This is a genomic window from Thermobifida cellulosilytica TB100 (assembly GCF_001517975.1).
Lineage (GTDB): Bacteria > Actinomycetota > Actinomycetes > Streptosporangiales > Streptosporangiaceae > Thermobifida > Thermobifida cellulosilytica.
Genome location: NZ_KQ950181.1, coordinates 310,060 through 366,526 on the forward strand (window position 1 = coordinate 310,060; position 56,467 = coordinate 366,526).

Here is a 56,467-nt window from a genome sequence, read left to right on the forward strand (position 1 = left end):
AGCCCGCTGGCCAGCGGGCTGTTCACCGGCCGGATCACGGCCGACACCGTCTTCGCGCCCGGCGACTGGCGGGCGCACTCCCCGGCGTTCCACGGCGAGGCGCTGCGCCGCAACCTCGCGCTCGTGGGCCGGCTGGCGGAACTGGCCGGAGCCGGCGGGCTCACGGTCGGCCAGTTGGCGATCGCGTGGGTGCTGGCCCAGCCCGGCGTGCACGCCGCGGTCGTGGGGGCGCACCACCTCCACAACGTCGACAGTTGCCTCGCCGCGGCGGAGGCCCACCTCACCGCCGAGGACCTCGCCGCCGTTGAGCGGATCGCCGCCGACGCGGTGCCGGTCGGGGGAGCCGCCCCCGAGACCGTCGCCTGAGCGCCCCGCGCGGCGGACGTCACCGCGGAGCCGGGGGAGCCGGTCCCGGCGGGGCGGGCAGGGCATCCGCGGCCGCCGCCCCGGCGCTGGGGGAACCTCCTCCGGGGAAGGCGGCGGCCCCGCCCTCGGGACCACCGGGAGAGCCCGTGGGCTGTGCCCCCATGAGGTCGCGGTAGTCGGGCGAGGTACGCAGCAGCTCCCGGTGGGTGCCGCTGACGGCCCTGCCCTGGGCGACCAGGACCACCCGATCGGCCCGCCGGGCGGCCTCCACGCGGTGGGCCACGACGACCAGGGTGCGCCCCGAGGCCCGTAGCGCCTCCTCGACCCGGGGGTCGCACTCCGGGCTGAGATGGCTGGTGGCCTCGTCGAGGACGACGATCCCGGCCTCGGTCAGCAGGGGCCGCACCAGGGCGACCAGTTGGCGTTCTCCCGGGGTCAGCGCCCCCGGGTCCACCGGCGCGTCCAGTCCGCCCAGACGGCGGACCAGGTCGGCGGCCCCCACCTGACGGGCCGCCCGGTGGATCCGGCCGTCGTCGACGGGGCGGTCGGCCAGGTACGTCAGGTTCTCGCGGACGGTCGCCGCGAAGACGTGCCCGTGCTGGGGGAGCACGACGATCTCCCCGGAGTCCTCCGGCGCCCTGCCGTCGAGGCGCACCGTTCCCCGCTGCGGTCGGACCAGCCCGCAGAGAAGGTCGACCAGGGTGGTCTTGCCCGCCCCGCTCGGCCCCACCACCGCCACGTGCTCCCCCGGCAGGATGACGAGGTCGAGGTCGCGGAAGACCGGTTCACCGGCTCCGTAGGAGAAGGAGACCGAGGAGAAGCGGATGAGCGGCGCCCGGCCGGTGGGGCGCTGCCGCGCGGCCCGGGAGAGGACCCGGTCCGGGGGAGCCGTCTCGTCGGCGCTGATCCGCTGGAGCGCGGTGACCAGGCGGGGGACCGAGTCCGCGGCTGTCTGGACGAAGGAGTGCAGGGCCGGGACCAGGCCGGTCGAGATGTAGGTGAGCGCACCGGACAGCTCCCCGGCGCTCAGACCGCCGTCCGACAGGAGCGGCGCACAGCCGAGGACGAGGACCAGCGGCAGGTAGCCGCCGATCGCCACCACCGCGCTCCTGACCGAGCCCAGGTGGGCTGCGGCACGCTCCGCTGCCGCCTGCCGGTCCGCCAGGGCGGACACCTCCTCCGCCACCCGCCGCTGGGCCCCCAGGGCCGTGATGTCGCGAAGCGCGGTCACCGCCGACTCCACACCGGCCGACAGCTCCTCCTCCGCCAGGTAGACCCGGCGCTGCCGGGCCAGCAGTCGCCGCAGGGAGAAGGCCAGCACCGCCAGCGCCGCGGCCACCGGCGGAAGCACCAGGGCGATGAGGGGCGGCGACAGCAGTGCCAGGCCCGCGGCGACCGACGCGACCGTGGCGCACAGCCCGGCCGCCCCCAGGAGGACCCCCGCCGTCACCCCGCGCACGGCTTCGGTCTGGCGGGTCAGGCGGGCCAGCGCCCGCTCCCCCGGGAGGCGCGGGTCCACGCAGACCGCGGCGAGAGCGGCGGCGACGACGCGGGCGGCCAGCCGGTCGCGCAGCGGTTCCACCACGGCGGCCAGGGAGCGGAAGGTGCGGCGCGCCGCCACCGAGCCCGCCACGGCGGTCAACGGGACGAGCGACGCGGTGAGGAGGCCCAGGAGCGGTCGGCCGCCGAGGAAGCCCTCGTCGACCGCGTAGGCGACCAGGCGCCCCGTCGCCAGGGTCGGCAGGGTCTGCACGGTGCTCCACACCAGCAGTGCGAGCAGGGGCCGTCGCCCCGCCCACAGGGAGCGCAGGTAGTCCCGGCCCGCGGTCACGGCTCCGCCCGTCCCGCGAGGCGGGGTGCCGGCCCGGAACCGGGAGCCTGGGCCAGCGCCGCCCGGTAGTCCGGATCGGAGACCAGGACGCGGTGCGGGGCGACGCCGCGGATCCGGGGGCCGTCGAACCACACGACCAGGTCCGCCCGCGCCGCGACAGAGGCCCGCCGGGTGACCAGGAGCCGGGAGCCGCGCCGGGGAGCGACGGTGAGCACCCGGTTGACCAGGCGTTCGGTGACCGTGTCGAGGTTGGAGGTGGCGTCCTCGGCGACCAGCAGGCGCGGCTCACGGAAGAGCGCCCGGGCGATTCCCAGGCGTTGCCGCTCCCCGTCGGACACGGCCACCGCGTGGAGCGGGGTGTGCCAGCCCAGCGGGAGCCGGGCCACGTAGTCGTCGATCGCGGCGGCCCGGGCGGCTGCCTGGAGCCTGTCCGGTGCAGGGGCGTCGCCTCCCACGGCCTGCTCCAGGGTCCTGCCGAACAGCCGGGGAGCCGAGGGGGCGTATCCGACGGCCGCACGCAGCTCCTCTGGGCGCAGCTCCGCCAGGTCCGCCCCGTCCAGGAGGACTCTCCCGGAGTCGGGGTCCATGAGCCGTGCGGCGAGCCAGGCCACCGCCGTCCCCTGCGGCCCCGCCGCGACGACGGCGGTGACCCCTCCGCCCGGCACGACCAGGTTCACCCGGTCCAGCAGCAGCCGTCCGGCGGAGTCGGCCACGGTGACGTCCTCTAGGCGCAGCTCCCCCCTGCCCTCCGGCAGGGGGAGGGAGCCGTGGCGGGGGCGGGGGCGGGCCAGGAGGCTGTCCACCTGCCCCGCTCCGGCCCGCGCCCGGGCGACCGTGGAGAGCAGGGCGGCCTGGTCGAACACGGCCAGCCCTTGCACCGCGTACAGCAGGGCGGCCGCGAGTGCTCCCGGGGTCAGCCGCCCCTGGACGACACCGGTCCCGGCCACCGCGAGAACGGCGCCCTGGACGGCGGGGACCAGGACCTCCACCCCTCGGGTGGCACGTCCCACGGCCTCCCAGAAGGCGCGGCCCGCCGCGTGCAGCGGGCCGAGGGCGGCCAGGATCTGGCGGGCCTCCCGCTTCGCGGTCCCCGACACGGCTATGGTCCGCGCCCCGGCGATGCTGTTCAGCAGCCGCTCCGCGAGACACGCCTGGGCGTGCTGGTAGCGGTGGGCGGCCTCGGTGCTGTCGGCCATGAAGCGCCACAGCACCAGGAAGCCGAAGGAGGCGACCACTCCGTAGGCGCCCAGGGTCCACAGGTCCAGCAGGCCCAGGGCGGCGACCGCCCCCAGCGCCGACAGGGCCGTGATCGCGGACTGGGCCAGGGCCACCGGGCCGCCCGCGGCCTCCGGCGCCCCCGCGACGACGGGCACGGCGAGGGCGCCGCCTCCGGTGGCGGAGAGCGGGCGCGGGGGGCCGGAGAGCAGCCCGCCGACGGCGTCGCGCCGCAGCCGGGCCGTGGCCCGCGCGGTGAAGTGGGCGCGGGTCACGGACGCCGCGGCCTCACCCAGGACGACCAGCCCGCACACCGCGGCGACCGAGGCCAGGGGGCCGGCCACGGCGGAACCCGAAAGAACCGAGTCCACCGCGGAGGCCAGGACCGCCGGCAGGGCGAGACCCGCAGCCGACCGGGCCGCCAGGGCGAGGACGTGCGCTGCGAGCGGGCCTCGGCCGTGGGAGGCCGCGGACAGGAGCAGCCGGTCGGCCCGGGGGTCGATGATGCGGTTCACCACTCTGCTTCTTCCGTGTCTGTGCCGGGGAGGCGGCGGGCGGAGTGGAGCCCCCGGGGGGCGGCGCGGTCCGCCCTCCCCCCGGGGGCCGGGGCTGCCGTGCGGCGACGGCGGTGGTCAGCAGTTGCCCCAGGTGAAGGAGGAAGGCCAGCCCGGGCAGGGGGAGACCACGCTGAGGGTGCTGACGAGGCCGGTGGTCTCCTGCTCGGCGGCGGCTTCCAGGAGCTGGAATCCGAGGATTCGGCTCATCGTTCTTCTCCTTTCTGGACGTGGGACGGATGTACCTCGGGGCCCGGAGGCCCCTTCCGGGCGGAGGCCCGGAAGACTCGGGTGCGCGAGGGGCGGCTCAGGAGGTCCGACCCGCGGCTTCGGGAGGGCCGTACGCGAGGAACGGCAGCGACCGTCCCCCGCCGTAGGCGTTGAGCGCGAGCAGGATTCCGGCGGCCCCGGAGGCGAGGTCGGCCGAGAAGCGCAGCAGGTGGTTGCCCGCGAAGGCCAGGTGGCCCGCATGGGTGCCCGCGTAGAGGGGGAGCCCTTCGACGAGGCGCCGGGCGGTTCGCCGCAGATGCTCGTCGGGGCGCAGCGACAGCGCCTGGGCGAGGTAGAGGAGGATGCCCGCCCGGCCGTTGAACACGCCGGGAAGGTAGTAGAACTCGTACGACGCGGCGCGGTCGATCCCCGACCGCGCCTCCAGGAGCTTCGGGTCCTCCGTCCCGGTCGAGGCCAGGTACTGGTCCAGGGCTATGCCCACCCCGGTGCTGCCGAACTCCAGGTAGGGAAGGGTGCGCCAGTCGTCGGACACCTCGAGGGAGTCGTTCTTGGTCACCGTGCACCGGTCCAGGTCCCGGGTGAGCGCCCGCAGCGCCAGGTCGAGCGCGGCGGAGTCGCCCGTGCGCCGGTGCAACCGGAGGAAGAACAGGCAGGCCCCCGACCAGCCGTGCACGAGTCCGGCGCGGACCTTCTCGGCCGCGGTGTCGGGCTGCTGCGCCATCGCGGTGGCCAGGCGGTCGGCCACGCGCAGTGCCGCCTCGTGGAACTCCCGGTCTCCGGTCTCCTCGGCGAAGTGCAGGAGGTTGAGTCCTTCACCGGCCAGCCCGCGGAAGAGCCCGAAGCCTTCCTGCTCGGTCGCGGGGGAGCGCAGCCCGGCCCGTTCCAGGACGTCGAGGGCGTCGGAGCGGCGGCCGAGCCGGTCCAGGGCGTAGGCGATGCCGTGGAGCCCGGTGTAGAAGCCGGGATGCACCTCGTCGGCCTCGGCCGTGCGGCGGACCAGCCACTCCTCGTGTTCGACGGGGCGGGGAAGCCCCGATTCGGCCAGGGCGAGGAGGACTCCGGCGGCTCCGAAGGCGAGTCCGAGGCCGTCGCAGGTGAGGAACTGCTCGATGTCTCCGGGGTAGAGCCGGTCGTGCCGCTCGGGGGTCGCGCTGAGCCGGATCCCCTGGGCGATCTCCGCTTTCAGGGCGGCGTCCTCGACGGGCCTGCCGGACAGGTAGGACGCGGCGACGGGGGAGAGGGGGAGCGGGGGCCCGTGCCGGGAGGGGGCCGCCGCCTCCGGGCTCAGGTCGGCGAGCAGTCCGGCGGCGAAGTCCCTGGGAAGGCGGAAACGCCGTTCCGCGGCGCGCACGAGCTGCTCGACCTTGCCGGGGGCGCGCAGCAGCATGGGGGTGACCGGCAGGAACATGTCGAGCTTCAGGCAGGCCAGCACCCACCGGTCGGCGGCGGTCCCCCGCAGTCCCGGCGGTGCGACGAAGCCGGGAGCGCCCTGGGGAGCCCGCCACTGCGGGTCGTCCAACGCGCTGAACTCGAAGTCGACGAACACCGGGGAGCCGTCCTCGCGGAGGATGATGTTCTTGGGGTGGAGGTCCCCGATGACGACCCCGCGGGCGTGGATGCGCCGCACCGCCTCCTCGATCTGGGCGAGCGTGTCCAGAGCCCAACGCACGTACTCCTGGTCACGCTCCGCGGAGAACCCGGGGACCAGAACGGGGGTGCGGTTCATGGCGGCGCGTTTCAGGACGAGCCCTTCGACGTGCTCCAGCACCACGAACTTGTGCTCCCAGGCGGTGAACAGGCCGTGGTACTCGGGGACGCAGTCCAGGCCCGACAGCCGCTCCAGCACGGCGGCCTCCCGCTCCAGCCGGGTGACGGCGTCGTCGCCGAGGACGTCCACCCCCGCCCACGGCCGCGCCTCCTTGAGCACCACCGTCCGCCCGTCGCGCCTGTCTCGGGCGCGGTAGACGCCGCCGGCGTTGGAGAAGTGCAGGGCCGTTTCGGGGGTGAAGGGGAAGTCCTCCGCGTCGTCCTCGTCCTGCGCGGCTTCGGCGAGGAAGGCGGGCATCGGGACCCAGGAGGGCGGGCGGAAGCCAGGCTCGCGCGGATCGGGAACCAGCTCCCCCTCGGGGGTCTCGATCGCGTGCACCCGCCTTCCGTCAGCGGTCACGCAGTAGCGTTCACGAAATCCCCCGTAACGTACGTAAAGCGGCCCGGACTTCCAGCGCAGATCGCTGAGGACATAGGGCCCGGGAATTCCCGAGAGGGATTCTCCGAGTTCGGTGAGAATGTTCTTCAGCTCTGTCTCGTTGCGTGTGTAGAGGGTGCAGAACTTTCCGCTGGAGCCCCGGTCCGCGTATTTGGAGTTCTGTGCTCTCAGCTCGTGGGGTCCGCGGAGGAACTTGAAGGAGATCCCGTTGGTGAAACAGTAGGAGGAGACCTCGTGGAGCGTTTTCTCCGCGTGCTCCTCCGACGTGCTCACATGGACCTTCCAGCCCTGGTCGGGCAGGGGACGGGGTGCGGAGAAGGAGACCCAGGGCCCCTGGGACCCGCGCCGCCACCCCCGCGGCGCGCGAGCAGAGGCGAGGGCGAAACCGCCGTCCCGGCGGTGCGGTCGGTCATAGAAATCCGTTCCCTCTGGGCAGAAAAGAAGGTAGCGGCCGTCCATCTCCTCGAATCCCCCGGCGGTTCACGGATCGCGGATTTCTTCGGGAAATCCGGAGGACCTTCCGTCCAGGTCCGGAGAGGATTAGAACACGAGGAAACGCGTTTCCGTCGCCCACTGACCAAACTCCGACCAGACACCGACCGCCCGGCGCCGCTCCCCGGGGAGCGGCGCCGGGCGGTCAGGACCGGCGGACCACGTGCAGCGGGCGGGAGCGCAGCGCCACCACGGCGGGGAGCGTGCCCGCGGCCAGACCGATCGCCGCGACGGTGGCCGCCACCGCCGCGTACTGGTCCGCGGCCACCGCGAGCACGACGGTCCCCCCGGTCAGGGCGTGGCTCATGGCGGCGAGCCCGAGCAGCGCCACGCCGCTGCCCACCGCGAGCGCGGTGACGCAGACCAGCAGCGTCTCGGCGGCCACCACGCCGACCACCTGCCGGGCGGAGGCCCCCACGAGGCGCAGCAGCGCGAACCGGCGGCCCCGCCCCCCGACGGAGACGAGCAGGGAGTTGACCGCGCTGATCCCGGCGTACCCCGCGACGAGCGCCACCATGAGATGCAGGATCCAGTCGTCGCCCGTGCTGAGCTGCTCCTGCTGCTCCAGGTGGGCGGCACGGTCGGTGACCCGCGTCTCGGGGCCCGCGTCGAGCGACCGCTCCAGTGCGCGCAGGGTCTGCGCCGGATCGGCCTCGGGGTCGAGGGCGACGTAGACCCCGCTGTCCATGCTGTCCAGCATGCGGGGGGCGAGCGACGCCCGGGGGAGCAGCACGGCGGGGAACTCGATCCCCGCCCGGTAGACGACCGCGATCCGCGCCTCCAGGCGGACCCCGTCGGGGCCCAGCAGGGTCGCGGTGTCGCCGACCCGCCACCCGTGGTCCCGGGCGACGTCCGCGTTCAGGGCGACCGCGTCCGCACCGAAGTCCTCCCAGGAGCCCGCCACGGCGTCGAACCGGTAGACGTGCGGCACCGCCTCCGGGGCCACGAGGTAGGTGGTCAGGGAGGCTCCGGGACCGGCCGGGCCGACCGCGGCCGTGACCGTCTGCCGGAACCCCGTCGCGGCGGCGACTCCGGGCACCTGCTCGGCGGCCCTGGCGACCTGCTCGGGAAGACCGACCCCGGCCGCCCCGGAGACCACCGCCTGGGCCGCGATCCGCTGCCCGTAGGAGTGGAGCAGGGCGCTGTCCGTGGTGCTCCCCTGGAACAGCAGCAGGACCGCCACCGCGGTGGTGACCAGCAGCGGGACGAGCGTCCCGGAGGCCCGGCGCGGATCCGTCCACAGCTCCCGGCGGACCAGCAGCGTCACCGGTCCGCGGCCGCCCGCCAGCCGGAGGAGCGGCAGCGCGCCCCGCACCAGCAGCGGCGAGAGCAGCACGGCGCCCAGAACCAGCACGGCCGTCCCCGACAGCGCCGCGACCACCGCGCCCTGGCTGCCGGCCGTGACCGCGGAGGCCACCAGCAGGCCGGCGCCCGTGCACACCGCCGCCGCGCCCGAGACGGTCCGCAGCCGCGGAAGCGGAGCGGGTTCGACCTCGGCGGCGCGCAGCGCCTCCACCGGAGCGGTGCGGCCCGCGAGCCGCGCCGGACGCCAGGAGGCGACGAGGGGCACTGCCACGACCACGGCAGCACCGACGGCCAGAGAGGACCAGTCGAAGACCGGTGCGAACCCGTCGGGCAGCACCCCACGGGCCTCGAAGAGCCGGGCCAGCCCCTCGGTGAGCAGTACCCCGAGCCCGCAGGCGGGCAGGACGGCGATCCCTCCCACCACGAGCGCCTCTCCGAGCACGAGGCGGCGGATCTGGCCCGCGGATGCGCCCACCATGCGCAGCAGCGCGAACTCCCCGAAGCGGTCCCGCACCGTCAACGCGGTCAGGCTGGCCGTCATGACCGCGGCGACCGCCAGCGCCAGCCCGGCCGTCATGCCCAGGAAGCGGCCCATGCCCGAGGCCAGTTCCCGTCCCGTGTAGTCCAGGAGGAGCGCCTCGGAGCGCGCCGGACCGGTGAGCACCCGGGTCTGCGGCGCGGCATCGCGGACGGCGTCGGCGACCGCGAGCGGGTCGGCGCCGGGGGAGGGCCAGACCAGGGCGGCCACGGGGTCCCCGCCGAGCCGGCCGGCCCTGTCGGGCGGGAAGAACACCGACCGCTCCGCGCTGCGGCTCTCGACCGTCCCGCTGACCCGTGCTTCCAGCACCCCCTCGGGGGTCAGGATCCGCGCCCGGTCCCCCGCGGCCAGCCCGGCCTCGGCCGCGGTCCGCTCGTCGACCGCGACCTCCCCCGGGTGCCGGGGGCCGCGTCCGGTGACCGGGGTGAGCGCCTCGGCCTCGGCCAGCGCCCAGGAGTGGCCCCAGGACCGGTCGGTCATCCCCCCGAGGGTGCGGTCGTCCGCGAGCACGTAGGCGGGGAAGGGGGCTTCGGTCTCGACACGGCCGACCCCGGGCAGGTCCTCGAGCTCTGCCACGGTCGCGGGAGGCAGCCGGACCGGCTCGCCCGCTGGTGTGGCGGCGAGCGTGGCGCCCTCCTCGGGCACGCGTCCGGTCACCACGACGGGGACCGCGTCCAACCGCCAGGACGCGGTCCCGCCCGAGGCGGCCAGCCGGTCCGCGGAGTCCTGGAGGGCGAACGCGGCGATGGTCAGTCCACCGCCCAGGGCCGTGGCCAGCAGGGACAGCAGCAGGGAACGCAGGCGTGCGGCGACACTGCGGACGATCAGGGTGATCACGACTGCTCCAGGCGCTTGAGCCGCTCCAGGACGGCGGAGGCGTCGGGGGAGACGAGCTCGCCGGCGAGCCGTCCGTCACGCAGGAACAGGACGCGGTCGGCGCGGGCGGCCGCCACCGGGTCGTGCGTGACCATGACGACGCTCTGCCCGTTGCGGTCCACGGCGTGGCGCAGCGCGTCCAGTACCCGCTGTCCGGAACGGGAGTCGAGGTTGCCGGTGGGCTCGTCGGCGAAGACCACCACCGGCCGGTGGATCAGGGCCCGGGCGACCGCGACCCGCTGCTGCTGGCCCCCCGACAGCTCGGAGGGCCGGTGCCGCACCCGCTCGGCCAGCCCGAGGAAGGCGACGAGTTCGTCCCGCCACGAGGAGTCCACGGGGCGTCCCGACAGGCGCTGGCCGATGGTGATGTTCTCCTCCACGGTCAGGGTCGGGATCAGGTGGAACGACTGGAACACGAACCCGACGGCCTCCGAACGCAGCCGGGTCAGTTCCTTTTCGGACATCCGGGTGATGTCGCGGCCCGCCACGACGACCTCCCCCGAGTCGGGGGACTCCAGCCCGGCGAGGCAGTGCAGGAAAGTGCTCTTCCCCGAGCCGGACGGCCCCATGACCGCGGTGAAGACGCCCCGTTCGAAGGACGCGGTCACCCCGTCCAGGGCGCGGACGGCTGCGGGGCCTTTTCCGTGGGTTTTGGTGAGTCCGACCGTCCACACCGGCGGGGAGCCGTCGCGGCCGGTGCGGCCTGGCCGGTTGTGGCCAGTGCCGGGCGGGGTCCACTCCATGCGCTGCTCCGTCTTTTCCGCTGCTGAACTGGGGGAGGAGGAGGGACACGGCCGTGTGCCGCGTCCTGCGGGTGTTGCACCGTTCAGTCAAGCGGGGCGAAACGCACACGTCACTGGCGGTAGTGGGAGAAGTCAAGTCGAAGAAGTTCTACTGTTGATGGTCGACGTTCTTCTCCCTTCGCTGTTTCCCGGTTCCGTGTTTCAATTCCGTTAACGGCATTGCGCGGGTTTCCGGAAATAACGGAGGACGGACGGGAGGACACGGGTGCGGGGCCCCGTCGGAACACGATCGGAAGACGGCGGGCAGGAAGAGCTCGACCATTCCCGCTCCGCCGTGGGACAGGAGCGCTCCACCGCTGAGGAGACCTTCTGGCAGGCCGCCGCGCGGGCACCGCTGGGGGTGCTGGCCACCTCGTGGCCGTGGCGTTCCCTGCTCTACCTTGCGACCTCCCTTCCCCTGGCCGTGCTCTGGCTGTCGCTGTGCTGGCCGCTGCTGGCGGCGGCCGGGGTGCCCCTGGGGGCGGTGGAACGGCGCAGGCTGCGGCTGCTGGAGCGGGAGCCCGCGGACTCCCCCCACGGGCCGGTGGGCTCCGGGGGACCGGTCGGCTGGGTGCGGCGCCGACTGGGGGAGGCGGCGACGTGGCGGGAGCTCTCCTACGGGCTGCTGCTGGCGGTGTTCGGCCTGGCCGAGGCGGTCGTGGTGGCCGTCGCGGCGGGAGTGCCGTTCACCCTCCTGGCCGCGCCCGTGCTGCGGGGCTCCGGTCTCGTCCCCGCGGGCGACCTGAGCGGGCTCCTTGGCGGGCGGCTGTTCCCGGGGCTCGGCGACGTCGGCAACGTGTTCGTCGGACTGCTCGTGCTCCCGCTCTCCGCCTACCTGGTGATGGTGCTGGCGGCGGGGCACGCGAGGGCGGCGCGGCTGCTGCTCACCGCCGACCGCGGGGAAGAGCTCGACCGGAGGCTCGGCGAGGTGGTCCGGTCACGCGCCCGGATCGTGGACGCCTTCACCGCCGAACGCCGCAGCATCGAACGGAACCTGCACGACGGGGCCCAGCAGCGCCTCACGGCGCTCGTCATGCGGCTGGGCATGGCCCTGGCCCGCTTCGAGGACGACCCGCAGGCGGCCCGCGCCCTGGTCGAGCGGGCGCACCGGGAGGCCCAGGAGACCCTGGAGGAGCTGCGCGACCTCGTCCACGGCATCCACCCCGCGGCCCTGACCGAACGGGGCCTCGTCGCGGCCGTGGAGGAACTCGCCGATTCCTGCCCGGTCGAGGCGGTGGTCGACGCGGCCGAGGTCGGACGGCTGCCCGAGCCGGTGGAGTCCACCGCCTACTTCTGCGCCGCCGAACTCGTCACCAACGCGGTCCGGCACGCACGGGCCGACCAGGTCCGGCTGTCGCTGCGCGTCACCGGGAAGAGGAGGAAGTTCCTGGAGCTCACGGTGACCGACGACGGCGTGGGCGGCGCCGACCCCGCACGCGGGACGGGACTGACCGGGCTGGCGGACCGGGCGGCGGTCCACGGCGGCACGGTCGTGCTGCACAGCCCCAGGGGAGGCCCCACAACGGTGGAGGTGAGGATTCCGTGCGCGTCGTGATCGCCGAGGACTCGACCCTGCTGCGCGAAGGGCTGGCACAACTGGTCGCTCTGGGAGGCCACGAGGTCGTGGCGACGGTCGGCGACGCCCCGGGACTGCTGGCGGCCGTGGCCGAGCACGAACCAGACGTCGCGGTCACCGACGTGCGCATGCCGCCGGGCAACGAGGACGACGGGCTGCGCGCGGCGGTGCAGCTCACCCGGACCCATCCCGACGTGGGCATCCTGGTCCTGTCCCAGTACGTCATGCGGGCGACCGCCGCAGAACTGCTGGAGAGCGCGACGGCGGGGGTCGGCTACCTGCTCAAGGACCGGGTCGGCGACGTCGCCGAGTTCATCGACACCCTGGAGCGGGTGGCCGCCGGGGGCACGGCGGTCGACCAGGAGGTGGTCCGGCGGCTCCTGGGGCGCCAGCGCAACCGGTCGGCACTGGACCGGCTGAGCCCGCGGGAGAGAGAGGTCCTGGCCCTGATGGCGCAGGGCCGCTCCAACGCGGCCATCGCCAGGGCGCTGGTGGTCACCGAGGCGGCCGTGGCCAAGCACGTCAGCGGGATCTTCGCCAAGCTCGGACTTCCCGCGGCGCCGGAAGACAACCGCCGCGTCCTTGCAGTGCTCACCTACCTGGGCGCCTGAGCACGTCTCGAACGACGACTGAACGATTGAGGAGAGGTGACAGCATGCCGACCCCACACGGCCGGGACACCGGAGGCCAGGCCTCCCGGGACCTTCCGGCCCGGGTCCTGCTGGGGCTGGAGATCAGGCACGCCCGCATGGCACGAGGGCTTTCGCAGCGTGAACTGGCCCGCCGGATCGGTCTCAGCGCCCACAGCAACATCGTCGACTACGAACTGGGCCGCAGGCTCCCTCCCACCGACATCGTCACCGCAGTGGAGAAGGCGCTGCGGGTGTCCGACCACAGACTGAGGCGGCTGCACGCCCAGGCGATGGACGAGCGTGCCCGCAGGCGGCTGCGCGACACCGAACTTCGGCTGGGGCTGCGCACGGCCGACCCGTGACCGCGGGCGCAGCCGACGGGAAACGTCGCCTGATCGGGCATCCGGTCGCCCCGTGACCGGTCCGGTGGCTCCGGCGGAGGACACGGCGCGGCCCGCCGCGCAGGCGTACGGCCGACCGGCCGCGCAGAAGAACGGCGGGCCGGTCGGCCGACTCCGGCGTCCCGCCGGGGCGGCCGCGTCGGGAGAGCCTTCCCGGCAGAGCCGCTCCCGGCCGTCTCGGCGGGCGGCCGGGAGCGGCGGGGGAGAGGGCTCGTGGGAGGCGCGGACCGAGTGGTGCGCCCGGCGGAGCCCTTCCCGCACGGGACCGGAGGGGAGGAGAGCCCGCCCGTGTCACCGGCTGCCCCGGGCCGCGGCGGCCCGGCGGTCGACGGCGCCGCGCCACCACGGCCCGGAAGAGCGGTGGCGTCCCCCTCCGGGCAGCCGCGACCGGTGGGCGTCCCCGACGGCCGGCTGCGGCCGCAGGCGGATCCCCGACAGCAGACCGGGCTGCCGCGGCGGCGGGTCCTTCGACCGGGCGCGCAGCAGGCCCCGCCCGGCCGCACGGTGGCAGGGGCACTGCGCCACGGCAGCCGTCGAGGCGGGCCGCAGCCCGCGGGGACAGCCCAGCCGCGCGGCGGCCCGCCGCTCCGCGGCCGCGAGGAGTTCGGCCAGGCTGACGAGGACGGCACCGGCGGAGCCGCCCCGGCGCTCCCGCTCGGAACGGAGCTGGAGGAACAGCAGCAGCGTTCCCGGCAGCACCGAGACGGTCGCGAGGAGCGAACCGAGCACCGGCCACCCGGTGCCGACGCCGTCCGCCAGGAAGAACGACCACGCCCACAGCGCGGTGACCGCCGCGCAGAAGACGAGGAACCACAGCCGAGACAGCAGGCGCCACACGGCGGCGGAGCACCGGCCCAAGACCTTCCGGGACCGGGGAGCCGCAGGGCTCCGCGGCGTCCCGCCCACGTTTCCCGTTCCGTCCATGTCCGGCGACTAGCCCTCCGCGACACCGTCAAAACACCGCGGGCCGCAACCGCCGACAGGACAGGCCTTCCGGAACGCCCGAGCCCGGACGGGAACCGGCGGGCGTCCTTCCCGTGCCCGCACCCGCCCGCCGTCTCCGGTCCGGGCGGTCGGGAGGCGGTGCGTGCGCCGCGCAGGGCCCGCGGGGCGTCGCGGGCGTTGCGCGGAGCCGGTCGGCAGCGCCGCGCAGCGTGCCGGGCGCAGGAGGCCGCCCCGCGCCCGGTCCGTGAGAACGGCCTCCTGCGCACTGTCCAGGCGCCGACCGCGACCGGGGACGGGGCGGCGCCCCGGCCCGGGGCCGTGGGGTGTGCTCTGCGGACCGGACGGCGGAGGACCGGAAAGCCTAGCGCCCAATTGAGGACGAAAACTGTCCTGAATAATCCCTACCGTGGAGGCATGACCAAGAGCAGACCCGATATCCGCCCCTTCCGTGTCGCCTCCCCCCAGGACCGGCTCGACGACCTGAAGGCGCGTCTGGCCCGCGCCCGCTGGCCCGAGGAGCTGCCCGGAGTCGGGTGGAGCCGCGGCGTGCCGGTGGACTACCTGCGGCAGCTCGCCGAGTACTGGCGCACCGGGTACGACTGGCGCGCCCAGGAGGCCGCGCTCAACGCCCACCCGCAGTTCCTGACCGCCGTCGACGGCCAGAACCTCCACTTCCTGCACGTGCGCTCGCCGGAGCCGGACGCCCTGCCGCTGGTGCTGCTGCACGGCTGGCCCGGCAGCTTCGCGGACTTCCTCGACGTGATCGGGCCGCTGGCGGACCCCCGCGCCCACGGCGGCGACCCCGCGGACGCCTTCCACGTCGTGGTCCCCTCACTGCCCGGCTTCGGCTTCTCCACCCCGCTGGCCGGACCCGGCATGGGGCCCGCGCGCATGGCCGGGGTCCTGGCCGGGCTGATGGCGCGGCTCGGCTATACCCGCTACGGGGTCCAGGGCTACGACACCGGCTCCTGGGTCGCCCCCGAGATGGGCCGCTGCGACACCGAGCACGTCGTCGGCGTGCACCTCAACGCGGCGATGGCCTTCCCCGCGGGCGAGGACGACTTCGACGGCCTCACCGAGGCCGAGCAGCGGCGCTGGCAGCGGATGCAGGACGGCAACGACTCCTACCTGCAGTGCAACGCCAAACGGCCGCAGACCGTGGCCTACGGGCTGCACGACTCGCCCGTCGGCCAGCTCGCCTGGATCGTGGAGAGGTTCAAGGAGCTCACCCACCCCGAGGAGGCGCTGCCCGAGGAGTGCGTCGACCGCGACCGCATCCTCACCGGCGCCACCCTGTACTGGCTGACCGGCACGGCCGCGTCGGCAGCACAGGTCTACTACGAGGCGATGTCCGCGCAGTCCTGGGACGGGGACGCGGACTCCTGGGACGGGGAGGGCCGGACGGGCGGGCGGGGCACGGTCCCGACCGGTGTGCTGGTCTCCGCGCAGGACGTGACCGTCCGCCGCTGGGCCGAACGCGACCACGCCGTGGTGCGCTGGACCGAGCTCGACCGGGGCGGCCACTTCCTCGCCATGGAGGAACCCGACCTGCTGGTCGACGACGTGCGCGCCTTCTTCCGCGCGCTCCGTTGACCCGGCCGCGTCCGGCGGGGCCGGGGCGGCTGCGGGCCGACCGGTGCCCGCGTCCCGTGCCGCTGTGCGGGCGCCCGCCGTCGTGCCGGACGGCGGGCGCGGTGCGCGGGGACCGGGCACGGGCGCCGAAGGCCGCCCCGCCCGCGCCCGGTCGTCTGGTTCCGGCACGGCGGAGCCCGCCGCGGGCGCTCACAGGCGGTACAGCCCGGCCAGCACCCGCTCCAGCAGATCGCGGTCCACGCGCACCGGGGGGACGTCGGCCACCAGTGCGGCCTCCCGCAGCAGGCCCACCAGCACCACGACCGTGCCCAGCGGCAGGCCCACGTCGGCGGCGAGGTCCCGCACCCGCGCCCCGTCCGGACCCGCGCGCAGGCAGGAGGCGTAGAGCACCGCGGCGGGGCGGGGCAGGTCGTCGGGCAGGGGCCGACCCGGGTCGCGGACCCGCACCCGGTGGAGTTCGGTGACCGGGGGCCGCCTCCTTCTCCGCCGTCCCACGTAGGACCCCATGGCGCAGCGGTTGGGGAGCCCTGAACCGGTCTCCCAGCGCACGGTGGCGCCGTACCCGCTGCCGGGGTGGGAGTGCGTGACGGCCGAGCCGTCTCTCTGCTCCGGCAGCGTCACCGCGGTTCTTCCCGTGGAGGGGAAAGGGGGGAGGCGGTCTTTGGGAGGACCTTCGGGTGGTCTGCTGCCGCGCATGGTCTTCCTTCCTTGCTGAGGGTCGGGAAGAGGGAGGAAGGGGCAGCGCTGTTCTCCGGTCCGCTGCCTCACCTATTGAGCGGTACGGGACCGGGCGCGGTCGAGTCCCGGAAACAGACATTGTCAACGGTCGGAAACTCCCGCTCCCTCCCGGCCGTGCCCGGCCCCGCCGTCTCCACGGCGGGGCCGGACCAGCTGCGGGACTTTCCCGTATCTACTGTCCCCGACCGCGCACTGCGGAAATACTGGACCGGTCAGTCTGAGCCGGAAATTCCCCTATGATCCGACAAAGGTGCAGGTCAGCGAGTTGGTGGCTGGAGCTCGTCCCTCCTGCGGGTTGTGCCGGGAAAACCTGGAAAGTGACTCTGAACACAGTCGGAGGGCATAGGCCCAGGTGGAAGAGGTGTCACTGGAGAGGAAGGGGAAACTGGCGGCCGGAAATCAGCATCATCCAGTCCAATCGTGAATAATCCCTACTAATCAGTAGACCCCTTCCGGTACAAGGGAGATGCTGAATCCGACAACGCGTTCAGCCGACCTGAATCGCAGAGGAGGAGCCGGTGCCCCGACCCCCGAAGCCGCTGCGCCCCGAACGGTCGCCCGCCGACTGGTTCGGCGCGGAACTTCGGTACTGGCGTGAACACCGGAAACTGACCCAACGGGAACTCGCCCAGCGCGTGTGGGTGAGTACGAGTCTGGTCGGACGGATCGAGGCCGCCGAGCGTTCCTGCCCCCCGGAGCTGGCGCGCCAGTTCGACGAGGTCCTCCAGACCGGAGGGGTGCTCAGCCGCGCACTGCGTTTGGTCGCCGCGACCAAGGGGGATCCCGACACAAAATCAGAAAACAGTGAAAAACCGGCAGGACCTCCCCCCAGGGTCGAGAACGCGCCCCCCGAGCCCTCCCAGACCTTGTGGCCGGTGTCGGGAACGATCCGAGACATCGCTGAAACCACGGTGAATGACCTGATGAAACGCAGAGACGCGCTGGCGGCGGGCGGTGCGCTGGTCGTCGGTACCGCACTGACCGAGGCCCTGGAGCGCTGGCTCGTCCCCGCCCGCAGGCCGGCTGCGTCGGGGTACTCCCTCCTGGGGGAGAGCGACCTGGAGAGGATCGAGGCCGGGGTGGCCGCCCTGCGCCACTGGGACGACCGGTGGCGGCTGGGCATCAGCCGCAAGGCGGTGGTGGCCCAGCTCTCCGAGGTTGCGGAGCTGGCCGCGGAGGCGCAGCCCGCGGCGGTGCAGCCCCGCCTGTTCCTGGTGCTGGCGGAGCTGTCGCGGATCGTGGCGTCGATGGCCTACGACGAGGGCGACCACCCCAGTGCGCAGAAGTACTACACGCTCTCCCTGCGGGCCGCCCACCAGGCGGGGCCCGGATACGAGCTGTACGGGGTGGGCATCCTCGCCGACATGGCCCGCCAGATGCTCGACCTGCACCGGCCCCAGGACGCGCTGGAGATCTCCCGGCTGGCGTTGGACGGCGCCCGGTCCCGCAAGGCGCCCGCCCCGATGATGTCGATGCTCTACACCCGCGAGGGGTGGGCCTACGCGAGGCTGGGGCGCGTCCAGGCGTTCCGCAGGACCGTCGCCCAGGCAGAGGAGCTGCTCGACGGCGGCGACTCCGAACCGCTGCCGGAGTGGGCGCGCGTGATCGACCATGCGGAGCTGGCCGGAGTGGTGGGGGCGCGCTACCGGGACCTCGCCCAGGGGCAGGACGACCCGGTGGCGAAGCGCAAGAGCGCCCAGGAGTCGGTCGACTACATCACCCGGGCGCTGCGGCTGCGGCCGCCCGCGCAGCGCCGCAACCAGGCGTTCGACCTCATCGGCCTGGGACGCACCTACCTGCTGCTCGGCGAGCCGGCCGAGGCCGCCAACACCGTCTGCAACGCGATCTCCCTCGTGGGCGGACTGGGCTCGGGCCGGGTCCAGCGGCGCCTGCGCGACTGGCACCGCGAGGCCGCGCCGTTCCACCGGGAACCGGCGGTGGCGGAACTGCGCGACGAACTGTCCCGTACGCTCCTGACCAAGAGTCGAAAGTGACGAAAGGGATTCAGGAGTGCGAATCGGAATCACCGGGCATTCCAATCTGGCCGCCGACTGCCTGGACCTGGTGAGACAGGCCCTCGCCGATGCGCTGGCTCCGTACGCGGACAGCGGCCTCGTCGGGGTCTCCTGCCTGGCCCGCGGCGCCGACCAGCTCTTCGCCGAGGCGGTGCTGGAGGCCGGAGGGAGCCTGGAGGTGGTGCTCCCCTCCGCCGACTACCGGGAGACCAAGGTCAAGCCGGAGGAGCGGGAGCAGTTCGACCGGCTGCTGGTCCGCTCGGCGTGGGTGCGCTACATGTCGCACCTGAGCGCGGGCAGGCAGGCGTACGAGGACGCCAACGAGGCGGTCATCGGCAGCGTCGACCGCCTGTTCGCGGTCTGGGACGGCCGGCCCGCCGCGGGCCGGGGCGGCACCGCCGACGCGGTGGCCGCCGCGCGCGCCAGGGGAGTGCCGGTCGACGTCATCTGGCCCGAGGGAGCCCGCCGGGAGTAGACGGCTTTCCGGGAGCGTTCCCAAAGCCTCGAGAACAGCAAAGCGCGGAAAGTCAAGCCCCGGAAACCGACAATTCTGAACAGGTCCGGGACGGCCGCTGTGCGGACCACCCCCTCCGAGCCGCACCGCAGCGCCGCCCCGGTCCGCTGCGGCGCAGCGGCCCCGCAGGAGCCGGGGCCGCGTGTCCGCACCCCGCGCGGCGGACCTGCACCGGGACTCCTGCCGCAGGATTGTCGGATTCGCCTGTCAACCCGCCGTGCGGGAGGGGTGGAGGCCGGTCCGCGCCCGCCCCTCCCCGGCGCTCCGCCGCCGTGTGCTCCGCGGCCGCTCGCGGCACCCCCTCCACCAGCCGCGACTCCGGCCGCCGGGATCCGGCACGGCGGCGGCGGCCGTCCTGCGGTCCCCGTCGAACAGAACGGGCCCGTCGGGTCTCCCGCGGAGCGGTCTGTGCTCCGCCTTGCACAGGGCTAAACGGTCACTTTCCGGCTTTTGGCGTCGAATGTCGGAAAAAGGGAATACCAGGCTTTTCTGTAAGGGAAATCACGCGTAGCGTGACGATCACCCCTCCCGGTGAGGCAGCGGTGTGGCCACGGGGGAAGTGACCCGTGCCCACCCGCCGCTCGATGAGGCCAGGGTGGCGCGGTCCCCGGGACCCGGGACACACGCCTCCGCCGGACCGGGCGGCGCACAAGCGAGAACAGGGGCGCGCCCCCGGTGCACGCGGCACCGGAACGGGCACGCCTCCCGATCGAAAGCGCAGGTGGAGGACTATGGCCGAAGCTGCCTTCACGGCCGGCCGGACCGCGGCGAACGCTTCGCTGGTCGTCCCGTTTCCAGGCCGCCCCTCCCCGGAGACGGGGGGAGGAGCGGCCATGTCCGCCAAGGTCTTCCCGGGCCTCCCCGACAGCGTCGCCGCCGCCCGCGCGTTCGTGGTCGGCTACCTGCGCGACAGCGCGGAGGACGTCCCCGAGGAGGCGGTGGAGCGGGCCGAGCTGATCGTCTCCGAACTGGCCACCAACGCCGTGCACCACACCCGCTCCGGCGACCCCGGCGGCTCCTACGAGGTCCGCGTCGGGGTGGAGCGCCGCGCGCTCCGCGCCGAGGTCCGTACCGCGCAGCCGCGCGCGCACACCGTGCCGCACGTCGTCTTCACGGCCGACAACCCGCTGCGCGAGAGCGGCCGCGGCATGTTCCTCGTCAACCTGCTGGCCACCCGCTGGGGCACGCTGGCCGCCCCGGTCCAGGGGGTCTACTTCGTCCTGCGCTGGCCGGACGCCCGGCTCCGGCCCTGAGCGCCCGACCGCGGGAACCGGGGACGGGACGGGACCCGCGGGCCCGGTGCTCACCGGGAGCGGCCCGGCCCGCCGCGGGCCGGGCCGCCCCCCGGCGAGGTGTCGCCGCCGCAGTCGCGCAGCAGGCCGGAGGCCGCCGCGGCGCAGGCGGCCCGGGCATAGCCCTCGGCCTCCTCGCGGGTGACCGGACGGCCCAGCAGGATCCGCTGGTGGTAGAGCGGTCCGGTCGCCGCGACCAGCAGCCGCCGCGGGTCGGTGCCGGGAGGTGCCTCGCCGCGCTCCACGGCCCGGTGCACCACCGCCGCGCACCGCTCGTAGCGGTCCTCCCAGAACCGGTGCAGCGCCTCCCTCGCCTCGGGGGAGCGGAAGGAGGCCGCGACCACCGCTGCGGTCACCGACGGCTCCGCGGTCAGTGCCGCGTGGACCTCCCGGTTCACCGCGACCAGGTCTCCCTCTAGCGACCCGGTGTCCGGCGCCTGCCAGTCGTCCTCGGCGCCCGCGTCGAGCAGGTCGACCAGGAGCATCGGGACGCTGCCCCACCTGCGGTAGAGCGTGGTGCGGTGCACGCCGGAGCGGTCGGCGACCGCGTCGAGGGTCAGCCCGTCGAGGCCGGACTCGGCGAGCAGGGCGTCCGCGGCGGCGAGGACGGCGGCGCGCACCCGGGCGCTGCGGCCGCCCGGCCGCCTCCGGGAATCAGGTTGGGCCATGGGACCATCTTAATGCTACTTTTGTAGCGTTAAGAACGGTGTGGTGACCGGTCGGCACCGCCGCCCGGACCCGAGGAGGACCCATGTCTGTTGTGGAGTACCAGGTCGGAGCGGGCGCCTACGGAGTGGTGGCCGACCTCGACGGCGGAGCCTGGACCACCCTGGTCTCCAGCGGACGGCTGGCACGGGTCGACCGGGACGGCCGGGTGCGCCACGTCGACCTGGGCGCGGCGCAGAGCCGCCCGATGGCTCTGGCCCAGGGGCCGGACGGTGCGCTGTGGTTCAGCCGCGGCGACGACCGGATCGGCCGCCTGGACCGCTCCGGGAACCTCTCCTGCTTCCCCCTCGCTCCGGGCTCCTCCCCCTACGGGGTGTGCGCCGGACCCGACGGGGCGGTCTGGTTCACGCTCCTCAACGCCGACCGCGTCGGGCGGGTCACCCCCGACGGCGGTGTCGAGGAGTTCGACCTGCCGCTCTCCGGGGCCTTCCCCTCCGCGATCGCGGCGGGGCCCGACGGGGCGCTCTGGTTCACCCTGCACCGGGCCGACGCGCTCGGCCGGATCACCGTCGACGGCTCGGTCGCCCTCCACCCGCTGCCCGCCCGCGGCGCGGGGCCGGTGGGCGTCCACGGCGGTGCGGACGCCGTGTGGTTCACCGAGATCGGCGCGGGCCGCGTCGGACGCCTCCGACCGGGCGGCGCGGTCGAGGAGTTCGCCCTTCCCGACCCCGGCAGCCGGCCGCACGCCGTCGTCGCGACCCCGGACGGCGGCTGCTGGGCGACCCTGTGGGGCAGCGGCTCGGCCGTGCGCCTCGACGCCGACGGCGCCGTCGTCACCGCGGTGGACTTCGGGGCGGACTCCGAACCCCACGGACTGGCCCTCGCCGACGACGGGTCCCTGTGGGTGGCCCTGGAACGGGGCGCGCTCGCCCGCGTGGACCCCCGCAGCGCGTCCCACGGCGGGAGCGGCCCCGTCCGGTGAGCGGGGAGCACGGGCCGGGCGGCTGCCGGGTGGGCGGGTCGGAACCGGGGAGGGACCGGGCAGGGAGGAGCAGGGCGAAGGCGGGCGGCCGCACGCGCGACGGGCGGCGGCCCCGCCCGGGGAAGGCGGGCGGCCCGGAGGGGACGGGGGAACGAACGGGGCGGAGGGGCGGCGGTCGCGGAAGGCTCCTCGCCGGGAGAGGGGCTTCGGAGCCCGGAAGGCCTCCGGCGCGTCCGCCGGAGAACCTGCCGGGGTCTGGGGCGGGAACCGGTCAGAGGACCGGGAGCGCGGGTCCGCGCTTCGGGGCCAGGGGGAGGCCGGGTACGGTCGGGCGGCGGGCTCCGCTCACCCGCTTCGACGGCCTCCGGCGTCGTGCGGTCCAGGGACGCCGGAGAAACCGGTCACAGCCGTCCGTCCTTCAGGCCGACCAGGAAGGCCGCCCACGCTCCCGGGGAGAACTCCAGATGGCCGAGGTCGCGGTGGCGGGTGTCGCGGACCAGGACGGCGCGCGGGGTCTCGGCGACCTCGACGCAGTCCCCGCCGCTCTCGTTGCTGTAGCTGGACTTGTGCCACACGGGGCCGTGCACGCTCATCAGAACTCTCCTCGGAGCCGTTCGATCAACTGGCGGGACGCGCCCAGGGGCAGGGCCGCGCCCCGCAGGTCGGAGAACAGTTGAGCGTAGTCCTCCACCGCTTCCGGGTCCTCCGTGGGCTTCCCGAACCGCCGGGTCTCCACGTACAGCACAGGGCTCTTGCGGGGGACCGTGAAGAGGGTGAAACCGTTGGACAGCCCGGGGTGGTGGTCGCTGTCGTAGGGCACCACCTGGAGGGACACGTGCGGTTTGGCGCTCTCGGCCAGCAGGTGGTCCAACTGGCGGCGCATGATCTCCCGTCCTCCGGTGGGGCGGCGCAGCACTCCCTCGTCCAGCACGACGACCAGGCGGGGCGGACGCTCGCGGTCGAAGATCGCCTTGCGGCTCATCCGGCCGCACACCAGGTCCTCGATCTCGGCGGGGGTGTCCCGCGGGCGGCCGACCCGGAAGATGTGCTCGGCGTATTCCTGGGTCTGGAGAAGTCCGGGAACCAGCAGAGGGTGGTAGACCCAGATCTCGGAGGCGGCCCGTTCGATGTCGGCCACCTTCTCGTACCAGGTCGGCAGGCCGGTTCTGCGCGAGCGGTCCCACAGTTCGGTCAGTGTTCCCGGAGTGCCGAGCGCGGCGTCGATACGTTCCACATGGTCCCTTTTGATGCCGCGCACACCGCGTTCCATCGCGCTGAGCATGGTCGGCGAGAGGGCCACCAGTTTCGCCAGCTCCTCCTGGGAAAGACCAGCGTGTTGGCGGTGTTCCCGGATCTGCCGACCGATCCTTATCCAACGGCTCCCGTCTTTCTGCACACCTTTCCTCATTTCTGCACTGATTCAGCACAGTTGGTCACTGTGTCGGACTTGTTTCTTCACTTTAGTCAAACGACTGGAAAGCAACCATCGGTTCGGAGAGTGTGAATAGCGAAGACGGCCGGAGGGACCCGTACTTCCGGCAGACTTCGCCACACTTCCAGATTTGGGATAATCGTGCTGAATCAGGAAGTTTGTTCTCGATTCGATGGATCCAGGTGGTGACCCGTGGACCAGGCTGCGGCCCGACAAGCCTCCCGCCTGTGGCGCCCCTCCCCCCGCACGCGCAGTGCGGACGGCGTCCCCGCGGACCCGTCCGGCACGCCGGACAGCGGGGGCGCTGCACACCGGTGCGGCATTGCTGTGCAGGGTCGGCACTCCCTGCCCGGTACTCCCGGGACAGCGGTGCAGCGGGTCGGAGGAGCCGTCGCGGAACCCGCGAGCGCCGTCCGGCTGCGCGCGGACGGCGGGACGGTCCGGGAGGAGCGCTCACGGCGGCACCCGGCCGTCCCCGGCGGCCCGTCCCGCGGGCACGGCCCCGTCCGGCTCCCCCGCCACCGATCCTTCCCCCGCCGGGGCGGCCTCCGCCCCGGAAAGAAGGGGCCCTCCCTCTTTCACCGACGGGCCGACGGCTGTCCCCCCTCCCGCTGACGGCCCACCGGTTCCCGGGCGGCGCTCCGGACTCCCTCCGTGGGACACCCGCCCGGGAACCGGCCTCCCAGCCGGCGGGGCGGGCCGTCTTCCCCGACTTCTGCGGCTCCGCCCCGCCCCACCACTCCCACCAGACACATCCCATGAGCCACACCGACACCCCCGTCACCCTGTACGCAGGTCCCCTGGACGGCCTGGCCCTCCCCGCCGCCGTCCTGACCGAACTCGTCCACGACCACGGCAGCGAACGCCTGCTCTTCCTCACCCGCTTCGGCGTGCCCGGCCTCTACCGGGAGCGCGGCGGCCGGTGGGTCTACGCCTCCCCCGGACTGCTCGGAGGGAAAGTCCCCTGATCCGACGGGGGAGCGGCGCCGGTGTCCGCCCGGGCGCGGGGCCGGCCGCGCCGCCTCCCGGTGGAGGACGGCTGCCGGGAGGCGGTCCGGCGCCGGAAGCGGAGCCGAGCGCCGGTCAGCCCGCCGCTGTTCCCGACCTCTCCCGGTGGGAGAACACACGGGCCGCGTACACGACCTCGCCGGCCACGGTGCACAGCCCCTCGCGGGCCGCGGCGACGCCGCAGCCCGCCGCGGAGTCCGCGGTGTTGACGACACAGCCGTAGGGGGTGGGCCAGCCGCGCAGCGCGTGGACGATCGTCCGCAGGGTGGACAGCGTCTGCACCCCCGCCTGCCAGCCCCTGGCCACGGCGATGCAGCCCACCGGCCGTCCCGACAGGTACGTGCGGTCGTCCCCGGCGAGGTCCTCGGCGTAGTCGAGGGCGTTCTTGAGCATTCCGGGGACCGAGCCGTGGTAGGCCGCGCTCGACAGGACGACGCCCGAGCACTCCCGCAGCGCCTCGACGAGCTCCCGGGCCCACGGGCTGCGGACGGTGGTCGTGGGGTCGTACATGGGCAGCCGTTTGAGGCAGTCGCCGGAGAACATCCGGGTCTCGGCGCCCAGCCGGGCGGCCTCCTCCAGCGCGGTGCGCAGCGCCCGGTCGCTCGACGAGGCGGGGCTGACGGTTCCCCCGATACCGACGACCAACATCACGCTCCAGCCTTTCCGTGCAGAGCCTCGTCCTTCGACGTCCCGCCGGCGCCGGTGCGGCGGTCCCGCGCCGCCCGCGCCCGCGGGCGGCCGCCGACGCCTCCCGGACCGTCGGGCGGGAGCTCCCCCGGCCGCCGGGGCGGGTCACGCGTCCCCGGACGGCTCCCGCCGGGGAGCGGCGGTTCAGGGAAGCTGGTACTTCAGGGTGATGTGGGCCTGGGGGGTGCCCGTCGTGTTGATGGTGCCGCAGCCGCGCAGTCCGGTCAGCTCACCGGTGGCCGACCCCTCGACGATGCGCCAGTAGGAGCTGATCGCTCCGTTGCTGTCCATGGTCCCGGCGGCCTCCATGCCGAAGGTGCCCGAGCGGCCGTCGAGCTCCCCGACGAAGCGCCCCAGGCCGCTGCTCTTCGAGCTGCCGTCGGGCTGGACCACCTCGATGTACACGTGGTAGCCGTTGCCCTTCAGGCCGCCGGAGAACTCGGTCTGGAACTGGGTGTCGACGATCTGGGTGCCGCTGGGGTCGTCCGGCGGCCCGATCTCCGTGACGGTCTGGTCCAGCAGGTCGACGGTCGCCGTGAGGGTCTCCCCCGTGCGGGGGCACTCCCGCTGCCAGGGGGGTCCGGAGCGGGAGAAGTGGTCCGACTGCGACCACGCCAGGGCTGTCGATGCCGACGCCACGCCGACCAGGACCGCCCCCGCAACGGCCACCAGGACGACGGTGCGACGGCGACGGGGTTTCTCCATGCCTGCCCCTTTTCCTTAAAACGGTCTTCTCTCAGATTTGCGACAAATCGACCATATGGATCCGGGGAGTGCTCCACATGGCTCCAAAGATGCATCTGAGACACAGAAAGACCCGTGGTACCGGGACCGATGGCCGGTCAGTGCCTTGCGGCCCGCGCCGCCCGCAGGCGGCGCAGAGGGTGGAACGGATAGCTCACCAGGGCGGCACCGCAGGCCAGGGTCGCCAGGGCGAACAGCCACTCGTTTGAGCCGTCGACCGGGTAGACCCGGTTCGCCCGTCCCGTGTCCACGGCCGCGACCTGCTGCCCGACGGCCAGGTCGTCGCGTCCCGCGCCGTAGAAGCCGACCCCCGCCCGGACCGCGCCGCCGTCACCGGGGCGGAAGTCGCCCTCCCACTCGCAGCTCTCGTGCGCCAGGTGCTGCACGCAGCGCACCCGCTGGGCGCTGAACACCCCCGGCTCGCCCATGGCGAAGGTCGCCCGCACGATCGCCGCGGAGTTGGCGGCCACCATCACGACCAGCACCGCCCCGAAGAGGGCGACCGCGACGTCGAACGCCGAGACGCCCCGCCGCCCGCGCTTGTGCTGCTCCACCGGATCCTCCGTTCCCGAAACTGTGGAGGGAAATACAAAAAGGCATGCCGAAAAACCCAGTGGTTTTTCTCTGTCGACTCCCGGAAATTTGGGTGACTTCTTCGGGGAATCCTATTCTGCTATGGACTTCCCGAGTTTTCGGCGTAAAAATGTCCTAAACGCCGCGCGGCGGAATTCCGGTGCGGTCCGGCGGAGAGTCAGAAGGAGGAGTGTGTCATGAGCGGGAAACCGGTGAGAACCATCGAGAAAATGAACACGGTCCACCACAGGAACGCCCTCGTCGTCTTCGGGGTCATCGTCGTCGCGCACTGGGCCGAGCACATTTCCCAGGCCGTCCAGATCTACGTGCTGGGCTGGCCGGTCGCCGAGGCCAGGGGGGTGCTCGGCATTCCCTTTCCCTGGCTGATCGAGTCCGAGTGGCTGCACTACGGCTACGCCCTGATCATGCTGGTGGGGTTCGCCCTGCTGCTGCCGGGCTTCAGGGAGATCTCCCGCCCCTGGTGGCACCTGGCCCTCTGGCTCCAGGTGTGGCACCACCTGGAGCACTTCCTGCTGCTGCTCCAGGCGCTGTCGGGGGTCAACCTGGCCGGAGCGGAGGCGCCGACGAGCCTCGTCCAGTTGCTGATCCCCCGTGTCGAACTCCACCTCCTCTACAACACGATCGTCACCGTGCCGATGGTCGTCGCGATCTGGCTCCACCGCGCAAGCCCCTCCCGCGGTGCCGGGTGCACCTGCGCCGTCCGTGACGAACAGGACCTGGTGACGACCGACCCCCGCTGACCCGGACCGGTGTCTCCCGGGCGGCACCGCCCGGGAGACACCGGCAGCTCCACCGGTCAGACGAAGCCCTTCGCCGGGTCCGGAGGGGACCAGCCGTCGGCGAGAGCGGACAGGGCGCCGTCCAGGGCCGCGCAGATCTCGTCGACGTCGCCCTGCTCCACGACCAGGGGCGGGATCACCATGAGCGCGGGGACCGCGTTCAGCACGGCGACCAGGACGCCCCGGTCCTCCGCGGCCAGCCGGACCTTGTTGACGAACCAGGGGTCCTGGGCCGCGGCCTCGGCGAACTCCACCGCGTACATCAACCCCGTGCCGCGCACCGCGGTGACGGACGGATGCCGGGCGGCGATCTCCTGGAGCCCGGTGTGCAGCCGCTTGCCCTGCTCTGCGACGTTGGCGAACACCTCCCCGTCCGCCAGGACGTCCAGGACGGCCAGCGCCGCGCCCAGCGCGACGGGGTGCCCGTCGTGGGTGGACCCGGCGGCGAAGAAGCGCTCCAGCGGCGCGTCGTAGAGGGTCCGGTAGATCCGCTCCGACAGGCAGACCGCGGACACGCCCGCGTAGCCGCTGGTGAGCCCCTTGCCCAGGAGCAGCAGGTCCGGAGTGAGGCCGAGCTGCTCGCAGCGCGTGTAGGCGCCCACGCGCCCCATGCCGGTGGTGACCTCGTCGACCACCAGGTGGATGTCGTGCTCGCGGCAGAACGCGGCCAGGCGGTGCAGGTAGTCGCGGCCCAGCACGTGGCCGCCCTCCCCGATGACCGGCTCCACGACCACCGCGCTGATCCGCTCGGGACCGTAGTCGCCGAGGATCGACGCGAACGCCTCCTCGCCTCCCGGCGCGTGGGGGCCGGGGACGTGGATCACCTCGGGCAGCAGCGGCCCCGCGTGGTAGTGGAGGTAGGGCAGGCCGGTGAGGGCGCTCGCGCCGGGACCGAAGCCGTGGAAGCCGCCCCACATGCTCACCACGGTGTTCTTGTGCGGCTGGCCCTCCAGCAGGCGGACGTGGCGGGACAGCAGCGCGGCCGTCTCGACGGCCTGGGCCCCGTTGCTCTGGAAGCGGATGTGCTCGATGCCCTCGGGCAGCCGGGAGGCCAGGGCCGCGGCGCACTCCACGGCGATCCCGGTCGGCCGGCCGTAGCCCCACATGCTGCCGTAGGACAGCCGCTCCACCTGCTCGCGCACCGCCGCGACCAGCGCCGGGTGGCGGTAGCCGAGCGTCACGTTCCAGAAGCCGGACCGCGCGTCGAGGAACCAGCGCCCCCCGGCGTCGCGCACCCGCACCCCCTCGCCCTCGACGATCAGCTCGTCGGGGTCCAGGTAGGACAGGTGCGCGGCCATGGCGGTGCTGTTCCACAGCTTGAAGGACCCCGGGTCAATCATCGCCGCCTCCCGGCTTCTCGTACACCGAGATGTTGACGACGCTGGTGGAGCTGAACGGGGTGCGGTCCCAGTCGCTCCACCGCTCCCGCAGCCGCAGCCCCGCCATCTGCGCCATCAGGTCCAGCTCCGCGGGCCAGGCGTACCTCACCGGCACCGGCAGCAGCCGCACCGAGCCGTTCTCGAAAGACACCTGCTGCATGAACATCCGCTGCTCGGCGCGGTTGTGGTCGACGATCCACAGGCCGACGCGGTCGGCGCTCACACTCTCGACGAACACGCCGTGCTCGTCCTCGTCCATCCGGGGGACCCGGGCCGGGACCTCGATGACGAAGAGGCCGCCGGGCGTGAGCCGACGGGCCACGTTGCGGAAGCAGCGCACCTGCTCCTCCTGCGACTCCAGCAGGAACAGGGTGTTGTCGACGCAGGTGATCAGGGAGAAGCGGGCCTCCTCGTCGCCGACGTCGGCGTCGGCCAGGTCGCCCTGGACCACCGTGATCCGTTCCGAGCCGGGTTTGGCGCGCAGCTGCTCGATCATCTCCGGGGAGGCGTCGATCCCGGTCACCTGGAGCCCTGACGCCGCCAGGGGGACCGCCACCCGGCCGGTGCCGACACCGAGCTCCAGGACCGGCCCGTCCCCCGCGAGCTTGCGCAGCGTGGTCAGGCACTCGTCAGAGCTCTCGACCCCGTACCAGGCGTCGAACACGTCGGCGATCCCGTCGCCGTAGGCGGCTTTTCCGCCGGTCACGCTCTGCTTCTTGGTCATGGGCTCACTGTAGGGAGCGCCCCCGGCCGAGCACATGAAGCTTAAGGACCAAGCCTGGGACGGAAACGGGCCGGGGAGAACGGCCGCGGGGGCGGAGGCCGGTCTCGGCCTCCGCCCCCGCGGGACGGACACGTCGGGTCCTCCGGTCGCGACCAGGTCAGCCCAGCGCCTGGACCAGGGTGAGGCGGTGGGTCTCCGGCCCCCTGAAGTCGGTCCAGGCCAGCGCGCCCTCGATCTCCTGGACCTCGCCGTGCTCGACCTCCAGCTCGGTGAGGCGGTCCCGCGCGGACTTGAGGTCCGCCACGCCCAGCATCAGCTTGCACCCGGCCTCGGCGGCGTCCTCGTCGCCGGTGGTGAGCATGAGGTTGACGTTCGGCGCGAGCTCGAACTCGACGTTGTCGGGGGCGGGCTCGCCGATCGGCTCCTTGCCCAGGACCCTGGTGTACCAGGCCCGGGCCGCCTCCAGGTCCTTGACCGGCAGGTTGACGACCACGAGGTTGGGCTCGATGGGGTTGGACATGCTGCTTCCTTTCGATTGTCCGTCTCGGTCGGCGTCCCGCAGGCCCGCCGGCCCTCGCCGGGAGGGTGAGGCCGACACCGGGCGCGGGCGGGCGCCTCACAGCGCGCCGACGATCTCCCGCGCGGCGCGTCTGCCGCTCAGCACCGCGCCGTTCATGCCGCTGTCGTGCGGACTGGTGTGCTCGCCGGCGAAGTGGCAGCCGTCCTCGGGGACGGCCTCGGTCCCGGCCAGATCGCCGAACTGCCCGGGGCGGTAGTAGGCGTAGGAGCCCAGGGACCAGGGGTGGCGCGACCAGTTCCAGGTGGTCGCGCGCCCGGTCCAGTGGGCCGACACGCCGGGGAGCAGGGAGTCGAACTCGGCGAGGAACTCCTCGGCGGCCGTGCGCGCGTCGTCGGCGACCCGGCCGGCCGCGCGCCCGGCACGCAGGTTCACCAGCACGGAGGTGGCGCCTCCGTCCCCCAGCGTCTCGTCCCAGCAGGTCTGGAACCCGGTGTCGGAGACCGACGCGCCGTCGCACCCCGCGGCCAGCCAGGGCCGCCCCCGGAACTCCAGGTGGGTACGGCTGGAGGAGCCCATGCCCAGTTCGTTCACCGCGCGCAGTTTGCGCTCGCTGAGCCCGGCGCCGCTCAGGTCGACCCGGGCGCGCAGCACCGAGAACGGCAGCGCCAGCACCACGCGGTCCGCGCGCACCTCCCGCACCGCCGCACCGTGGTCGAACACGAGGGTGAACCCCGCGGCGCCGCGGCGGAGCGCGACCAGCGCGTGCCCGAGGTGGATCCGGTCGGGCAGCAGGTCGGCGAGCCGGGCGGTGATCAGGTCGGTCCCGCCGCACACCGCGTAGCGGGCGTCGCCGGGGCCGAACAGCTCGAACTCGCCGGGACCGTTGCGTCCCAGCAGGGTCACCAGGTACAGGGCGCTCAGCTCCTCGGCGTCGGCGCCCAACTCCCAGGTGTAGGCGGTCCGCAGCAGGCGGTTGAGGCGGGAGCCGGGGGTCAGCCGGTCCAGGTACTCCGCGACCGACAGGCGGTCCAGCTCCTGCGCGCGCGGCGTCATCCGCCCGTGGCCGGGGGAGGGGCCCACCGCCAGGTGGTCGGCGCGCACCGTCGGCTGGATCTCCGCGAAGTCGGCCGCCGCGTCCTCCAGGGAGTACGGCCCGCCGTGGCACCACAGCAGGGGGGCCGCCTCCGAGGGCTGCGCCTCGGCCAGGTCCCGGACCTCCAGGCCCAGTTCGGCGATGAGTGAGAGCAGCGCGGTGTGGGAGGAGTCGACGAGCTGGGCGCCGCGTTCGACGTAGCGCCCGTCGGGGAAGGCACCGCGCACGGTCCAGCACCGTCCTCCCACCCGGTCCGACGCCTCGTAGACCTGGACCTCGTGGCCGAAGCGCCGCAATTCCACTGCGCAGGCCAGGCCGGCGAGTCCCGCCCCCACAACAGCAATCATGCGCCCGTTATAACGCACCGGCCTGGTCCCCCGAAAGAAACTACGGGATATCTAGTCCTTTTACAGTACCCCTTTGGTCTCGAAACAGGAAGATTTCCCTATTGGACGGCAAAATGTCGCAATTTACGCTTTGCTGCGTCGGCTGGGCGCCTGATGGAGGGAACTGCGAATGGAGAGCGTCGCCCCGACCCGCTTTCCGTCGCCGCTGCGCAACGGGTTACTGAGAATATCCCCGGACGAGGTGCTGTTCGAGCGCCGCGGATTCCACCGGGGAGACCCCGGCGACGTGGCCCGTCTGGAAAGCGCGGGAGCGGAGTTCGTCCGCGGCTACAGGATCGCCCTGGACGCGCCCGAGGAGGCCGGAGCCAGAATCGCGGCCCGGGAGGGCACCGGTTCCGGTTTCGTCTACGAGGGCGCCGCCATGGCGCTCGCCCTGCTCGACGCGCTCTCCCCCCGCCGGCGCGACCGGCTGCGCGCCTTCCACACCGGGCCCGCGGCGCACAGCGTCTACACCGCCCACGTCGGCTCCGGATGGGCCCTGGCCCGCCTGCCCAAGATCCTGTGGCCGCGGATCCTGCGGCAACTGGACTCGCTGCTGGGCTGGCTGGCCTGGGACGGATACGGCTTCCACCAGCTCTTCTTCGCCCCCGACCGGCCCGTGCGCGCCCCCCTCCCCGGGTACGCGGCGCACGCCGCGGCGCAGGGCGTGGGGCGGGCACTGTGGTTCTCCTGCTGCGCCGACCCCGACCTCATCGCCGTCGAGGTGGCGCGCTACCGGCCGTCCTACCACGGGGACCTGTGGAGCGGCGTGGCCCTGGCCGCGGTCTTCGCCGGAGGGCGCCGGCCCCCGGACCGCCTCCTGGACCTCGCCCCCGCCCACAGGGGCGACCTGGCCCAGGGAGCGGCCTTCGCCGCCAAGGCCCTCACCCTCCTCGGCCCGGTACCCGACCACGCGGAGACGGCCGTCGAGGTCCTGGCGGGCGTCTCCGCCGCACAGGCCGCACAGGTGACCGACATCGAACTCGCCGGGCTTCCGCCGGCAGGCGGTTCCGGACCCCCCTCCTACGAGATCTGGCGGCGCCGGGTGGCCCGAAGGCTGAGCGGAAGGCAGGAACGTGTCCACTGACCGAACGTCAAAGCTGCGACCCTACATCGTGCGCGGCACGGCTCTGCTGCTGATCCTGGCCGCGTTCCTCCTGGCCCGCCCGGCGGGCCCGGGGGAGGCCGAGCAGCAGCGGATCGCCGAGTCCTACCGTTTCACCGCCCTGCCCATCGACCTGCCGCCGGACCTGCCCATGCAGCAGACCCGGCAGGTCCACCCCGACTACGAGCGGATCCAGGCGTGGATCTCCTCGGTGGGGGCGGGGGTCGCACTGACCGACCTGGACGGGGACGGGCTCTCCAACGACCTGTGCTACGTGGACCCCCGCGTGGACCGGGCGATCGTCGCGGCCGCCCCCACCGCCCCGCAGCGGCGCTACCCCGCCTTCGCCCTCGACCTGCAAGGGCTGTACGACGACGACAGCGTGGCCCCCATGGGCTGCCTTCCGGTGGACGCCAACACCGACGGCCGCATGGACCTCGTCGTCTACTACTGGGGGCGCACCCCCACCCTGCACCTGGCCGCCGGCGGGGAGATGACCGCCGAGAACTTCCGGGCCCAGGAACTGCTGCCCGGACTCGAGGAGCGGTGGAACACCAACGCGGCCGTCACCGCCGACTTCGACGGCGACGGACGGCTCGACCTGCTCTTCGGCAACTACTTCCCCGACGGCTCACCGGTGCTCGACGCCGACGGCGAGGGCGAGGTGACCATGCAGCACTCCATGTCGCGCGCCTACAACGCGGGAACCAACCGCCTGCTGCTGGGCACCGGCGACGACGAGGCGCTGTTCCGCGACGCCAGCGACGCCCTCGACGAGGAGATGTCCAACGGGTGGGCGCTGGCGCTGGGAGCCGCCGACCTCGACGGCGACCTCCTGCCCGAGGTCTACATCGCCAACGACTTCGGCCCCGACCGCCTCCTCCACAACCGCTCCACCCCCGGCGAGCCGCGCTTCGCCGTGGTGACCGGCGAGCGCACCCTGACCACGCCCCGCTCCAAGGTCCTCGGCCGGGACTCCTTCAAGGGCATGGGCATCGACTTCGGCGACATCAACCGCGACGGCCACCTGGACATGGTCGTCAGCAACATCACCGAAGAGTACGCGCTCCAGGAGAGCAACTTCGTGTGGACCAGCACCGGCAGCCCCGGCGACCTCGCCGAGGGGCGCGCCCCCTTCGTCGACCGCAGCGAGGACTACGGCCTGGCGCGCAGCGGATGGGGCTGGGACGCGCGGATGGCCGACCTCGACAACGACGGCCACACCGAGGTGGTCCAGGCCGTCGGGTTCGTCGCCGGCGAGGTCAACCGCTGGCCCGAGATCCAGGAGCTGGCGCTGTCCAACGACGAACTGCTGGCCCACCCCGAATCCTGGCCCGCCCTGGGACCCGGCACCGACCTGTCCGGCGACGGCGGGGTGAAGTTCTTCGCCCGCGACGGCGGGGAGGGCGTCTTCGCCGAGGTGTCCGACCTCGTCGGCCTGGGAGAGACCACCGTCAGCCGGGGCATCGCCCTGGGCGACGCCGACGGCGACGGACGGCTCGACATCGCGGTGGCCAACCAGTGGGCGGCACCGGTCTTCTACCGCAACGACTCGCCCGACCCCGGCAGCTTCCTCACCCTGCGCCTGGTGCGCCCCGCCGGCCACGGCACCACCCCCGCCGTGGGCGCCACCGCCCGGGTGGACGTGCCCGGACAGCACCCGCGGATCGGACACGTCGACGGCGGCAGCGGCCACTCCGGCAAACGCGGCCACGAGATCCACCTCGGCCTCGGGGACCACCCCGCCGACACCCCGCTGGACGTGACGGTCGCGTGGCGCGACGACCGGGGCCGCACGCACGAGGAGACCGTCCGGCTGACCCCGGGCTCCCACACGATCCTGCTGACCGAGACCGCGGCCACCGTGCCGTCCGAGACGGGGAGCGACTCATGACCGACGTTCAGGTGCGACCGACCGCAGTCTCCGAGACCCCGCCCCCGGCCCAACGCAAACGGCCGGACGTGCGCATCGCCGCACTGCGCCGGTTCGCCGTGGCCATCACCGTCCTCAACATCGCGGGATACGCCTTCCTCGGCTTCGAACCCGCGCTGATCTGCCCCCTGGTCGCCCTGGCCACCGGCTACACCGTGGACCTCGGCCTGGAGTACCTGGACGCCCGGCTCGCCGGCCGCCGCCCGCGGTTCGCCGGCGGGCCCGTGGCCCTCGTCGACTTCCTGCTGCCCGCGCACATCACCGCACTGGCCGTCAGCATGCTCCTCTACTCGGGCGGCCAGATCTGGGTGGTCGTGTTCGGCGTGGTCGTCGCCCTCGGCTCCAAGGCGGTGCTGCGGGTCCGGATCGGCCGCGGCGAGCGGCACGTGCTCAACCCGTCCAACTTCGGCATCGCCGTCACCCTGTTCACCTTCACCTGGGTGGGCATGGCGCCCCCCTACCAGTTCACCGAGAACACCACCGGGGTGTGGGACTGGGTGCTGCCCGGGATCATCGTGGCCACCGGGACCCTGCTCAACTCCAAACTGACCAAGCGGATGCCGCTCATCGCCGGCTGGGTCACGGGGTTCGCGGCGCAGGCGGTGGCGCGCGCCCTCCTCTTCGGAGCCCCCCTGGCCGCCACGCTCGCCCCCGTCACCGGCCTGGCGTTCGTCCTGTTCACCAACTACATGGTCACCGACCCGGCCACCACCCCCACCCGCCCCCGCAACCAGGTCTTCTTCGGATTCGCGGTCGCCGCCATCTACGGCGTGCTCACCTCGATGCACGTGGCCTTCGGCATGTTCTTCGCCCTCGTGGTGGTCTGCGCGGTGCGCGGACTCTACCTGTACGGGACGTCCCGACGGGAGGTGGCGTGATGCCGCACATCGCCATCGTCGGAATGGCCTGCCGCTACGCAGGCGCGGCCTCGCCCGCGGAACTGTGGGACAACGCGCTCGCCGGCCGCCGGGCCTTCCGCCGGATCCCGCCCGAACGCCTCGACCTGGCCGACTACTACGGAGAAGACGACCCGGACCGGATCCCCCTCACCCACGCCGCGGTCATCGACGGCTACGAGTTCGACCGCGTCGCCTTCGGAGTCTCGGGCCCCACCTACCGCAGCACCGACCTGACCCACTGGCTGGCCCTGGACATGGCCGCCCGGGCGCTGGCCGACGCCGGACTGCTCCACGGCGGCCAGGCCGACCCCGACACGGCCGACCGCACCGCCGTCTACGTCGGCAACACCCTGACCGGCGAGTTCACCCGCGCCCACGTGCTGCGCACCCGCTGGCCCTTCGTACGGCGGATCACCGCCCGGCTGCTCGCCGAACGCGGCATCGACGACCCCGGACTGCTGGAGGAGCTGGGGCGGCGCTTCCGCGACACCTTCCCCGTCCCCGACAGCGACACCCTGGCCGGCAGCCTGTCCAACACGATCGCAGGCCGGATCTGCTCCCACTTCGGCTTCGGCGGCGGCGGGTACACCGTGGACGGCGCCTGCGCCGCCTCGCTGCTGGCGGTCATCAACGGCTGCGAGGAACTGGCCGCAGGCCGGGCGGACATCGTCGTCGCGGGCGGAGTGGACCTCAGCATCGACCCGTTCGAGATGGTGGGCTTCGCCCGGACCGGCGCGCTCGCCCGCGAGCAGATGAGGGTCTTCGACCGCCGCTCCCAGGGGTTCTGGCCCGGCGAGGGCTGCGGCATGCTCGTGCTCACCCGACTCGACGACGCCCTGGCCCGCGGACTGCGCCCCTACGCGGTCCTGCGCGGCTGGGGGATCTCCTCGGACGGCAGCGCCGGCATCACCCGCCCCGACACCGCCGGGCAGCGCCGCGCCCTCGAGCGCGCCTACCGCAGGGCCGGCTTCGGCGCCGACACGGTCGCCTACTTCGAGGCGCACGGAACCGGCACCGCCGTGGGAGACCGGACCGAACTGGCGGCGCTGACCCAGACCGTCGGAGCCCCCGGCAGCCCGCGCGCCGCGATCGGCTCCGTCAAGGCGCTCATCGGCCACACCAAGGCCGCCGCCGGCGCCGCGGGCCTCATCAAGGCCGCGATGGCGGTGCACACCCAGGTGCTGCCGCCCACCGTGGGCTGCGAGGACCCGCACGAACTGCTCACCGGGCCGCAGGCCGTGCTGCGCATCCTCCGCGAACCCGAACCCTGGCCCGCCGACCGGCCGCTGCGCGCCTCGGTGAGCGCGATGGGCTTCGGCGGCATCAACACCCACGTCACCCTGGAAGGGGTCAGCGCGCACCGGCGCCGCGGACTGGACCCGCGCACCGCACGCCTGGGCGCCACCCCCCAGGACCGCGAACTCTTCCTGTTCGACGGGGCCTCGCCCGAGGAACTGCGGGAGAACCTGCGCCGCACCGCCGAGCAGGCGGCCCTGCTCTCCCAGGCCCAGATGGCCGACCTGGCCGCCCGGCTGGCCCACGGCCGCGGCGCGGGCCGCCACCGGGCCGCGGTCGTGGCCGCCACCCCCGAGGAGCTGGTCGCGGCCCTCGACACGGCGGCCGAGGCGGTCGGATCCGGGCGGCGGCTCCTGGGCCCCCGCGTGTTCACCGCCCCGCCCCGCCCCGACGGCGCCCCGCCCGTCATCGGCCTGCTGTGCTCGGGACAGGCCGCACGCGCCGGACGCGGCGGCGGCGCACTGGCCCGCCGCTTCCCCGAGGTCGCCGAACTCTACGACCGCTGCACCCCGCCCGAGGGAGACCCCGCCGACACCGCCGTCGCCCAGCCCAGGATCACCACGGCCACCGTCGCCTCCCTCATCGCCCTCGACACGCTCGGCATCCGCCCCGCGCTCGCCGTGGGCCACAGCCTCGGCGAACTCGCGGCCCTGCACTGGGCGGGCGCCGTCGACCGGGACGACCTGCTGCGGCTGGCCGGAGAGCGGGGCGCCGCGATGGCCGCCCTGCCCGGCGAGCACGGCGCCATGGCCTCGGTGGCGGCCCCCGCCGCCGAGGTCGAGGCGCGGCTGCCCGAGGGAACCGTGGTCGCCTGCGTGAACGGACCCAACGCCACGGTCGTCTCCGGCCGCACCCCAGCGGTCGACCAGGTGGTGCGCGACCTGGGCGCGGTCCGGCTGCCGGTCTCCCACGCCTTCCACTCGCCGCTCGTCGCCCCCGCCGCGGCCTCCTTCCGCCGCGTCCTCGACGGCGTCCCCCTCGGCGCGCCCCGCCGCCGCGTGCTGTCCACGGTGACCGGCGCTCCCCTGGACCCCGGCACCGACCTGCGCGCCCACCTCACCCGGCAGATCACCGCCCCGGTGCGCTTCACCGACGCGGTGGCCGCCGCCGGACCGGTCGACTGCTGGATCGAGGCCGGCCCCGGACACATCCTCACCGGCCTGGTCGCGGACCTGGGCCAGACCGCCTTCGCCGTGGACGCCGGAAGCGCGTCGCTGTCCGGGCTGCTGCGCGCCGCCGCCGCGGCCTGGGCGCTCGGCCAGGACGTGCGGCCCGAGGCGCTGTTCGAGGGCCGCCTCCTGCGGCCGCTCCCCGCCGACCACCGGCCGGTCTTCCTGGCCAACCCGTGCGAGTCCGCGCCGCGCGACACCGCACCCGCACCGGCCCCGCGGCCCGCCCCGGCATCCCGGCCCCCGACCCCGCAGGCCGCCGACCGCCCCGCAGACCCCGCGGACCCCGGGGACGACCCGGTCGAGGTGGTGCGGCGGGTGGTCGCGGAACGGGTCGAACTCCCGCTGGGCGCGGTCACCGCCGACAGCAGGCTCGCCGCCGACCTCCACCTCAACTCCATCACGGTCGCCCAACTGGTCGCCGAGTCCGCCCGGCGCCTGGGCGTCCCGGTGCCGCCCCACGTCACCGAGTACGCCGGGGCCAGCGTCGCCGAGATCGCCGAGGCGCTCGGCAACGCCGCCGACGGCGCCGGAGCGGACGAGCAGGAGGACACCGTCGCGGGCGTCGAGCCGTGGGTGCGGGTCTTCACCGTCGAGGACGCCCAGCGGCCGCTCCCCGCCCCGCGCGGCACCGGCACCGTCCGCGGCCGTCCGCGCGTGGTCGCGGCCCCGGGCGACCGGCTGGCCGCCGAACTCGCCGAAGCCGACCTGGGGGAGGACACGCTGGTGCTGTGCCCCCCGCCGGACCGGGAGCCCGCCGACGCCACCGGGCTGTTCGCGGCCGCCGCAGAGGCGGTGCGCCGGGCACGGCGGCTCGTCGTGGTCCAGGTCGCCGACGGCGGCCCGTACTCCTCGGGCGCGGCGTTCGCCCGGAGCGTGCACCTGGAGACCGGGCTGCCCACCGCGGTGGTCACCGTCTGCCGCGACGACAGCAGGGCGGCAGCGCAGGTGACCCGGGAGGTCCACGCCCTGACCGACTACAGCGAGTGCCGCTACCACCCCGACGGCAGCCGCACGGTCCCCGTCCTGCGCCCCCGGCCGCTGGGCGACCAGCGGCCGGAGGAGCCGCCGTTCAGCGCCGAGGACGTGCTGCTCGTCTCCGGCGGAGGCAAGGGCATCGGCCTGGAGTGCGCCCGCGAACTGGCCCTGCGGACCGGGGTCCGCCTCGCCCTGCTCGGCCGCTCCGACCCCGACACCGACCCCGAACTGGCGGCCGGCCTGCGCAGGCTCACCGAGGACGGCGTCGTCTTCGGCTACGAGCGGGCCGACGTGTGCGACGCGGCGGCGGTGCGCGAAGCGGTCGCACGGCTCGGCACCGCGCTCGGACCGGTCACCGCGGTGCTGCACGCCGCCGGGGTCAACACCCCGACCCCGCTGGACCGGCTGGACCGCGCGGAACTGGACCGCACCGTCGCCACCAAGATCGCGGGGGCGCGCAACCTCCTCGCCGCGGTCGACCGCGACCGCCTGCGCTGCTTCGTCGCCTTCGGCTCCCTCATCGCCCGGACCGGCCTGCCCGGCGAGGCGCACTACGCCCTGGCCAACGAGTGGCTGGGCGCCCTGACCGAGCATCTGCGCCGCGACCTGCCGCACTGCCGGTGCCTGGCCGTCGACTGGTCGGTGTGGGCCGGCGGCGGCATGGGGGAGCGGCTGGGAGTGCTGGACGCGCTGGTGCGCCGGGGCATCGACCCCATCCCCCTGGACACGGGGGTGGACCTGTTCCACCGGCTGCTCGCGGCCCCCGACCTGTCCGGCGGCGTCGTGGTCACCGGACGCTACGGCGACGCGCCGACGCTGCGCGGCGAACCGGTCGACCTGCCGATGCTGCGCTACCTGGAACGCCCCCGCCGCCTCGTGCCGGGCGTGGAGTTCGTGGCCGACGTCCAGGTCTCCTCCCTCACCGACCGCTACCTGGACCACCACGCCTTGGAGGGGCAGCGGCTGCTGCCCGCGGTGCTCGGCCTGGAGGCCATGGCCCAGGCCGCGGCGGTGCTGGCCGGCACCACCGAACCCCCGGTGTTCACCGACGTCTCCTTCGCCGCCCCCGTCGTGGTGCCCCGCGACGAGGAGGTGACGCTGCGGGTGGCCGCCCTGCTCCGCCCGGACGGAACGGTGCGGACCGTGCTGCGCAGCTCCACCACCCGGTTCGCGGTCGACCACTTCACCGCGTCCTGCGCGGCCAAGAACGGCGCCTCCGCCGAGCGGGCCGTGCCGCCGGAGCCGGTGGCGGAGGAACCGGTGCCGCTGCGGCCGGACGAGGAGCTCTACGGCAGCCTGCTGTTCCAGGACGGCCCGCTGCGGCGCGTCCGCGCCTACCGCGCACTCAGCGGCTACGGCTGCGTGGCCGAACTCGCCGGGGACGGCTCCTGCCACTGGTTCGCCCCGCACCTGCCCCCCACCCTGCTGCTGGGGGACCCCGGACGCAGGGACGCCGCCATCCACGCGCTCCAGGCGTGCCTGCCCGGCACCCGGCTGCTGCCGGTCGGCGTGGAGCGGATCACCGTCTTCGGCACCGCCCCCGCCGACGCCGTCCTGCACGCCCGGGAGCGCGAGGCCTCCGACCAGGAGCACGTCTTCGACTTCGACGTCGTCGACTCCTCGGGGACGCTGCTGGAGCGCTGGGAGGGCCTGCGGCTGCGCGTGATGGGCGCCGGACCGGAGCGGATCGCGCCCGCGCTGCTCGCCCCCCACCTGCAACGGCGCGTCCGGGACTGGTGCGACGTGGGGGACCTGCGCATGACCGTCGAGATCGGCGGCACCCGGGTGCAGCGCCGCGCCCGCGGCGTCCGGCGGCTCCTCGGCCCCGACGTCGTGGTGCGGGGACGCGGCGACGGGCGCCCCGAGGTCTCCACCGGCGCGCTGGTCTCGGTGACCCACAGCGGCGACCTCACGATGGTGGCCACGGCTCCCGGACCCGTGGGAGTCGACCTGGTCCGCAGGGACGCCGACGGCGTCGACTCCGTCCCGTGGGACGACCTGCTCGGCGCGGACGGCACGGCGCTGGCCGAGGTGCTGGCGGAGGCCGCCCCCGGGGAGGACCCGCAGACCGCCAGGGCCCGCGTCTGGGCGGCCCGCGAAGCCCTCCGCAAGTGCACGGGAAGCCCGGCGGGACCGCTGGTCCTGCGCCGCCGGGAGGGCCGCTGGACGGTCCTGGCCTCCGGCGCCGTCACCGTCATCACCCACGCCGACAGCGAGTCCGTCGCCGCGGTGGCGGCGGAGGGGAGGCTGCGCGATGCCTGACGTCTTCGAGTACCGCCACGTGGTCACCCTGGAGGAGACCAACCAGTTGGGGAACGTGTACTTCGCCCACTTCCTGCGCTGGCAGGGGCACTGCCGCGAGCTGTTCCTGCGCCGCACGGCCCCCGAGGTGCTGGACTCCCTCGATCACGAGCACGCCCTCGTCACGGTGCGGGCCGCGTGCGACTACCTGGACGAACTGGTCGCCTTCGACGAGGTCACCCTGCGGATGCGGGTCGGCGAGGTCGTCCAGAACCGCATGACCTTGTTGTTCGAGTACTGGCGGACCAGCGGGGCCGAGGCCCTGATGGCCCGCGGAGAGCAGCAGGTGGCCTGGCTGCGCCGGACACCCAGCGGGTTCGAGCCGCTGCCGGTGCCCCAGACGCTGCTCCGCGCAATCGACGCCTACCTGGCCGAACCGGTCCGGACGGGTTGGCGCAACTGAAGGGGCCGGAAACCGACCGAAGAGAGGAAGGAAAGCAGGCAATGACGGTCACCGACAACCTGCGGGAGCGGCTGCGGGAGGCCGACCCGGCCCTCGCAGCCGAGCTGCTGCACTCCAAGACCAGCCACCTGGTCGACGTGATGATCCCCCGCCGGGCCCTGACGGACGGCTCCCTCGGCTTCAAGGCGCGGGTCGAGACCACCATCACGCTGAAGCTCGGCGACGACCCCGCCGCCGACACCCCCGAGGAGACCATGACCCTGGTCTGCGAGTCGTCCGAGATCCGGCTGCACGACCCGGTGCTGACCCTGGACGGCGCGCTGCGCCTGGACCTGGAGACCCTCACCTACGAGGCGGTGGGCACCAGCACCGAGCTGTGGCCCGGTGAGACCGTCCGTCTCCTGGTCGGCCGCGGCATCGACCCGATGATGCGGCCCACGTTCGGCCGCCTGGAGGTGGGCCCGCTGGTCAACTTCGGCACCGACCCGGTCCGCAGCGTGCAGGAGGTGTACGTGATGGCCGAGACCCCGCTGGGCCGGCTCACCAACCGGGAGCCCGCGATCATGCACTGCGACCTGACCCGTATCCCCCCGCTCGGCCAGCCCTACCGCCAGCAGGGCAACGTCGAGCTGTACGACGAGTCCGGCCGCCTGGTGTGCCTGAAGACCATGACCGAGAGCCAGTTGGTCCGGCTGGTGGACTGATCCCCCGAACCAGGCCGGTGGGCGCCGCGGCGCCCACCGGCCGCCCCTCCCGCCCGGCCAGCACGGAAAGGCGCCCCCTATGCGCATCCTGTTCACGACCCTGCCCGTGGAGACGCACCTACGACCGCTCGTCGCGGTGGCATACGCGGCCCAGCGCCGGGGGCACGAGGTCGCCGTCTGCGCCCCCGCCACGTTCCAGGAGGAGGTCGAACGCTACGGGCTCCGCTTCCTCCCCGCCGGACACGACTGGATCACCGGCATGCTCGAACCGCTCGTGGAGGCCAGGAGGATCCCGCCGCAGGAGCTGACCCTCCTGATGAACCGCCTGGTCACCCAGGGAATCCCCGGCAAGGGCGCCCTGGCGATGGCCGAGGAGGTGCTGGAGCGCTCCCGCGAGTTCACCCCCGACATCGTGGTCCGGGAAGCCTACGAGCTCGGCGGCTACCTGGCGGCGGAGGTCCTGGGCGTCCCGCACGCCTCGATCGGGGTGGTGGGGCGCATCACCGAGTTCCTCGACCTGGCCCTCCTGGCACCCCCGCTGGGGGAGCGCCGCCAGGAACTGGGCCTTCCCCCCGACCCCGACGGCAGCCGCGTCTACGCCTACCTGCACGCCCACTTCATGCCGCCGCACTACGACCCGGCGGAGACGGCCATCCCCACCCTGCGCTGCTACCGGCACCACACGGTGGACCTGCCCGGCGACCGGCTGCCGGACCTCGTCACCGGGCTGGACCCCGCCCGCCCGCTGGTCTACGCCAGCCTCGGCACGGTGGCCCCGCTGTTCCGCGCGGCCGACGGCCACCTGGCGATGATCATCGAAGGGCTGGGGCAACTGGACTGCGAGGCGGTCGTGGCCGTCGGAGCGGGCAAGAAGCCCGCGGACCTGGGCACAGCGGTCCCCGACAACGTGCACGTGGTCGACGTGATCGCCCAGCCCCTGCTGCTCGACACGGTCGACCTGCTGGTCACCCACGCCGGGTTCACCAGCGTCCGCGAGGCCCTGCGCGCCGGGGTCCCCATGGTCGCCATCCCGTGGATCGCCGAGAACCACCTGATCGCGCGGACCTGCTCCGAACAAGGGCTCGCCGTCGAACTGGACTGGGAGACCCTGGACGCGGCACAGGTGGCGCACGCCTGCCGCACGGTGCTGTCCGACCCCGGCTACCGGGCGCGGGCCCGGGCCATGCAGCGGAGCATGCTGGCCCTGCCCCCTCTGGACGTCCTCGTCACCGACCTGGAGGAGCTGGCGGCGCGGGGAGCGCACCGGTGACCCTCTACCAGGTCGTCGGAGGCACCTACCGGGACGACGTCTACCGGCTCGACTCCGCCTTCGAGTTCGACGTGAGCCTCAACGCCCGCGCGCACGAGAGCTCCCCCGGCGGCCCGGGACTGTGCCTGGCGGTCGCGCTGCGCCGCCTCGGCGCCGACGTCCTCCTGGACACCGTGGTCGGCGACGGCCCCGACACCCGGGCGGCGCTGGAGGTGCTGGCCGCGGAGGGCGTCCGGGTCCGCGCGCGGCACAGCCCCGGCCCCCTCGACCACTCCGTCACCCTGATCGACGCGGGACTGGACTCGGTGGTGGCCACCCACCGGTCGCAGCCGCGTCCGGTGCTCGACCGGGTGGACCCCGGCGCCGACGTCGTCCTCGTCTGCTCGCCCACGGTGCTGCGGGGCCTGGCCGCACGGCTGGAGGGGCGGCGGATCGTGCTGCACCCCCACGCCCAGCAGTGCCGCGAACTGTGCGCCCTGCCCCGGCAGGAGCGCGCGGCCCTGCTCGGCGCGGTCGACCTCCTGGTGGTCAACGAGCACGAGTACGACCTGATCGCGCCGCTGCCCGAGATCGGCGCCGTCCCCGCGCTCGTCGTCACCCGCGGCCCCCGCGGCAGCACGCTGCTGACCGCGGACGGCGCGCGCGTCGAACGCCCCGCCTCGCCCACCGCGACACCCCCGGTCAACACCAACGGCGCGGGCGAGGCGTTCACCGCGGCCCTGCTGGCGGCACGGGACGCGGGACACGACTGGCCCCGGGCGCTGGAGCTGGCGGCGGACCACGCCGGACGCCACGTCGCGGAGGCCGCCTCGCTGGGCTTCCCCCGAACCCGGATCGCAGCCCCGATCCACCTTGGAGCACACCCATGAACAACCGCCCCACCGTCGCGGTGGTGGACCGATGCAGCCTGTACGCCCAGAGCGTGGCCGCCTGGCTCCGGCAGTTGGGACTGGCCGCCACCGGGCACCACGACGTCTCCGACGGGGTCGACTGGAACGGCTACGACGTGGTGGTCATGAACGTCGCCTACCCGGGCAGCGCCGGGCTCGTGGCCCGGCTGGCCGCCTCGGGCGGCCCCGCCACGATCGTCGTCGGCTCCGGCGAACGCCACGAGTCCGTGGTCCGGTGCCTTCAGGCCGGGGCCGCGGGCTTCGTCTCGGCGACCGAGTCCATCGACAGCCTGGCCGCGGCGATCACCGAGACGGCCCGCCGCGGCAGCCTCGGCGGCAGGCGGCTCACCTCGCGGCAGACCCAGGTGCTCGCCCTGATCGCGGCCGGCCGCTCCAACCGGGAGATCGCCGTCCGGCTGGGCATCCGGCTGCACACCGTCAAGAACCACGTCCACGCCATCCTGGAGAAGCTGGAGGCGGGCAGCCGGGCCGAGGCCGCGGCGCGCTTCGTGGGAGCGGCGGGCCTGGCCCGCACGGCCGCCTGGAGCCACCGGTGAGCCGGCCGCGCACGGACAAGGTGGTCGACCTCGCGGAGTTCGCGCAGACCGCCGAGCGGGCGCGCGCGGCGGGCCGCACCGTCGCCCTGTGCCACGGCTGCTTCGACCTGCTGCACGTGGGGCACGTCCACCACTTCGACCAGGCGTCCCGCCTCGCCGACGTGCTGCTCGTCAGCGTCAGCGCCGACAGCGTCTGCGCCAAGGGGCCGGGACGCCCCGCCTTCACCCTGGACGAGCGCATGGCGGTGATCGCCGCACTGGAGGCGGTCGACCGGGTGTGCGCGGCCCCCGGCCCCACCGCGATCGAAGTGATCAGGGCGGTGCGCCCGCACCTGTACGTCAAGGGCCCCGACTACCGGCACTGCCCCGGGGCGCGGCTGCGCGCCGAGGCGGCGGTCGTCGAGGAGCTCGGGGGGCGCCTGGTCCACACCGACGACCGTGTCACCTCCTCCTCGACGGAGCTGTTTCGGAGGTTCCATGTCTGACACTTCTTCCTCCGCCCGCCCCGCCCCCGCCGGCCTGCGGGTGCTGGTGACGGGCGGCTGCGGGTTCATCGGCAGCCACGTGGTGCGCGGGCTCGCCGAGGCGGGCGCCGAGGTGACCGTCCTGGACACCCTGGACGGCTACGGGTTCGACTACGGCGCCCGCTTCGGCGTCCGGGAGCGGGCGCGGATCGTCCGGGGCGACGCCGCCGACCCCGACGTCGTGCGGCCGCTGGTCGCCGAGGCCGACGCGGTGGTGCACGCGGCCGCGTGCGCGGACGTGGCCGCCTGCACCAGGGACCCGCGGCGCGACTTCGCCAGCATGGCGGCGACGCAGACGGTGCTGGAGGCGGCACGCGACGCGTCCCTGCAACGCCTGGTCATCGCCTCCTCGGCGCAGGTCTACGGGGACCGCCCCCACGACGGGTCCCGTTTCCGGGAGGGCGACCCGCTGGGGGAGCCGGGGCTGTTCTACGCCAACTCCAAGACGTGGTCGGAGCGGCAGGCCCGCCTCTACGGGAAGCTGTTCGGCGTCCCGGTCACCGTGCTGCGCTACTTCAGCGTCTACGGGCCCCACCAGGTGCCCAAGCAGGGCAGCCACAGCTGGTGCGCGGCGATCTTCGCGATGCGGGCGCTCAAAGGGCTGCCTCTGGTGGTCCACGGCGACGGCTCCCAGGTCCGCGACCTGGTGTCGGTGGCCGACGTGGCGGGCGCCACGATCGCGGCCCTGACGGCTCCCGGGGCGGTGGGGGCCACGGTGAACGTGGGGACCGGAAGGGCCACGTCGATCGCCGAGCTGGCACGGCAGGTGGCCGGGCTGGTCCCGGGGACCACGGTCGAGTTCGGCCCCCGCCCCGCGGGGGACCCCCAGGGGGCCGCCGCCGACGTCACGCTGATGCGCGAGCTGCTGGGGTGGTCCGACTGGGTCGACCTGCGCCGAGGGCTGGCCGACTACCTCGACTGGGTCGACGCCAACCCCGACCTGGTCCCGGAGTGGCTGTGACCATGCGGGCCCCCTGGGAGAGCCGCAGGGCGGGGGACGCGCAACCGCACCGCAGGAGCATTCCCCCCGAGTACTTCGAGGAGCGCTACGCCGCCTCCGCCGACCCGTGGCGGCTGGCCGAGCGCTGGTACGAACAGCGCAAGTACGCGCTGACGCTGGCCAGCCTGCCCCGGCCCCGCTACGCGTCCTGCTACGAGCCGGCCTGCTCCATCGGAGAGCTGACGCTGCGGTTGGCCGAGCGCTGCGACCGGCTGCTGGCGGTGGACGCCACCGCCGCGGCGGTCGCCACCGCCGCGGCGCGGACCGCGCACCTGCCGCACGTCCGGGTGGAGCGTGCGGCGCTCCCCGACGACCTGCCCGACCAGACGTTCGACCTGGTCGTCCTCTCGGAGTTCCTCTACTACTTCGCCCTGCCCGACCTGGAACGGGTCGTCGAGGGCGTGGTCGACCGCCTCCGGCCGGGCGGCCACCTGGTGTGCGTGCACCACCGGTCGGCCAGCGCGGAGCGCTGGGACGGCTTCAACACCCACCAGGCGGTGGTCGAGAAGGCCGGGCTCGCCCGTCTGGCCCACCACGACGACGTGGAATTCGTGCTGGACGTCCTGGAGGCGCCGTGATCGAATTCCAGGACCCTGGGGCCGGGGCACTTTTCGGAAAAGAGGAGAGAGAAACGGGGGCGGGTAACGGGAGGAACCGTTCTTCCCCGGAAGAAGAAAATTGTACCGTGCCCCGGCGGGGGAGTGGGACGGAAGGGCGATCGGGAACGGAGGTCCGAACCGGTTCAGCGCCTTCGGTGCGGCGTGTGCGGAAGCGGCCAGCCCAGCAGCTCCCGGGCACGCTCCGCGGCTTCCGCCCTGCGTTTCACGCCGAGCTTGCGCAGGATGTTGTGGACGTGGTTTTTGACGGTGCGCACCTCGATGACCAGGGTGCGCGCGATTTCCTGGTTGGACGCCCCCTCGGCGATCAGGGTGAGCACCTCGCACTCGCGTGGGGTGAGCCGCACCGGCGGGGTGCACCGCGGGATCCGCTCCGACAGCGTCCGGATGTGCTGCCACAGCGTGAACGCGATCTGCGGCGTGCAGACCAGTTCTCCGCGGACCGCGGCGTAGGCGCTGTTGAGAAGCTGGTCGAACTCCCCGGTGATGGGGAAGTAGCCGGAGGCTCCGGCCTCCGCGAGCGGGATGATCTCGGCGGGGTCCTCCTCCACCCCCAGCGCGATGGTGGGAAAGGGGTGCTCCGCGAGGCTCCTGATGATTTTGGCACTGTCCTTCAACAGAGCATTGATCAGTGCCACGTCAAATTTTTCTTTTTCAACTACCCTGCCCACCTCCCGGGTGGAGGTGAGCATGACGTCGGTTACTCGGGAGTCTCCTCTCAAGCGTCGGGCCAGGGGCTCCGCGTACAGAGGTGCATCGTCGATCAGAAGCAGACGCACAGAATCCTCTCACCCCATTGGTCCGGCAGTCCGGCAGCCGGATCTTGTTAATTTTCTGGGAAATTATGGTTAAAAGTGTCGAAGAAGTCCATATTTGGACGATTTCTTCCCCCGGTTTGGTCCTGTGGGATATCGACAACACGCTCGTCAGCACCACCGACTACGACCGGCACGCCTATCGGACAGTCGTGAAACGGCTGACCGGGCGTGACGCGGCAGCCCTCCCCCCCTCCGGAGCCGGACGGAGCGAACACGCCACCCTCCGCGAACTGCTGCGGGCCAACGGGGTCACCGGTACCGACCTCGACCGGCTGCTCCCCGACGCGACCGCGCTGCTGCGCCGCCTGCTCACCCGCGACCCCGCGGGCATGCGCGCGGCGGGAAGGGTGCTCCCCGGAGCCCCCGAAGCCATGGAAGCGGTGGCCCGCCTGACCGGAGCGGTCGGCGTGGCCACCGGAAACCTGCGGGAGGTGGCCCGGGCCAAACTCCGCGCCTTCGGACTCGACCACCTCGTCGACTGGCGGCTCAGCGGCTGCGCCGAGGACGGCGCCACCAAGACGCAGCTCGTCCGGCACGTACAGCGCAACGCCGCACGCCTCGGCCTCGGCTCCTTCTCCCGCCGCACCACCGTGCTGATCGGCGACGCCCGCACGGACGCCGCCGCGGGCGGCGACGGAGCCGCCGCCGTCCTGGGCGTCACCACCGGCAGGACCGACCGGGAAGCGCTGAAGGCGGCCGGCGCCGACCTGGTCCTCGCCGACCTGTCCGACACCGCCGCGGTCGTCGCGGCCGTCCGCCGCCTCCTCACCGCCTCCGGACAGCACCCGTCGGAGCGGCCCAGCGGGCTCCCGGCCTGACCCGACCCCCGACCAGGAACACCCCGACCCAAAGGAGAGGCACCACCATGACCCAGACAGGATCCGAGACCACGCCCGTCCCCGCCGCCGCGCCCGGCCTGCCGCGGCGGCGGTGGCTCATAGCCGCACTCAGCGCCCTCGCCGGCGCGCTGCTCACGTCGCTGTGGTCCTTCGAGTTCGTCGACAGCGTCATCGGCGACAACGTCGCCAACACCCTGCTCGGCTACGACGCCAAGGAGACACCGATCAGCGGACTCCTGGCAGGCACGGCCTTCGCCTTCGTCACCGGGCTCGCCGGAACGTTCACCGCCTGCAACATCGCGGTGTTCGGCGCGATCGCGCCCATGGCCCACACCGCGGGCCTCGCCGACGGCAGGGGACACCTGGCCCCGCGCCCCGGAGTCGCCGCCTCCCTGCGCCCCGTCGGCTGGCTCGCCCTCGGCACGGTGGCCGTCTCCGCCGTCTACGGCGTGATCGGCGTACTCCTCGGCGACCGGCTGCCCCAGTTGTCCGAGGCGACCCTCGCCTCGGGGGTCCCGGTGCGGCTGGTGCAGGCCTCGATCACCTTCGGACTGATCGGCCTGGCCTTCAGCTACCTCGGACTGGCCGCACTGCGCCTGGTCCCCGACCCCTTCCACGCCCTGGCGCCCCGGTTCCCCAACGCGCGGCTGGTGGCCATCGGCGCCCTGGTCGGAGGCTTCCTCGTCGGCCGCCCCTTCCCCCTGTTCCGGGCGATGTTCGAGTACGCGGTCGAGACCGGAAACCCGCTCTACGGCGCCGGGGTCTTCGTCTTGCAATCGCTCGGCAACATCACCGTCGTGGTCGTGCTGTTCCTCGCCCTGGTGTACGGCACCCGCGGCCGCTTCGTCGCCTGGCTGACCGCGCAACCGGAACGCGTCGCCACCCTCACCGCAGTCTCCTTCATCACCGTGGGCGCCTTCACCGTCCTGTACTGGACCCTGCGGGTGCCGTCGATGTTCGGATTCGGCTGGTACCCGATCGTGCACTGGTGAGCAGGCAGCACCGCCGGGGCCTCCGGACCGGGCCTCCACCCGGAGCCCGCCGGGGCCCCGGTCCCGCCCTGCGGCGGCGGACGCGCCGTTCATCCGCGGGCACCGTGCAGGTTGCGGAGCAGGCCGATCTCCGCGACGTTCTTGGTCAGTTCGACGTTGACCCAGCCGGCGACGTCGGCCAGGGTCTGCCCCCCGCCCCAGGGCAGGGCCGCGGTCCGCTCCGTGGAGTCCAGATCCGCGTCGGTGAGACCGGACAGGCAGGAACACCACTGCTCCCGCAGCCCGCGCAGCCAGTCGGCCGCGGCGGCGGCACTGCCCGACCACCCGGTCTCCTCCCGCTCCGGGGCGCCCGAGCCGAAGCAGTGGCCCAGCACGGTCGTCCACCAGAAACCGATGTGCCAGGTCAACCAGCCGATGGTCACGGCGGGCACCGGATCGGGTTCGGGAACCTGCCAGTCGGCCCGCCACCTGCCGTGCGCGTCGGGGCGCACCGTCCAGCAGTGCGGCGCGGGCCGCCACAGGCACACCTCGTCGTCGAGGCCGTCCAGGTGGTATCCAACAGCGCCCAGGCAGTGTCGAGTTGGCGCAGCAGCAGGTCAACACGGGATACCGGCACCCCAGGAGAATGCCACCGGCGGCCGCTCCGGGGCCACCGATTTTTCCGCCGCGCGGTGGCTCAGCGCTCCCCGGCCAGGCGGGACCGCAGTTCTTCCAGGTCGGAGAGGAACCACAACTGTCCGCCCCGGTTGCTCTCGCGGACGAAGTCGCGCAGCGCGCTGCTCTGCGCGACGTGGTGGGAGACGTCGCCGAGCACCGCCAGGCCGATGCGGTAGTTGACGAACTTCTGCACGATGCCCCCGGCGACGCGGCTGCGCAGCCGGAAGAAGTCGTCGGTGAGCCGTTCCACCGGGAGGGCGACCCAGGCGGCGCCCTGGTACAGGGCGTTGCCGACCAGGTCGGTGGCCTCGCGCTCGCCCCGCACCGGTTCGCCGTCGGCGGTGCACACGAAGACGGGGACGTCACCGAGAAGCTGGAGGGTGTCGGCCACGGGAAGCACCTTTCACCGGAGCGGACGGCAGGGGCGCGGCGGAACCGCCTCGCCCCGCCGATGCTAGACCGGCCCCCGGCCGGTGTCACCCGATTTACCGGCCGGTGCGGCGGAACGGAGAACAGCAGGTCCGGGCGGGACGAACCGCGGCCTCGGCAGCCGCGACCGGCACGTCCCGCCGCACCACCGGCTGCACGACCGGGCGCACCGGCTGGCGCCCCTGGAGCGGACCTCCGGTGTACCGGTCGCCATCCGGCGCTGACCCCGGACCGGCGGCTAGTCGTCGTCCCCTTCGAGCATGTCGCCGATCTCGTCGATGATCTCGCCCGCGACGAAGCCGGCGGCCAGCCCGCCCGCGATCCCCAGGACGGTCTCGCCCAGACCGCCCCCGCCGTGGTGGCCGTGCCCCCCGTGGTACCCGTGGTGGCCGTACCCGCCGAAGAGGCCGCGGTGCCGCTCCAGGGCCTGCGCGATCCACCCGTCGACCTGCGCGGCCCAGTCCACCCGGTCGACGTCGGCGTGCGCCGCCCGGAACCGGCCGTACAGGTCCTGGCCCTCGGTGAACAGCCCGCCGCGCCGGTCGAACTCGATGATCACGTCCACGCCCTCGTGGTCGGCGACGAAGCTGACCTCGACCTCGTTGATCTCGTGCGCGTAGCGGGGCGAGGGGTGGAACTCGATCTCCTGGAAGAACGGGAACTGCTGCGCGGTGCCCGCCAGGTGCCCGTGCTCCAGGTCGGTGTGCTTGAGCGCGAAACCGAGCCGCGCGAACGCCTCCAGGATCCGGTCCTGCACGGGCAGCGGGTGGATGAGCACGGGGTCCAGATCGCCCTTGTCGGGGGCGTGGTCGATGACCACGTCGGTGCGCAGCCCCACCCCGGTCCCCGGAAGCGGGCCGCCGCGCGCGGCGGTGATCGGCGCCTGCAAGGGCACCGGGTAGCGGAACGGGATCGAGTGGCGCTCCCCGGCGCCCAGCCGGAACGCGCCGGTCACCGGGAAACGGGCGAACTCGACACCGGCGGTCCCCTCCACGTCGCCGGCCTCCACCTCCACGGCCGACGCCAGGCACACGGCGATCTCCTCGATGAACACCTCGTGGTCGCCGCCGGAGAGCTCGACCACCCCCTCCAGGAACTCGCCGGGACGGGTGTGCGGGGAACGCAGGACCGTGTCGAGGCTGGGACCGCCCACCCCGAAAGCCATGAGCAAACGCTTGAAGACCATGACGTCCTTCTCGCCGGTAGGAAACACGCGCGCCAGCCCGCCCGGACCTGGCCGGGAGCGAGGCCGCGGCGCCATGACGTCCGGGCAACGCCCGGTTCCCGCAGCGAGTTCCGCTTCCGCGGCCGTCGGGGGCGCAACCGCCGCACGACCTCGCAGAACACCGTGTTCGCGCAGCTCGGGGGAGTAGCTGGGCAACACCGCGGATCGGCGGGGACGGTCGGCGTCCCGATTCCGGTCGGACACCTACCCTGTTTACCGCGATGTCGTTACCCGGAGGGCGGACGGTCCGGCGAGGCGATCGGGACACGGCGGCTTCGCACAGCCACACCCCACCCGGATCAGGCCGACAGCGCCTGGTCGTCCCCCTCCGGCTCCGCGCACGCCGCGGCCAGCGCGTCCAGCGACACCCCCAGCGCCGCGGCCAGCGCCGCCACCGTGAAGAAGGACGGAGTGGGGGCGCGCCCCGTCTCGATCTTGCGGAGCGTCTCCGCGGAGACGCCCGCCGCCGCGGCCACCTCCACCATGCTGCGCTCACCGCGGGCCCGGCGCAGCAGCGCACCGAACCGCTCACCGCGCCGCCGCTCCTCCGGGCTGAGAGGCGTTCTCACCATGACCCGTATATTAATACCGGTATAAGAATTGGTTCCAGTGGATGCCGCGGGAGGACCAGGAGATGGTGGAGCTCAAGAGCGAGTCGGCACTGGCGGCGATGCGGGAGGCCGGACGGGGCGTGGCCCGCGCCCTCGCCGCCGTCCGGGAGGCCGCCGACGTCGGCGTGTCACTGAAGGAACTCGACGAGGTGGCCCGCGCCGTCCTGGACGAGGCCGGGGCGCGCTCGCCCTTCCTCGGCTACCGGCCGCACTTCGCCCCCACCCCGTTCCCCGCAGTGATCTGCACCTCGGTCAACGACGCCGTCGTGCACGGCATCCCCACCGACTACCGGCTGCGCGACGGCGACCTGGTCAGCGTCGACTGCGGCGCCGAACTCGACGGCTGGACCGGCGACGCGGCCGTCAGCTTCACCGTCGGCACGCCCAGCCCCGCCGACACCGCCCTCATCGACGCCACCCAGGAGGCGCTGGACGCCGGAATCGCCGCGGCCGTGCCGGGCAACCGCATAGGCGACATCTCCCACGCCATCGCCACCGTCGCCCGCAAGGCCCGCTGCGGCATGCCCGTCCACTTCGGCGGCCACGGCATCGGCCGCCGCATGCACGAGGATCCCCCCATGCCCAACCGGGGCCGCCCCGGCCGCGGCTTCCCGCTGCGCCCCGGCCTGACCATCGCCATCGAACCCATGTTCATGGCGGGCGGCAGCGACCGCTACCACATCGCCCCCGACGGCTGGACCCTGCGCACCGCCGACGGCAGCCGCGCCGCCCACATCGAGCACACCGTCGCCGTCACCGAGGACGGCCCCCGCGTGCTCACCCTGCCCTGAGCCCCAGGTCGGGCGGCGCCCAGTCCACGGCAGGCCGCCGCCGGCCCGGTCACTCCGGGATGCCGCGCCCCGGGCGCACCAGGAAGTACAGCGAGAGCATGCCCACCGCCAGCAGGAAGCGCAGCCAGTCGTCGGCCGGAGCGAACGACGCGAAGTGCGCCCAGGCCGGGGGAGTGCCGAACAGCTTCTCCACGGTGGTCAGGTCCATGAGCGCCACGTACAGCCACATCGCCAGGTAGACCAGGCCGCCGACCAGCAGGTACATGCGCGACAGGTACGCGTTCAGCCGCGCCGCCACCAGCCCGGCGACACCGAGCAGCAGGTGCAGCAGGTTGTGCAGGATCGACACCTGGAACAGGCCGAACAGCCTGGCCTCCGAGTAGTTCCCCGACAGGGCCAGTGAGGCGTAGTCGCTGGTGACCCCCGGGACGAACCCGAGGATCCCGATGAGGAGGAACACCACACCCATCAGCCCGGCCGCGAAGCGGGCCGGACGCCGCGTGGCGTCCGCGACCTCCCGTGTCCGTTCCACCACCATGACGACCTCCCCGAGTCGACTGCCCCGCCTCTACCCGCCAGCGGCACCGGAACACGACCGGCCCGCAACAGCCCCGCACCCCGGCGGAGGGCCGCCGCACACCGGTCGGCGCACCGCACAGGAACGCACGCATGAAAGAGGACGGAAACCGGCACGAATCCGGTTCGTGCGGGTGGGGGAGGAGCAAGGGCAGGAATCCCGCCGGAGACACTGCGGGAGAGCAGCCCTCGCGCGAGGGACAGCCGAAACGACCCGGAACCATCAGCGCCGGGGAGTTCCCTTCCACTCACGAAAACCCGTGGACGCGTTTCCAGCCGCCGGAAGACGCACCGCAGCCCACACCTCGGCCTGGCTATTGATGCCTTGCCTGCTGCCCAGACATCCGCCAGAACCCGGAACCGACCCACGACCACCGGGGATAGTGAACGGTATCGGCCGTCGGGGTTCCAGCCTGGGCTGATGAGGGCAGCGAAGCAGACGAAAACCGTCACCACGACACGGAATTACCCCTACATGTTGGGGAGCAGGGAGAGGAGACGGCCGATGCGACTCCGCAGTGTCGGACCATCCCCACGTGCGTGGGGAGCACGCGGCGGCGCGAAGGGCATCCGCTGGGACGACCGGACCATCCCCACGTGCGTGGGGAGCACACCGGTTGGCGCCGGTCTAGATAGGTAACGACCGGACCATCCCCACGTGCGTGGGGAGCACCTCGGCCGGGCGCCCATTGCCCGGCCGTTTTCGGACCATCCCCACGTGCGTGGGGAGCACCTCGGCCGGGCGCCCATTGCCCGGCCGTTTTCGGACCATCCCCACGTGCGTGGGGAGCACGGACTCGACTGGAGGGTTCACCGGTGAAGCGGCGGACCATCCCCACGTGCGTGGGGAGCACCCCAGGGCGTAGCGGCCGCGCCCCTCCGAGGACGGACCATCCCCACGTGCGTGGGGAGCACCGTCTGCCCGTCATGGGTCTCCCATTTGCCGCCTTGTCCGCCGCAGGCCCCGCAGTCCTGCTGCTCGTCACTGTCGTTGTTGTCTTTTCTGCCCCAGGCCATAAGCCTCCTCCTTCAGCTACCAGCATGTAACCCACAGTGAGGGGTGTCGAGACGAGAAAACCCCCGCCACGCTGGTGGCGGGGGCCTCGGTTCCGCGGCTCCCCTCAGACGCCCCGGAACCTCCACGCACCCGCATGGGGAAGGGACAGTGCGCGGAACCCTATGACCGCCGCGAAACCGCCCGCAACACGTCCTGGGCGCGCTGCTCCGCCCCCAGGTCGGCGAGCAGCCGGTCCATGGTCGGCGCGACGATCTCCCGCCGCCGATACTGCTGGGCCTCGACCTCGGTGAGCGGAGCGTGCCGCCAGGCGCGCCACCGCCGCCAGGTTTCGCGGTTGGGGTCGTAGGTGATCTCCCACAGCGGGAAATCCGAGCGGAGGCGGGCCAGCGCACCCAGCAGGGGGTCTGTCGCGGTCATGACACCCACGGTAGACACGCGACACCCGGGGTTACAGACACGTTCCGTGGTAGTTCAGGCGGCACCGAACAACTCCACGAGCGCCCGCTGCTCCCGCGTCAACGCGCGTTTGCGGCGGCCGACGACCGACGTCAGAGTCTCCTGCGCCATCCGCTGGTGCCGCAGCCATGCTGGGGCCTCATGGCGGAGTTCGGTGAGCACCTGGGTCGCCTCGCTGTCCCTGCGGAGCCGCGCGTAGGCTTCGGCGACGTCGAGCTGGTGGCGGTGCCACGAATCCGACGACGTCCGACCTCGAACCTGCGGCAGCCGCTCCGACAACGCCAGCACCCTGTCCGGCCGATCAGCGACCAGCTCCGCCTCAACCACCCGCAACTCCACCGTGAGCGGGCCGAACGCGCCCCACCCGCGCATGTCGTGGTACACCTCCCGGCCCAGCCTCGCAGCGGCCGTGCGCGCCAACGCCAGAGCCTCAGCCGATTCGCCGGGCCGGTTGTTCCGGGCCGCCGCCGCCGACGCGCGCAGCAGCAGCCACCCCCACGCGGCGAGCTGCTCATCCGTGGCCGTCGACATCCGAGGCTCGACCTCGGCCGCCGTCAACGCTGATAGCCGCTCCGCATCGTCCAGCCGTCCCTGGCGGATCAGGACCCATGCCTGCCCGGTCACCGACGCGGCGGCGACCATCTCGTCTCCGGACGCCGCAGCATCCCGAACAGACTCTGTCAAGGCCATGTGCGCAAGGTCGTAGGCGCGGACCTGGGTGAGGTAGCGGGCGCCGATCTGCAACACGATCGCCCGCAGCCGCCGCGCCTCCGCTTCGCGGGGGGTGTGCTGGTGGTGGGCGACGGCGGCGTGCGCACTCGTGATGAGGCGGGGCACGATGGTCGCCAGATCGGTGTACCGGTCGCCGTGGTAGGCGGCGTCCAAGCGGACCGCGGCGTCACGCAGCGCGTCCAGGTCGGGTTCGGTGTCGTCGTCGAGGATGGGTCGACCATCCAGGCGGACGGGTGGGGAGATGGCGCGGCGGGTTTCGAGGAGGTCGAGTTTTCCGTCGTCGCCGTGGCGGAGGATGCGTGCGGGCTGCCCGGAGATGAGGCTGCCCGTGGTCACGCCGAGGACGCGGGCGATGCGGTGCAGGGTGTCCATGCGCGCCGTGCCGCCCTGCTCGATTTTGCGGATGGTGTTGGGGTGCATGCCCGCTGTCTCGGCCAGCTCTTCCTGGGTCATACCGCGGAGCATGCGCTGTTCTCGGATACGGTCTCCGGGGCTATCCTGCATGGTGAGGCCCTGCCCTTCCTGGTGGTTCGCTGCTTTCAGGATAGGCAGGGCCGTTCACGTGCGCGCGGGGTTCAGTT

The 56,467-nt window shown here is 73.5% G+C and carries 52 protein-coding genes and 1 CRISPR repeat array; of the genes, 26 read left to right on the top strand and 26 right to left on the bottom strand.

The window, feature by feature from the left end:
- Window positions 1-366 (top strand): aldo/keto reductase (locus AC529_RS07665; RefSeq protein ID WP_198156344.1); only part of this gene is annotated, 366 nt, incomplete at its 5' end.
- 19 nt (window positions 367-385) lie between these two features.
- Here the strand turns inward: AC529_RS07665 and AC529_RS07670 are convergent.
- The 6 genes from AC529_RS07670 to AC529_RS07690 form a co-directional block, all read right to left on the bottom strand.
- On the bottom strand, window positions 386-2,197 hold the full coding sequence (locus AC529_RS07670; protein WP_068755078.1) for an ATP-binding cassette domain-containing protein: 1,812 nt from the start codon (window positions 2,195-2,197) through the stop codon (window positions 386-388).
- Entirely contained in the window at window positions 2,194-3,927 is a 1,734-nt protein-coding gene (locus AC529_RS07675) for an ATP-binding cassette domain-containing protein (RefSeq protein ID WP_157080108.1), read from the bottom strand. Before AC529_RS07675 ends, AC529_RS07670 begins: the two co-directional genes overlap by 4 nt.
- A 117-nt stretch (window positions 3,928-4,044) precedes the next feature.
- Window positions 4,045-4,176: a hypothetical protein gene (locus AC529_RS21155; protein WP_269745535.1), complete on the bottom strand. Its 132-nt coding sequence runs from the start codon at window positions 4,174-4,176 to the stop codon at window positions 4,045-4,047.
- 97 nt (window positions 4,177-4,273) lie between these two features.
- Window positions 4,274-6,862 carry a class III lanthionine synthetase LanKC gene (gene lanKC / locus AC529_RS07680; RefSeq protein ID WP_157080109.1) on the bottom strand — a complete coding sequence of 863 codons (2,589 nt, stop codon included), beginning with the start codon at window positions 6,860-6,862 and terminating at the stop codon, window positions 4,274-4,276.
- A gap of 178 nt (window positions 6,863-7,040) precedes the next feature.
- Window positions 7,041-9,575, bottom strand: a complete 2,535-nt coding sequence (locus tag AC529_RS07685; RefSeq protein WP_068755085.1) for an FtsX-like permease family protein — start codon at window positions 9,573-9,575, stop codon at window positions 7,041-7,043.
- On the bottom strand, window positions 9,572-10,357 hold the full coding sequence (locus AC529_RS07690; RefSeq protein WP_083948029.1) for an ABC transporter ATP-binding protein: 786 nt from the start codon (window positions 10,355-10,357) through the stop codon (window positions 9,572-9,574). Before AC529_RS07690 ends, AC529_RS07685 begins: the two co-directional genes overlap by 4 nt.
- 334 nt (window positions 10,358-10,691) lie before the next feature.
- On the opposite strand from AC529_RS07690, the gene AC529_RS07695 reads away from it, so the two are divergent.
- The 3 genes from AC529_RS07695 to AC529_RS07705 are packed head-to-tail and all read left to right on the top strand — an operon-like array spanning window position 10,692 to window position 12,966.
- Window positions 10,692-11,951 (top strand): sensor histidine kinase, encoded by a 1,260-nt coding sequence (locus AC529_RS07695; RefSeq protein WP_198156345.1) that lies wholly within the window; start codon window positions 10,692-10,694, stop codon window positions 11,949-11,951.
- The gene (locus tag AC529_RS07700) at window positions 11,939-12,583 is read left to right on the top strand and encodes a response regulator transcription factor (protein ID WP_068755087.1); all 645 of its coding nucleotides are present in this window, start codon (window positions 11,939-11,941) and stop codon (window positions 12,581-12,583) included. Before AC529_RS07695 ends, AC529_RS07700 begins: the two co-directional genes overlap by 13 nt.
- Window positions 12,584-12,627: 44 nt before the next feature.
- Window positions 12,628-12,966 (top strand): helix-turn-helix domain-containing protein, encoded by a 339-nt coding sequence (locus AC529_RS07705; protein WP_068755089.1) that lies wholly within the window; start codon window positions 12,628-12,630, stop codon window positions 12,964-12,966.
- A gap of 330 nt (window positions 12,967-13,296) precedes the next feature.
- On the opposite strand, the gene AC529_RS07710 is transcribed toward AC529_RS07705, so the two are convergent.
- Window positions 13,297-13,842: a hypothetical protein gene (locus AC529_RS07710; protein ID WP_157080110.1), complete on the bottom strand. Its 546-nt coding sequence runs from the start codon at window positions 13,840-13,842 to the stop codon at window positions 13,297-13,299.
- A gap of 522 nt (window positions 13,843-14,364) precedes the next feature.
- Between AC529_RS07710 and AC529_RS07715 the strand changes: the two genes are divergently transcribed.
- On the top strand, window positions 14,365-15,543 hold the full coding sequence (locus tag AC529_RS07715) for an epoxide hydrolase family protein (protein ID WP_068755093.1): 1,179 nt from the start codon (window positions 14,365-14,367) through the stop codon (window positions 15,541-15,543).
- Between the two features lie 189 nt (window positions 15,544-15,732).
- Here AC529_RS07715 and AC529_RS07720 read toward each other — a convergent pair whose 3' ends face one another.
- Window positions 15,733-16,164 carry a DUF742 domain-containing protein gene (locus AC529_RS07720; protein ID WP_232306626.1) on the bottom strand — a complete coding sequence of 144 codons (432 nt, stop codon included), beginning with the start codon at window positions 16,162-16,164 and terminating at the stop codon, window positions 15,733-15,735.
- A gap of 635 nt (window positions 16,165-16,799) precedes the next feature.
- On the opposite strand from AC529_RS07720, the gene AC529_RS07725 reads away from it, so the two are divergent.
- The 3 genes from AC529_RS07725 to AC529_RS07735 all read left to right on the top strand — a co-directional run bounded on the left by AC529_RS07725 (window position 16,800) and on the right by AC529_RS07735 (window position 20,063).
- Window positions 16,800-18,275, top strand: a complete 1,476-nt coding sequence (locus AC529_RS07725) for a helix-turn-helix domain-containing protein (protein WP_083948030.1) — start codon at window positions 16,800-16,802, stop codon at window positions 18,273-18,275.
- Between the two features lie 16 nt (window positions 18,276-18,291).
- Window positions 18,292-18,771: a hypothetical protein gene (locus AC529_RS07730; RefSeq protein WP_068755097.1), complete on the top strand. Its 480-nt coding sequence runs from the start codon at window positions 18,292-18,294 to the stop codon at window positions 18,769-18,771.
- An 872-nt stretch (window positions 18,772-19,643) separates the two neighbouring features.
- A complete protein-coding gene (locus AC529_RS07735) occupies window positions 19,644-20,063 on the top strand; it encodes an ATP-binding protein (RefSeq protein ID WP_068755098.1) in 420 nt (139 codons plus the stop codon).
- 50 nt (window positions 20,064-20,113) lie between these two features.
- Here the strand turns inward: AC529_RS07735 and AC529_RS07740 are convergent, their stop codons facing one another.
- Window positions 20,114-20,770, bottom strand: a complete 657-nt coding sequence (locus AC529_RS07740; RefSeq protein ID WP_083948031.1) for a TetR/AcrR family transcriptional regulator — start codon at window positions 20,768-20,770, stop codon at window positions 20,114-20,116.
- Window positions 20,771-20,853: 83 nt separating this feature from the next.
- Between AC529_RS07740 and AC529_RS07745 the strand changes: the two genes are divergently transcribed.
- Window positions 20,854-21,750, top strand: a complete 897-nt coding sequence (locus AC529_RS07745; protein WP_068755100.1) for a Vgb family protein — start codon at window positions 20,854-20,856, stop codon at window positions 21,748-21,750.
- A gap of 401 nt (window positions 21,751-22,151) precedes the next feature.
- Here the strand turns inward: AC529_RS07745 and AC529_RS07750 are convergent, their stop codons facing one another.
- Window positions 22,152-22,343, bottom strand: a complete 192-nt coding sequence (locus tag AC529_RS07750; RefSeq protein ID WP_068755102.1) for a DUF397 domain-containing protein — start codon at window positions 22,341-22,343, stop codon at window positions 22,152-22,154.
- On the bottom strand, window positions 22,343-23,158 hold the full coding sequence (locus AC529_RS07755; RefSeq protein ID WP_232306627.1) for a helix-turn-helix domain-containing protein: 816 nt from the start codon (window positions 23,156-23,158) through the stop codon (window positions 22,343-22,345). Before AC529_RS07755 ends, AC529_RS07750 begins: the two co-directional genes overlap by 1 nt.
- 782 nt (window positions 23,159-23,940) lie before the next feature.
- Here AC529_RS07755 and AC529_RS07760 point away from each other — a divergent pair.
- Window positions 23,941-24,150: a hypothetical protein gene (locus tag AC529_RS07760; RefSeq protein ID WP_068755105.1), complete on the top strand. Its 210-nt coding sequence runs from the start codon at window positions 23,941-23,943 to the stop codon at window positions 24,148-24,150.
- A 115-nt stretch (window positions 24,151-24,265) separates the two neighbouring features.
- Here AC529_RS07760 and AC529_RS07765 read toward each other — a convergent pair whose 3' ends face one another.
- From AC529_RS07765 to AC529_RS07775, 3 genes are all read right to left on the bottom strand, one after another.
- Window positions 24,266-24,838 carry an NADPH-dependent FMN reductase gene (locus AC529_RS07765; protein WP_068755911.1) on the bottom strand — a complete coding sequence of 191 codons (573 nt, stop codon included), beginning with the start codon at window positions 24,836-24,838 and terminating at the stop codon, window positions 24,266-24,268.
- Window positions 24,839-25,021: 183 nt separating this feature from the next.
- Window positions 25,022-25,582, bottom strand: a complete 561-nt coding sequence (locus AC529_RS07770) for a DUF3224 domain-containing protein (RefSeq protein WP_068755107.1) — start codon at window positions 25,580-25,582, stop codon at window positions 25,022-25,024.
- A 137-nt stretch (window positions 25,583-25,719) separates the two neighbouring features.
- Window positions 25,720-26,175, bottom strand: coding sequence for a hypothetical protein (locus tag AC529_RS07775; protein ID WP_068755110.1), 456 nt, complete (start codon window positions 26,173-26,175; stop codon window positions 25,720-25,722).
- 216 nt (window positions 26,176-26,391) lie between these two features.
- Here AC529_RS07775 and AC529_RS07780 point away from each other — a divergent pair, with 216 nt between their 5' ends.
- Entirely contained in the window at window positions 26,392-26,955 is a 564-nt protein-coding gene (locus tag AC529_RS07780; protein WP_068755112.1) for a hypothetical protein, read from the top strand.
- Between the two features lie 56 nt (window positions 26,956-27,011).
- Here the strand turns inward: AC529_RS07780 and AC529_RS07785 are convergent, their stop codons facing one another.
- The 4 genes from AC529_RS07785 to AC529_RS07800 all read right to left on the bottom strand — a co-directional run bounded on the left by AC529_RS07785 (window position 27,012) and on the right by AC529_RS07800 (window position 31,057).
- The gene (locus AC529_RS07785) at window positions 27,012-28,334 is read right to left on the bottom strand and encodes an aminotransferase family protein (protein WP_068755114.1); all 1,323 of its coding nucleotides are present in this window, start codon (window positions 28,332-28,334) and stop codon (window positions 27,012-27,014) included.
- Window positions 28,327-29,097 carry a class I SAM-dependent DNA methyltransferase gene (locus tag AC529_RS07790; RefSeq protein WP_068755115.1) on the bottom strand — a complete coding sequence of 257 codons (771 nt, stop codon included), beginning with the start codon at window positions 29,095-29,097 and terminating at the stop codon, window positions 28,327-28,329. The genes AC529_RS07785 and AC529_RS07790 overlap by 8 nt, the downstream gene beginning before the upstream one ends.
- 157 nt (window positions 29,098-29,254) lie before the next feature.
- Complete coding sequence (locus AC529_RS07795; protein WP_068755117.1) at window positions 29,255-29,617, bottom strand: VOC family protein; 363 nt, start codon at window positions 29,615-29,617, stop codon at window positions 29,255-29,257.
- 96 nt (window positions 29,618-29,713) lie between these two features.
- On the bottom strand, window positions 29,714-31,057 hold the full coding sequence (locus AC529_RS07800; protein ID WP_083948032.1) for a flavin monoamine oxidase family protein: 1,344 nt from the start codon (window positions 31,055-31,057) through the stop codon (window positions 29,714-29,716).
- Between the two features lie 169 nt (window positions 31,058-31,226).
- On the opposite strand from AC529_RS07800, the gene AC529_RS07805 reads away from it, so the two are divergent.
- From AC529_RS07805 to AC529_RS07860, 12 genes are all read left to right on the top strand, one after another.
- A complete protein-coding gene (locus AC529_RS07805) occupies window positions 31,227-32,183 on the top strand; it encodes a DUF1702 family protein (RefSeq protein WP_083948033.1) in 957 nt (318 codons plus the stop codon).
- Entirely contained in the window at window positions 32,173-34,095 is a 1,923-nt protein-coding gene (locus AC529_RS07810) for a CRTAC1 family protein (RefSeq protein WP_198156346.1), read from the top strand. Before AC529_RS07805 ends, AC529_RS07810 begins: the two co-directional genes overlap by 11 nt.
- A complete protein-coding gene (locus AC529_RS07815) occupies window positions 34,092-35,012 on the top strand; it encodes an enediyne biosynthesis protein UnbU (protein ID WP_068755122.1) in 921 nt (306 codons plus the stop codon). Before AC529_RS07810 ends, AC529_RS07815 begins: the two co-directional genes overlap by 4 nt.
- Window positions 35,012-40,738 (top strand): type I polyketide synthase, encoded by a 5,727-nt coding sequence (locus tag AC529_RS07820; protein ID WP_068755124.1) that lies wholly within the window; start codon window positions 35,012-35,014, stop codon window positions 40,736-40,738. Before AC529_RS07815 ends, AC529_RS07820 begins: the two co-directional genes overlap by 1 nt.
- Entirely contained in the window at window positions 40,731-41,180 is a 450-nt protein-coding gene (locus tag AC529_RS07825; RefSeq protein ID WP_068755126.1) for an acyl-CoA thioesterase, read from the top strand. The genes AC529_RS07820 and AC529_RS07825 overlap by 8 nt, the downstream gene beginning before the upstream one ends.
- Window positions 41,181-41,221: 41 nt before the next feature.
- The gene (locus tag AC529_RS07830) at window positions 41,222-41,884 is read left to right on the top strand and encodes a hypothetical protein (RefSeq protein ID WP_068755128.1); all 663 of its coding nucleotides are present in this window, start codon (window positions 41,222-41,224) and stop codon (window positions 41,882-41,884) included.
- Between the two features lie 79 nt (window positions 41,885-41,963).
- Entirely contained in the window at window positions 41,964-43,154 is a 1,191-nt protein-coding gene (locus AC529_RS07835) for a glycosyltransferase (RefSeq protein WP_068755130.1), read from the top strand.
- Window positions 43,151-44,023 (top strand): carbohydrate kinase family protein, encoded by an 873-nt coding sequence (locus AC529_RS07840; RefSeq protein ID WP_068755132.1) that lies wholly within the window; start codon window positions 43,151-43,153, stop codon window positions 44,021-44,023. The genes AC529_RS07835 and AC529_RS07840 overlap by 4 nt, the downstream gene beginning before the upstream one ends.
- Window positions 44,020-44,601, top strand: a complete 582-nt coding sequence (locus AC529_RS07845; RefSeq protein WP_068755134.1) for a LuxR C-terminal-related transcriptional regulator — start codon at window positions 44,020-44,022, stop codon at window positions 44,599-44,601. The genes AC529_RS07840 and AC529_RS07845 overlap by 4 nt, the downstream gene beginning before the upstream one ends.
- The gene (locus AC529_RS20410; protein ID WP_068755136.1) at window positions 44,598-45,086 is read left to right on the top strand and encodes an adenylyltransferase/cytidyltransferase family protein; all 489 of its coding nucleotides are present in this window, start codon (window positions 44,598-44,600) and stop codon (window positions 45,084-45,086) included. Before AC529_RS07845 ends, AC529_RS20410 begins: the two co-directional genes overlap by 4 nt.
- On the top strand, window positions 45,079-46,086 hold the full coding sequence (locus AC529_RS07855) for an NAD-dependent epimerase/dehydratase family protein (RefSeq protein ID WP_068755138.1): 1,008 nt from the start codon (window positions 45,079-45,081) through the stop codon (window positions 46,084-46,086). The genes AC529_RS20410 and AC529_RS07855 overlap by 8 nt, the downstream gene beginning before the upstream one ends.
- Before the next feature lie 2 nt (window positions 46,087-46,088).
- Window positions 46,089-46,703 carry an SAM-dependent methyltransferase gene (locus AC529_RS07860; protein WP_068755914.1) on the top strand — a complete coding sequence of 205 codons (615 nt, stop codon included), beginning with the start codon at window positions 46,089-46,091 and terminating at the stop codon, window positions 46,701-46,703.
- Window positions 46,704-46,867: 164 nt separating this feature from the next.
- Here the strand turns inward: AC529_RS07860 and AC529_RS07865 are convergent, their stop codons facing one another.
- Window positions 46,868-47,434 carry a response regulator transcription factor gene (locus AC529_RS07865; RefSeq protein ID WP_083948034.1) on the bottom strand — a complete coding sequence of 189 codons (567 nt, stop codon included), beginning with the start codon at window positions 47,432-47,434 and terminating at the stop codon, window positions 46,868-46,870.
- Between the two features lie 203 nt (window positions 47,435-47,637).
- On the opposite strand from AC529_RS07865, the gene AC529_RS07870 reads away from it, so the two are divergent.
- Both AC529_RS07870 and AC529_RS07875 read left to right on the top strand, forming a co-directional pair.
- Window positions 47,638-48,378, top strand: coding sequence for an HAD family hydrolase (locus AC529_RS07870; RefSeq protein ID WP_068755142.1), 741 nt, complete (start codon window positions 47,638-47,640; stop codon window positions 48,376-48,378).
- A 47-nt stretch (window positions 48,379-48,425) separates the two neighbouring features.
- Window positions 48,426-49,391 (top strand): hypothetical protein, encoded by a 966-nt coding sequence (locus tag AC529_RS07875; protein ID WP_068755145.1) that lies wholly within the window; start codon window positions 48,426-48,428, stop codon window positions 49,389-49,391.
- A gap of 89 nt (window positions 49,392-49,480) precedes the next feature.
- Here AC529_RS07875 and AC529_RS07880 read toward each other — a convergent pair whose 3' ends face one another.
- The 4 genes from AC529_RS07880 to AC529_RS07895 form a co-directional block, all read right to left on the bottom strand.
- Window positions 49,481-49,918, bottom strand: coding sequence for a DinB family protein (locus AC529_RS07880; RefSeq protein WP_332307045.1), 438 nt, complete (start codon window positions 49,916-49,918; stop codon window positions 49,481-49,483).
- Between the two features lie 149 nt (window positions 49,919-50,067).
- The gene (locus tag AC529_RS07885; protein WP_068755146.1) at window positions 50,068-50,439 is read right to left on the bottom strand and encodes a DUF4180 domain-containing protein; all 372 of its coding nucleotides are present in this window, start codon (window positions 50,437-50,439) and stop codon (window positions 50,068-50,070) included.
- Window positions 50,440-50,715: 276 nt separating this feature from the next.
- A complete protein-coding gene (locus AC529_RS07890) occupies window positions 50,716-51,663 on the bottom strand; it encodes a sporulation protein (RefSeq protein WP_068755149.1) in 948 nt (315 codons plus the stop codon).
- A gap of 338 nt (window positions 51,664-52,001) precedes the next feature.
- On the bottom strand, window positions 52,002-52,274 hold the full coding sequence (locus AC529_RS07895) for a helix-turn-helix domain-containing protein (protein WP_068755151.1): 273 nt from the start codon (window positions 52,272-52,274) through the stop codon (window positions 52,002-52,004).
- 62 nt (window positions 52,275-52,336) lie between these two features.
- Here AC529_RS07895 and map point away from each other — a divergent pair, with 62 nt between their 5' ends.
- Window positions 52,337-53,104: a type I methionyl aminopeptidase gene (gene map / locus AC529_RS07900; protein WP_068755916.1), complete on the top strand. Its 768-nt coding sequence runs from the start codon at window positions 52,337-52,339 to the stop codon at window positions 53,102-53,104.
- Window positions 53,105-53,153: 49 nt separating this feature from the next.
- Here map and AC529_RS07905 read toward each other — a convergent pair whose 3' ends face one another.
- The 3 genes from AC529_RS07905 to AC529_RS07915 all read right to left on the bottom strand — a co-directional run bounded on the left by AC529_RS07905 (window position 53,154) and on the right by AC529_RS07915 (window position 56,390).
- Window positions 53,154-53,642, bottom strand: a complete 489-nt coding sequence (locus tag AC529_RS07905; protein WP_068755153.1) for a DUF4383 domain-containing protein — start codon at window positions 53,640-53,642, stop codon at window positions 53,154-53,156.
- Between the two features lie 560 nt (window positions 53,643-54,202).
- A CRISPR array of direct repeats spans window positions 54,203-54,595; the repeat unit is 29 nt; unit sequence CGGACCATCCCCACGTGCGTGGGGAGCAC.
- Between the two features lie 262 nt (window positions 54,596-54,857).
- Complete coding sequence (locus AC529_RS07910) at window positions 54,858-55,115, bottom strand: hypothetical protein (protein ID WP_157080113.1); 258 nt, start codon at window positions 55,113-55,115, stop codon at window positions 54,858-54,860.
- Between the two features lie 54 nt (window positions 55,116-55,169).
- Window positions 55,170-56,390 (bottom strand): helix-turn-helix domain-containing protein, encoded by a 1,221-nt coding sequence (locus AC529_RS07915; protein WP_068755157.1) that lies wholly within the window; start codon window positions 56,388-56,390, stop codon window positions 55,170-55,172.
- Window positions 56,391-56,467: the final 77 nt, after the last annotated feature.

Bases quoted from the DNA above. Each gene is read 5' to 3' on its own strand.
- AC529_RS21155 (WP_269745535.1), bottom strand. From the start codon at position 4,176: ATGAGCCGAATCCTCGGATTCCAGCTCCTGGAAGCCGCCGCCGAGCAG.
- lanKC (WP_157080109.1), bottom strand. From the start codon at position 6,862: ATGGACGGCCGCTACCTTCTTTTCTGCCCAGAGGGAACGGATTTCTAT.
- AC529_RS07690 (WP_083948029.1), bottom strand. From the start codon at position 10,357: ATGGAGTGGACCCCGCCCGGCACTGGCCACAACCGGCCAGGCCGCACC.
- AC529_RS07705 (WP_068755089.1), top strand. From the start codon at position 12,628: ATGCCGACCCCACACGGCCGGGACACCGGAGGCCAGGCCTCCCGGGAC.
- AC529_RS07715 (WP_068755093.1), top strand. From the start codon at position 14,365: ATGACCAAGAGCAGACCCGATATCCGCCCCTTCCGTGTCGCCTCCCCC.
- AC529_RS07735 (WP_068755098.1), top strand. From the start codon at position 19,644: ATGTCCGCCAAGGTCTTCCCGGGCCTCCCCGACAGCGTCGCCGCCGCC.
- AC529_RS07740 (WP_083948031.1), bottom strand. From the start codon at position 20,770: ATGGCCCAACCTGATTCCCGGAGGCGGCCGGGCGGCCGCAGCGCCCGG.
- AC529_RS07745 (WP_068755100.1), top strand. From the start codon at position 20,854: ATGTCTGTTGTGGAGTACCAGGTCGGAGCGGGCGCCTACGGAGTGGTG.
- AC529_RS07750 (WP_068755102.1), bottom strand. From the start codon at position 22,343: ATGAGCGTGCACGGCCCCGTGTGGCACAAGTCCAGCTACAGCAACGAG.
- AC529_RS07755 (WP_232306627.1), bottom strand. From the start codon at position 23,158: ATGAGGAAAGGTGTGCAGAAAGACGGGAGCCGTTGGATAAGGATCGGT.
- AC529_RS07760 (WP_068755105.1), top strand. From the start codon at position 23,941: ATGAGCCACACCGACACCCCCGTCACCCTGTACGCAGGTCCCCTGGAC.
- AC529_RS07765 (WP_068755911.1), bottom strand. From the start codon at position 24,838: ATGTTGGTCGTCGGTATCGGGGGAACCGTCAGCCCCGCCTCGTCGAGC.
- AC529_RS07770 (WP_068755107.1), bottom strand. From the start codon at position 25,582: ATGGAGAAACCCCGTCGCCGTCGCACCGTCGTCCTGGTGGCCGTTGCG.
- AC529_RS07780 (WP_068755112.1), top strand. From the start codon at position 26,392: ATGAGCGGGAAACCGGTGAGAACCATCGAGAAAATGAACACGGTCCAC.
- AC529_RS07785 (WP_068755114.1), bottom strand. From the start codon at position 28,334: ATGATTGACCCGGGGTCCTTCAAGCTGTGGAACAGCACCGCCATGGCC.
- AC529_RS07790 (WP_068755115.1), bottom strand. From the start codon at position 29,097: ATGACCAAGAAGCAGAGCGTGACCGGCGGAAAAGCCGCCTACGGCGAC.
- AC529_RS07795 (WP_068755117.1), bottom strand. From the start codon at position 29,617: ATGTCCAACCCCATCGAGCCCAACCTCGTGGTCGTCAACCTGCCGGTC.
- AC529_RS07800 (WP_083948032.1), bottom strand. From the start codon at position 31,057: ATGATTGCTGTTGTGGGGGCGGGACTCGCCGGCCTGGCCTGCGCAGTG.
- AC529_RS07805 (WP_083948033.1), top strand. From the start codon at position 31,227: ATGGAGAGCGTCGCCCCGACCCGCTTTCCGTCGCCGCTGCGCAACGGG.
- AC529_RS07815 (WP_068755122.1), top strand. From the start codon at position 34,092: ATGACCGACGTTCAGGTGCGACCGACCGCAGTCTCCGAGACCCCGCCC.
- AC529_RS07820 (WP_068755124.1), top strand. From the start codon at position 35,012: ATGCCGCACATCGCCATCGTCGGAATGGCCTGCCGCTACGCAGGCGCG.
- AC529_RS07825 (WP_068755126.1), top strand. From the start codon at position 40,731: ATGCCTGACGTCTTCGAGTACCGCCACGTGGTCACCCTGGAGGAGACC.
- AC529_RS07830 (WP_068755128.1), top strand. From the start codon at position 41,222: ATGACGGTCACCGACAACCTGCGGGAGCGGCTGCGGGAGGCCGACCCG.
- AC529_RS07835 (WP_068755130.1), top strand. From the start codon at position 41,964: ATGCGCATCCTGTTCACGACCCTGCCCGTGGAGACGCACCTACGACCG.
- AC529_RS07845 (WP_068755134.1), top strand. From the start codon at position 44,020: ATGAACAACCGCCCCACCGTCGCGGTGGTGGACCGATGCAGCCTGTAC.
- AC529_RS07855 (WP_068755138.1), top strand. From the start codon at position 45,079: ATGTCTGACACTTCTTCCTCCGCCCGCCCCGCCCCCGCCGGCCTGCGG.
- AC529_RS07860 (WP_068755914.1), top strand. From the start codon at position 46,089: ATGCGGGCCCCCTGGGAGAGCCGCAGGGCGGGGGACGCGCAACCGCAC.
- AC529_RS07865 (WP_083948034.1), bottom strand. From the start codon at position 47,434: ATGCTCACCTCCACCCGGGAGGTGGGCAGGGTAGTTGAAAAAGAAAAA.
- AC529_RS07875 (WP_068755145.1), top strand. From the start codon at position 48,426: ATGACCCAGACAGGATCCGAGACCACGCCCGTCCCCGCCGCCGCGCCC.
- AC529_RS07890 (WP_068755149.1), bottom strand. From the start codon at position 51,663: ATGGTCTTCAAGCGTTTGCTCATGGCTTTCGGGGTGGGCGGTCCCAGC.
- AC529_RS07895 (WP_068755151.1), bottom strand. From the start codon at position 52,274: ATGGTGAGAACGCCTCTCAGCCCGGAGGAGCGGCGGCGCGGTGAGCGG.
- map (WP_068755916.1), top strand. From the start codon at position 52,337: ATGGTGGAGCTCAAGAGCGAGTCGGCACTGGCGGCGATGCGGGAGGCC.
- AC529_RS07905 (WP_068755153.1), bottom strand. From the start codon at position 53,642: ATGGTGGTGGAACGGACACGGGAGGTCGCGGACGCCACGCGGCGTCCG.
- AC529_RS07910 (WP_157080113.1), bottom strand. From the start codon at position 55,115: ATGACCGCGACAGACCCCCTGCTGGGTGCGCTGGCCCGCCTCCGCTCG.
- AC529_RS07915 (WP_068755157.1), bottom strand. From the start codon at position 56,390: ATGCAGGATAGCCCCGGAGACCGTATCCGAGAACAGCGCATGCTCCGC.